45 protein-coding genes and 1 tRNA gene (1 of these 46 running past the window's edge) are annotated in these 57,671 nt (G+C 58.9%); 21 read left to right on the top strand and 25 right to left on the bottom strand.

Annotated features, from left to right (window positions below):
• Both VNL17_04490 and VNL17_04485 read right to left on the bottom strand, forming a co-directional pair.
• Window positions 1-153, bottom strand: the 5' end (the start) of a protein-coding gene (locus VNL17_04490; protein HXI83333.1) for a glycogen-binding domain-containing protein. Its footprint begins 483 nt before the window's first position; only the first 153 of its 636 coding nucleotides appear in the window; it begins with the start codon at window positions 151-153; its stop codon lies beyond the left edge, outside the window.
• Between the two features lie 26 nt (window positions 154-179).
• Complete coding sequence (locus VNL17_04485; GenBank protein HXI83332.1) at window positions 180-1,238, bottom strand: LacI family DNA-binding transcriptional regulator; 1,059 nt, start codon at window positions 1,236-1,238, stop codon at window positions 180-182.
• A 252-nt stretch (window positions 1,239-1,490) separates the two neighbouring features.
• Between VNL17_04485 and VNL17_04480 the strand changes: the two genes are divergently transcribed.
• From VNL17_04480 to VNL17_04470, 3 genes are read left to right on the top strand one after another with little or no spacing between them, the layout of a single operon-like run.
• Window positions 1,491-2,132 (top strand): lysophospholipid acyltransferase family protein, encoded by a 642-nt coding sequence (locus VNL17_04480; GenBank protein ID HXI83331.1) that lies wholly within the window; start codon window positions 1,491-1,493, stop codon window positions 2,130-2,132.
• Window positions 2,133-2,153: 21 nt separating this feature from the next.
• Window positions 2,154-2,984, top strand: coding sequence for an alpha/beta fold hydrolase (locus VNL17_04475; protein ID HXI83330.1), 831 nt, complete (start codon window positions 2,154-2,156; stop codon window positions 2,982-2,984).
• On the top strand, window positions 2,981-3,652 hold the full coding sequence (locus VNL17_04470) for a rhomboid family intramembrane serine protease (GenBank protein ID HXI83329.1): 672 nt from the start codon (window positions 2,981-2,983) through the stop codon (window positions 3,650-3,652). Before VNL17_04475 ends, VNL17_04470 begins: the two co-directional genes overlap by 4 nt.
• On the opposite strand, the gene VNL17_04465 is transcribed toward VNL17_04470, so the two are convergent.
• The 3 genes from VNL17_04465 to VNL17_04455 are packed head-to-tail and all read right to left on the bottom strand — an operon-like array spanning window position 3,636 to window position 8,997.
• The gene (locus tag VNL17_04465; protein ID HXI83328.1) at window positions 3,636-5,504 is read right to left on the bottom strand and encodes a carbon starvation protein A; all 1,869 of its coding nucleotides are present in this window, start codon (window positions 5,502-5,504) and stop codon (window positions 3,636-3,638) included. The two genes, VNL17_04470 and VNL17_04465, sit on opposite strands and share 17 nt — an antisense overlap.
• Window positions 5,501-7,186: a cytochrome c biogenesis protein CcsA gene (gene ccsA / locus VNL17_04460; GenBank protein HXI83327.1), complete on the bottom strand. Its 1,686-nt coding sequence runs from the start codon at window positions 7,184-7,186 to the stop codon at window positions 5,501-5,503. Before ccsA ends, VNL17_04465 begins: the two co-directional genes overlap by 4 nt.
• A complete protein-coding gene (locus VNL17_04455; protein ID HXI83326.1) occupies window positions 7,183-8,997 on the bottom strand; it encodes a cytochrome c biogenesis protein ResB in 1,815 nt (604 codons plus the stop codon). Before VNL17_04455 ends, ccsA begins: the two co-directional genes overlap by 4 nt.
• Window positions 8,998-9,092: 95 nt before the next feature.
• On the opposite strand from VNL17_04455, the gene VNL17_04450 reads away from it, so the two are divergent.
• Both VNL17_04450 and VNL17_04445 read left to right on the top strand, forming a co-directional pair.
• Complete coding sequence (locus VNL17_04450) at window positions 9,093-10,067, top strand: aldo/keto reductase (GenBank protein HXI83325.1); 975 nt, start codon at window positions 9,093-9,095, stop codon at window positions 10,065-10,067.
• 15 nt (window positions 10,068-10,082) lie between these two features.
• On the top strand, window positions 10,083-10,568 hold the full coding sequence (locus VNL17_04445) for a hypothetical protein (protein ID HXI83324.1): 486 nt from the start codon (window positions 10,083-10,085) through the stop codon (window positions 10,566-10,568).
• Here the strand turns inward: VNL17_04445 and ssnA are convergent, their stop codons facing one another.
• Window positions 10,569-11,873, bottom strand: a complete 1,305-nt coding sequence (ssnA, locus tag VNL17_04440) for a putative aminohydrolase SsnA (protein HXI83323.1) — start codon at window positions 11,871-11,873, stop codon at window positions 10,569-10,571.
• 130 nt (window positions 11,874-12,003) lie between these two features.
• Between ssnA and VNL17_04435 the strand changes: the two genes are divergently transcribed.
• The gene (locus VNL17_04435; protein HXI83322.1) at window positions 12,004-12,555 is read left to right on the top strand and encodes a hypothetical protein; all 552 of its coding nucleotides are present in this window, start codon (window positions 12,004-12,006) and stop codon (window positions 12,553-12,555) included.
• Here VNL17_04435 and glnE read toward each other — a convergent pair whose 3' ends face one another.
• From glnE to VNL17_04410, 5 genes are all read right to left on the bottom strand, one after another.
• A complete protein-coding gene (gene glnE, locus VNL17_04430; GenBank protein ID HXI83321.1) occupies window positions 12,556-15,630 on the bottom strand; it encodes a bifunctional [glutamate--ammonia ligase]-adenylyl-L-tyrosine phosphorylase/[glutamate--ammonia-ligase] adenylyltransferase in 3,075 nt (1,024 codons plus the stop codon). It abuts the gene before it with no gap.
• 6 nt (window positions 15,631-15,636) lie between these two features.
• A complete protein-coding gene (locus VNL17_04425; GenBank protein HXI83320.1) occupies window positions 15,637-16,539 on the bottom strand; it encodes a rhomboid family intramembrane serine protease in 903 nt (300 codons plus the stop codon).
• Between the two features lie 52 nt (window positions 16,540-16,591).
• Window positions 16,592-18,715, bottom strand: a complete 2,124-nt coding sequence (locus tag VNL17_04420) for a RecQ family ATP-dependent DNA helicase (protein ID HXI83319.1) — start codon at window positions 18,713-18,715, stop codon at window positions 16,592-16,594.
• 48 nt (window positions 18,716-18,763) lie between these two features.
• Window positions 18,764-21,418, bottom strand: coding sequence for a site-2 protease family protein (locus tag VNL17_04415; GenBank protein HXI83318.1), 2,655 nt, complete (start codon window positions 21,416-21,418; stop codon window positions 18,764-18,766).
• A 186-nt stretch (window positions 21,419-21,604) separates the two neighbouring features.
• Window positions 21,605-21,680: transfer RNA gene (locus tag VNL17_04410), tRNA-Lys, on the bottom strand.
• 945 nt (window positions 21,681-22,625) lie between these two features.
• Here VNL17_04410 and VNL17_04405 point away from each other — a divergent pair.
• Window positions 22,626-25,583: an autotransporter domain-containing protein gene (locus VNL17_04405; protein HXI83317.1), complete on the top strand. Its 2,958-nt coding sequence runs from the start codon at window positions 22,626-22,628 to the stop codon at window positions 25,581-25,583.
• A gap of 236 nt (window positions 25,584-25,819) precedes the next feature.
• Here VNL17_04405 and VNL17_04400 read toward each other — a convergent pair whose 3' ends face one another.
• The 3 genes from VNL17_04400 to VNL17_04390 form a co-directional block, all read right to left on the bottom strand.
• Window positions 25,820-26,791 carry an XDD4 family exosortase-dependent surface protein gene (locus VNL17_04400; GenBank protein HXI83316.1) on the bottom strand — a complete coding sequence of 324 codons (972 nt, stop codon included), beginning with the start codon at window positions 26,789-26,791 and terminating at the stop codon, window positions 25,820-25,822.
• Between the two features lie 71 nt (window positions 26,792-26,862).
• Window positions 26,863-27,684 (bottom strand): XDD4 family exosortase-dependent surface protein, encoded by an 822-nt coding sequence (locus tag VNL17_04395; GenBank protein HXI83315.1) that lies wholly within the window; start codon window positions 27,682-27,684, stop codon window positions 26,863-26,865.
• Between the two features lie 560 nt (window positions 27,685-28,244).
• Window positions 28,245-28,814 carry a hypothetical protein gene (locus VNL17_04390; GenBank protein ID HXI83314.1) on the bottom strand — a complete coding sequence of 190 codons (570 nt, stop codon included), beginning with the start codon at window positions 28,812-28,814 and terminating at the stop codon, window positions 28,245-28,247.
• Between the two features lie 271 nt (window positions 28,815-29,085).
• Between VNL17_04390 and VNL17_04385 the strand changes: the two genes are divergently transcribed.
• From VNL17_04385 to VNL17_04375, 3 genes are all read left to right on the top strand, one after another.
• A complete protein-coding gene (locus tag VNL17_04385) occupies window positions 29,086-29,469 on the top strand; it encodes a CBS domain-containing protein (GenBank protein HXI83313.1) in 384 nt (127 codons plus the stop codon).
• Window positions 29,470-29,694: 225 nt separating this feature from the next.
• Entirely contained in the window at window positions 29,695-31,401 is a 1,707-nt protein-coding gene (locus VNL17_04380; protein HXI83312.1) for a GAF domain-containing protein, read from the top strand.
• On the top strand, window positions 31,398-32,168 hold the full coding sequence (locus tag VNL17_04375; protein HXI83311.1) for a response regulator transcription factor: 771 nt from the start codon (window positions 31,398-31,400) through the stop codon (window positions 32,166-32,168). The genes VNL17_04380 and VNL17_04375 overlap by 4 nt, the downstream gene beginning before the upstream one ends.
• 82 nt (window positions 32,169-32,250) lie before the next feature.
• Here VNL17_04375 and VNL17_04370 read toward each other — a convergent pair whose 3' ends face one another.
• Together VNL17_04370 and VNL17_04365 are read right to left on the bottom strand one after the other, a co-directional pair.
• A complete protein-coding gene (locus VNL17_04370; GenBank protein HXI83310.1) occupies window positions 32,251-33,360 on the bottom strand; it encodes a hypothetical protein in 1,110 nt (369 codons plus the stop codon).
• 152 nt (window positions 33,361-33,512) lie between these two features.
• Window positions 33,513-34,415 (bottom strand): phosphate ABC transporter substrate-binding protein, encoded by a 903-nt coding sequence (locus tag VNL17_04365; GenBank protein HXI83309.1) that lies wholly within the window; start codon window positions 34,413-34,415, stop codon window positions 33,513-33,515.
• 228 nt (window positions 34,416-34,643) lie between these two features.
• Here VNL17_04365 and VNL17_04360 point away from each other — a divergent pair, with 228 nt between their 5' ends.
• From VNL17_04360 to efp, 11 genes are all read left to right on the top strand, one after another.
• Entirely contained in the window at window positions 34,644-36,107 is a 1,464-nt protein-coding gene (locus tag VNL17_04360) for an NfeD family protein (GenBank protein ID HXI83308.1), read from the top strand.
• Complete coding sequence (locus tag VNL17_04355) at window positions 36,104-36,580, top strand: NfeD family protein (protein ID HXI83307.1); 477 nt, start codon at window positions 36,104-36,106, stop codon at window positions 36,578-36,580. The genes VNL17_04360 and VNL17_04355 overlap by 4 nt, the downstream gene beginning before the upstream one ends.
• Before the next feature lie 15 nt (window positions 36,581-36,595).
• Complete coding sequence (gene floA / locus VNL17_04350; protein ID HXI83306.1) at window positions 36,596-37,630, top strand: flotillin-like protein FloA; 1,035 nt, start codon at window positions 36,596-36,598, stop codon at window positions 37,628-37,630.
• A gap of 697 nt (window positions 37,631-38,327) precedes the next feature.
• Complete coding sequence (locus tag VNL17_04345) at window positions 38,328-38,711, top strand: prepilin-type N-terminal cleavage/methylation domain-containing protein (protein ID HXI83305.1); 384 nt, start codon at window positions 38,328-38,330, stop codon at window positions 38,709-38,711.
• A gap of 232 nt (window positions 38,712-38,943) precedes the next feature.
• On the top strand, window positions 38,944-39,807 hold the full coding sequence (gene mtnP / locus VNL17_04340) for an S-methyl-5'-thioadenosine phosphorylase (protein ID HXI83304.1): 864 nt from the start codon (window positions 38,944-38,946) through the stop codon (window positions 39,805-39,807).
• Window positions 39,808-39,954: 147 nt separating this feature from the next.
• Entirely contained in the window at window positions 39,955-40,515 is a 561-nt protein-coding gene (locus VNL17_04335) for a transcription termination/antitermination NusG family protein (GenBank protein ID HXI83303.1), read from the top strand.
• Window positions 40,516-40,543: 28 nt separating this feature from the next.
• Entirely contained in the window at window positions 40,544-41,074 is a 531-nt protein-coding gene (gene rfbC / locus VNL17_04330; protein HXI83302.1) for a dTDP-4-dehydrorhamnose 3,5-epimerase, read from the top strand.
• Between the two features lie 81 nt (window positions 41,075-41,155).
• Window positions 41,156-42,178 (top strand): GDP-mannose 4,6-dehydratase, encoded by a 1,023-nt coding sequence (gene gmd / locus VNL17_04325; GenBank protein HXI83301.1) that lies wholly within the window; start codon window positions 41,156-41,158, stop codon window positions 42,176-42,178.
• A gap of 30 nt (window positions 42,179-42,208) precedes the next feature.
• Window positions 42,209-43,147, top strand: coding sequence for a GDP-L-fucose synthase (locus VNL17_04320; GenBank protein ID HXI83300.1), 939 nt, complete (start codon window positions 42,209-42,211; stop codon window positions 43,145-43,147).
• A gap of 71 nt (window positions 43,148-43,218) precedes the next feature.
• Window positions 43,219-44,190, top strand: a complete 972-nt coding sequence (locus VNL17_04315) for a KpsF/GutQ family sugar-phosphate isomerase (GenBank protein ID HXI83299.1) — start codon at window positions 43,219-43,221, stop codon at window positions 44,188-44,190.
• 18 nt (window positions 44,191-44,208) lie between these two features.
• On the top strand, window positions 44,209-44,766 hold the full coding sequence (efp, locus tag VNL17_04310; protein HXI83298.1) for an elongation factor P: 558 nt from the start codon (window positions 44,209-44,211) through the stop codon (window positions 44,764-44,766).
• A gap of 568 nt (window positions 44,767-45,334) precedes the next feature.
• Here the strand turns inward: efp and xerA are convergent.
• The 9 genes from xerA to recA form a co-directional block, all read right to left on the bottom strand.
• Window positions 45,335-46,264 carry a site-specific tyrosine recombinase/integron integrase gene (xerA, locus tag VNL17_04305; GenBank protein ID HXI83297.1) on the bottom strand — a complete coding sequence of 310 codons (930 nt, stop codon included), beginning with the start codon at window positions 46,262-46,264 and terminating at the stop codon, window positions 45,335-45,337.
• On the bottom strand, window positions 46,225-48,657 hold the full coding sequence (topA, locus tag VNL17_04300; GenBank protein ID HXI83296.1) for a type I DNA topoisomerase: 2,433 nt from the start codon (window positions 48,655-48,657) through the stop codon (window positions 46,225-46,227). Before topA ends, xerA begins: the two co-directional genes overlap by 40 nt.
• A gap of 11 nt (window positions 48,658-48,668) precedes the next feature.
• Window positions 48,669-49,799: a DNA-processing protein DprA gene (dprA, locus tag VNL17_04295; protein HXI83295.1), complete on the bottom strand. Its 1,131-nt coding sequence runs from the start codon at window positions 49,797-49,799 to the stop codon at window positions 48,669-48,671.
• 34 nt (window positions 49,800-49,833) lie between these two features.
• Window positions 49,834-50,439 carry a hypothetical protein gene (locus VNL17_04290; GenBank protein HXI83294.1) on the bottom strand — a complete coding sequence of 202 codons (606 nt, stop codon included), beginning with the start codon at window positions 50,437-50,439 and terminating at the stop codon, window positions 49,834-49,836.
• Complete coding sequence (aroB, locus tag VNL17_04285) at window positions 50,426-51,535, bottom strand: 3-dehydroquinate synthase (GenBank protein ID HXI83293.1); 1,110 nt, start codon at window positions 51,533-51,535, stop codon at window positions 50,426-50,428. The genes VNL17_04290 and aroB overlap by 14 nt, the downstream gene beginning before the upstream one ends.
• A 39-nt stretch (window positions 51,536-51,574) precedes the next feature.
• Window positions 51,575-52,906, bottom strand: coding sequence for a tRNA lysidine(34) synthetase TilS (gene tilS / locus VNL17_04280; GenBank protein HXI83292.1), 1,332 nt, complete (start codon window positions 52,904-52,906; stop codon window positions 51,575-51,577).
• A 6-nt stretch (window positions 52,907-52,912) separates the two neighbouring features.
• On the bottom strand, window positions 52,913-54,193 hold the full coding sequence (gene serS / locus VNL17_04275; GenBank protein ID HXI83291.1) for a serine--tRNA ligase: 1,281 nt from the start codon (window positions 54,191-54,193) through the stop codon (window positions 52,913-52,915).
• A 42-nt stretch (window positions 54,194-54,235) separates the two neighbouring features.
• Complete coding sequence (alaS, locus tag VNL17_04270; GenBank protein HXI83290.1) at window positions 54,236-56,848, bottom strand: alanine--tRNA ligase; 2,613 nt, start codon at window positions 56,846-56,848, stop codon at window positions 54,236-54,238.
• A gap of 30 nt (window positions 56,849-56,878) precedes the next feature.
• The coding region (recA, locus tag VNL17_04265; GenBank protein ID HXI83289.1) for a recombinase RecA at window positions 56,879-57,671 on the bottom strand (793 nt) is incomplete at its 5' end.

Here is a 57,671-nt window from a genome sequence, read left to right as displayed (position 1 = left end):
GCTAAATTCACCCGCAACGCCGACCGTCCTGGCACCGGGGCCGGTATACTTGAACGTCAGGTCGGTTGCGTCGTCGCTCGAAAGGGTCGAAACGGCGCCGCGAGCGTTGATGACAAGAGAAGCACTAAGAAACAGCGCAAGGCGGCGCTTCACACACATGGTAATCGTCCCGGTTCAGTTCACACAGTCTTGACAGCAGGCGCTTCCTTCAGCCGCGCTCCGCAGGACTCACGGATTGTCAGATAAATCGGAATTACTTCCTGTACGCGATTGACCTTCCCATGAATCAACTCGACCATGCGTTCACAGGCAAGCTTGCCGATTTCGTAGAGCGGCTGGTGAATGGTGGTCAGGCCCGGAATCGCAAAACTTGCCTGCGGGATGTCATCAAAACCGACCACGGCGACGTCCTGCGGCACCCGTAACCCGAGTTCATTCATTTTCTTCATCGCGCCCAACGCCATCTTGTCGTTCAACGCAAAAATCGCGGTGACGTCGGAGTTCTGGCGCAGCAATTCCTCGGCGGCTTTCATCCCGCCTTCCTCCGTCAACCAACCGTCCACGATCAGTTTCGGATCGTAGGCAATCCCGCTCTCGTCGAGAACTTCCTTGAACGATTCGAGGATGTCCTGGCTCGTTTGGATTTCGGCAACACCCCCGGAGATAAACCCGATGCGCCGATGTCCCAACCGCACCAGATGCTTCGCCGCCTGCCATCCGCCGTAGCGGTAATTCGACACGACGTAATTGAGATCAAATTCCTTGCTATAGTTGTTCACCAGCATGAACGGGCGCGTGCCGTCCGCGAGCTCGGCAATGAAGCGGTGTCGGGAATTTGCCCCGATGAACATGATACCATCGATGAACTTCTGGTCGTAGAGCTGCAGATAGTCCTTGCTCTCAATAAACTCGTTGCGGGCGACTTCCAGCAGAATCTTGTAACCGAGTCGGCTCGCGCGATCGTAGATGCCGCTGACAATCTCGCCGAAATACACGTCGGCGAACGCGTGGCGGAGTTGGGGCACCAGAACCGCCAGTGTCCGTGTATGCCGCCAGGCAAGTGCACGGGCCATGCGGTTTGGTTGATACCCAAGTCGCTCGATGGTTTTGAGAACACGCTCGCGTGTGGACTGGCTGATTCGTGGGTTATCATTCAATACAAGCGAAACTGTGGAGAGGGACACGCCGCTCTGCTCGGCAATATCCTTAATCGTGTATCGCTTCTTGGACTCGCTCATTCGAGTTGCCTTTCGTCTTGGCCAGAGTACCTGAAACCATCAATGCCTCGGGTCTGCAATCGTTTGCCAAACCTCGCCTGAGGCGCAGCTTCGTGTACGACCCCATTATCTTAGAAGCAAGCCCAAATACAGTCAATCTCATTGTTAAAGCGCTTTCATAAAGGGCTTTCGTGGCGCGGTGCAAAAACCTTCCTTCCCGCCAAAACCACCCCGCAGGGTTGCAGCGCTGCTCCTTTTTGTGTACAAAACGCCGTGCGTCCCGGCTTCTACCTCCTCTATTACGGTGTCGGTAAGTTTCTTTTCTCAATCATCTTTCGCCTTATCTTCCGCACCCGCATCATCGGTCGAGAACGGATTCCCCGGGACGGTGGTCTCCTTGTTGTCTGCAACCACATCAGTTTCCTGGATCCACCGCTCCTAGGTGCGGTGATGCCCCGCCCGGTCGAGTTCATGACAATGGTTGAACTGTTTCGCAAGCCGTGGTTGGCGGGATTGCTGCGCACCGTTGGCTGTTTCCCCGTCGATCGATCCCGCATCGACCATAGCGCGGCACGCGAAGCGATCCGTCGTCTTCGCGCGGCCCGCTGTGTGGTTATATTTCCGGAAGGCGGGATTCGCCTCAGCGAGCAGTCGGTGCTCGGTGGCGAACCCATTTTCAAGCCGGGCGCGGGCTCGATTGCGCTGCTTGGTGGCGCCGCGATTCTGCCTGTCGTGGTGCGGGACACGCGCAAGCCATATGTCGGTCGCAACTGGCTGCGCCGTGAAACCATCGGCATTACGTTTGGCCGCCCGTTCAGCCTCTGGAATCCCGAGGGTCTCGGCACCGAGGAACGCCGTCGTCGCAGTCGCGAGGTCCTGCGCGAGGAACTCTTGAAAACCGTTGAACTGAACTGACGTTCTGTTAGAGTCGATATCGTGTTGTGCAAAACCCTCATAGCTTTCACATTTTTCATCACCACCTTGCTGGCCTCCGCACAGACTACACGAACCGTGCGCCTCAACACTCCTGACGATGTCGGGATTATCGGCACATTCTATCCAACCGACCAACCCCACGCGCCGGCGGTGCTCCTGCTGCACTCCATCCTCCGGGACCGTAGTGTCTGGAATGATTTTGCCACTCTCCTGCAGCATAACGGCATTGCGGCGTTGACGATCGACCTCCGGGGCCACGGCGAGAGCACGCGCAAGCTCACCGCCGAGGGCCCGATCAAGATCGATGTGCGCAATCTGATGTCCCGTGATTATCAGGACATGTTGCTCGACGTCGAAGCGGCCATCGATTGGCTGCAGACCCAGCCCGAAATCGACAAGAAGCGTATCGCATTGATTGGTGAAAGCTTCGGGGCGAACATCGCCCTCCGCTACGCTGCCATCAACGAAGATCTTTCCGCGGTCGCACTTTTCAGCCCGGGCCTCAACTACCGCGGGGTGCGAACGGACGACGTGATCCGTCAACTCGGGCAGGCTCCGTTTCATATCTTCGTTTCACAGAACGATGCCTTTGCTTTCGAGTCGTCAAAGCGGCTCGTCGAAATTCGCCAGGAATCCGGTATTGACGCCGCCACGAACCAACTCACCGTCTGCACCGGTAGCCTGCACGGAACGGAAATGCTCAAGGGTGTTCGAAACCTTCCCCAAATCGTGCTTTCCTGGTTGAAGGATGCCTTGCCCGAAATCCCAGCCGCACCTTCCAACGCGCCGCGTCCCGCTCCCCTTCGTGACCCAACCGCGCCTGTGAAATGATCCCACTCCGAGACGATCGGCCCTCCCGCACGTTTGCCTTTGTCACGGTCGCGCTCATCGCCCTCAACACCCTCGTGTTTTTGCATGAGCTCTCACTCGCCACTCCGGAACGCACGCAGGCGTTCTTTGCCAACTTTGCGCTGACTCCCGCGAACCTCACTCAAGCGCCCTCACCCAACTCTTATCGAACCATCTTCACATCGATGTTTCTGCACGGGGGATGGATGCACATCATCGGCAACATGCTTTACCTCTGGATTTTCGGGAAGAACGTCGAAGACTCTATCGGCCACTTCAAATTCATTCTCTTTTATCTGCTCTGCGGCATCGCCGCGGCGGCCGCCCAAGTGGCGATCTCGCCCGACTCGACTGTTCCAATGATTGGCGCTAGCGGCGCCATCTCCGGGGTGCTCGGCGCCTACCTGTTGCTCTTCCCGCGTGCCCGCGTGCTTATCTTGTTCCCGATTTGGATCTTCTGGCGGTTGTTCTACGTGCCGGCCTTCCTGATGCTCATCCTCTGGTTCGGGATGCAACTACTTAGCGGCCTCGCTGTCCTCAGCATGGATGTCGGCGGCGGGGTCGCCTTTTGGGCGCACGTCGGGGGGTTCGTCGCGGGAATGCTGCTGATTCCAATCTTCAAGAAGCGCAGCGTCAGGCTGTTTCAGTAACAATCGCCGGCCCTGCGGGGACTGCGGGCGTCGCCAGGATGCTCTTCCACTTTCGAACCGCGTCCACCACAATCACCGCGGTCAGCACCAACATGATTGACGCGAGCCAGCACATGATCTGCAGTGAAACTTGCTCCGACGGCGGCGCCAACGGAATCTTCCGCCACCAACCGAGCACGCTCTGCACGCCCGCAGTCAATACGGTGATAACCACAAACACAAACGGGATCCCGGTGCACAGCGCGTAGCTGCGTTTCGGCGCGTGGTTCAACAGATACGTTGTCCCCACGGCCAGCGCGATCGCGGCCAGCAACTGGTTCGAGATGCCGAGCATTCGCCAGAGCGTGTTGATGTTGCCCGTGTACAACAAATACCCCCACGCGCAGCAAGTGAGGAAACTCATCAAAATATTCATGGCCCATGGCGGTTTGCCGTTGGCCTTCGCGCGCTGCGAAAACTCCGCCACGCTTTCCTGGAAAACGAATCGCGCCACGCGCGTGCCGGTTTCGAGCAGCGTGAGGATGAACAGCGCCTCGAACATAATCACGAAATGGTACCAGTAGCCCGTTAGCCCTTTGAGTAACCGGGAGAATACATTCGCCATGCCGACCGCCAATGTGACTGCCCCGCCCACGCGTCCGACCAACTTTTCTCCCGTCTCCCGCTCCAACTCGGGCAATCCCTTCGGATTCAAATCCCAGCCGTGTTCCGTCTGCGTCTTGACCATCTGCACATAGGCCGATCTCTGCGCAGGCGTGTCCTGGGCCACGTTAATCGCGAAATAATCGGCGGGCTGAAGCGTACACGCCGCCACCAGCGCGGTCACTGCCACGAAACCTTCCAGGACCATCGCCCCGTAACCGATCACGCGAATGTCGGACTCTCGGTACAGCATTTTCGGCGTCGTGCCCGACGCAATCAACGCGTGAAACCCCGAGAGAGCGCCGCACATGACCACGATGCAGACGAAAGGCCAGACCGCCCCCGAAACCACCGGCCCGCCGCTGAGGAACGGCGTCGTCGCCGGCATCTTGAGCGTCGGGTGTGCGAGGAAGATGCCCACCGCCAGCACCATCATCACGCCGATCTTCATGTAGGAACTCAGGTAGTCGCGCGGACACATCAGCACCCAGACGGGCAATGTCGACGCGATAAATGCATAAATCGGCAACATCAGCGAGAGCGTCGGCTTGTCAAATAGTAGCCAGTGGGCGAACCCCGAATCCGCAAACGGCTTCCCAAAGATCACCCCCAGCATGACAAGCGTCACCCCGATTACCGATGCCTCGGCAATCTTGCCGGGGCGCAGCTTGTACATCCAAAAGCCCGTGATGAGCGCCGCCGGGATCGTCACCACGATGGTGAACATGCCCCAGGCGCTCTCGCTCAAGGCGTTGACAACCACGATGCCGATGCTGGCCAGGATCGTGATGATAATGAACAGCGTGGCGATGGAGGTGGTAATACCGGAAAATGGGCCAATGTTCTCCCGGGCGATTTTCGGAAGCGACAACCCATCCTGTCGCACCGACGCCAGGAGAATCACGAAATCATGCACGCCACCCGCCAAGCACGCGCCAATGACAATCCAGATGAATCCCGGTGCGTATCCCCATTGGGCCGCCAACACCGGCCCGACAAGCGGACCCGGGCCCGCGATGGCCGCGAAGTGATGGCCGAAGAGGACGAGACGACTGGTCGGATGATAGTCAACCCCGTCCTTCAGGCGATGCGCCGGCGTGAGCCGGGCGTCGTTGAGCATCGCGACCTTAGCCGCCAAAAATGCACCGTAATAACGATATGCGACGGCAAACGCAGCCAACGACCCGATGATCAACCACAGTGAATTCATTTCCCAACCACCGCTTCCGTCACGACGGCGGTCGCGAGACGCGCATTGTTCGCCACGCTTCTGCGCCACGTTGCGAATCCAACCAGAGCCAGTTCGACGGCTACATAGCTAACGACATACGCAAATCCGCCAACGCCGAACCCATAGCTGTGCAGCCCCTTGCCAAGGACGAAATTCACGCCATACCAAGCCATGAGCACCGACATGAAACACACGACGCTCGCTACCGACAACGCATAATTACTCAACCAGCCCGCCAGTCGCCCATGCAACGGAATTAAATAGCTCACCAACGCGATCAGCGCCCAGGTCTCTTTCGGGTCCCAACCCCAGAAGCGCCCCCATGCGTAATGCGCCCAGACGCCCCCAAGGATCGTGCCCGCCGCCAGCAGCAGCACGCCGATCTGCATCGCGCGATACACCAGATTTTCCAGCTTCGCAATCGTCTGCCGGGCCAACGGCGCAAACACGTAATAAGCCAATGCGATGTGTCCCACGCCCATTGCCACCATAAATGCCGCATAGCCCAGGGTGATCGTCGGCACATGGACCCAGATCAGCCAATTGTTTCGCAACACGGGCACCAGCGGCCCCAGGCTGGGATCCAATACCGCGGGAAACTGATCGGCCAACAACAACAACAGAATCGATAACGGCACGGCTCCCAGGATGTAATAACGCTGTCGATAGACCGCCTCGAGAATCATCGCGAAAAACGCCGCGCCAAAACTCACCCACACAACCGACTCGTACATATTGGTCACGGGCGCGCGCCCGGAAATCATGACGCGCAGGTAGAAAGCATAACCATGCACTACCACGCCGGCGACAAATGCCGCGAACCCGATCCAGTAAGGTCCCGGGCTTCGCACGCGCCAGGTCGTGAGAATAATCACAAACGCAATCAAGTAGAACAGCATCGCCTTGCGGAAGGGATGGAAAGAATTGTAATGCACCTCGCGCTGGAGGCTGGTGAAGTCCGGGTAAACCGTCGGGCTCAACGAGACCAGAAACGAACGCAGTTGTCCCGAGGTCGCGGCAAAGGCGCCGGGGTCGCGCTGAACATAGGCGGCGGCGAGCGATTTGAACACGCTCTGAAGTTTGGCTTCCCTGTCTGCGTCATAATACTTGGCCACTTGTGTCACGGGCACCCAGGCGCCTTTCACCACGCTTGGATGTGGCACGACCGCTAGCGACTCGGGACCGACCGCATCGCTCAATGTCCGCAACCGCGCCTCCACCACCGAGGCCTCGCGCTCGTCGTGCGTGAGGTCGGCCTTCTGCTTGCCGCTCTCTTTCTGCTCGATGCGGCTAACGAGTTCTTGGAATTTCGGCGTCGCCAGTTGGCTATAAGTGAAATATTTTTGCTCCACGGGCAGGCCGAGTTGTTCTTTCAGCGGCGCGTAATTGACGAGAATCACTGGCGCCTTGCTCCAATCGCGTGTTTGCAGCCACATCGACAGCAAGACATCCATCGGCTCCATGGTGCGGCCGCTCTCAGGATCCGTGAATGACTTTTTTCCCGTGATCTTCTCGACCGTCTCCAGCGCAACCGTATCGAGCGGCTTCTTGCGACCATCCTTCTGCACGGCAAGGAATCGTAGCGCGGTGAAATCCAGGTCGTCGGCGAACGCGGCCGTTGCCAGCGCAAACATCACCAGAATTGTCGTCAGCTTCCTCACGCTGTCACCATCTCGGCCTTCTTTCGCGTTTTGCCCTTCATCTCGGCGCCTTTGTCCTTTTCCTTTTTTTGCAGCCAACCACGTCCCCAGAACATCAGGGCGATGCCGCTGACGATCAATACGGCGCCCGCCCACGTAAGATACGTGACATATGCCGGGTCCTTCTTCACCTGCAACGCCGTGTATTTCAAGTCGTTCGGGTTCCAGGAGGCCTGCGAGAACTTGAAGCCGTTGAACCACGCAGGATGATTCATCGAAATCGATGCGTGTTGCGTCAGCCCGCGCACATCGTCGTGAAAAATGACTTTGCTGGTCCAACCGGCGACGTTCATGGTGCCTTCATCGCGCTCCACTTCGAAATCCTCCAGCTCGACCGTGAACGGCAAAGGCATCGAGTCCCAGCCGAACATTACATGAACGGTTTTCCCGGCAACATCCAACGCTATGGGCTCACCAAAACGAACCCACCCCGATTGTTCCTGTGTGCCGACATGCGCCGTCACTTTCAAGGCCGGAGAACTCGCATCCGGATCTTCCACGGCGACCGGCTCAACACGCTCAGATACGGCTGCTTTCGCGATATACTTGACCGGTGTAAACTGAAAATCCATCCACCCCGTTGCCACCGGTTCGCCGACTTTCATCTCGCCGGTCTTGAAGCCGGACTTGGCAGCAACGGCGTAGTGGAGCGTGCCGTCAGGCGCAAGGATTACGGTCATCACGCCACTGCGCTTAGGCGACGCCTTCCCGGCTGTCAATTGCACCTGCGCGCCGAGGGCCGTGCCGTGCGTCGTCCGGATGATGGGTTCCATCTGTGGCGACGCGAAGACAAACTGCCGCTCTTCATTCTCGCCGCGGCTGAGGACCACAACGGCTGCAGGATTGTTCGGCTCTTCGGAAGCGGTCGTGGGCTTGTGGTTTTCGTCCAACTGAAAGTCGGGCCAATAGCCTCCGAGATGAGCACTCACGCCGGAGTCTCCAAGGTTAATATGCTTGTCAACATTCCCCGCGAGCATTACCGGGAATGTCTTTCCATCGATGGTAATTCGTAACTCCGGTTCCGCTTTTTTTTCGGGTTCGGGCGCTGCCGTCAGCCGTTGGAGTTCCGCGTCATCGTGAGCCACGACGAAATCGATCTGCGCGGGGCCAATGCTGGCCCGGCTGCGTTCCGGCGAGGAGGCGAGCAGCCAATCTGTCACATCCTGCTTGACCAGCTCGCTGTTCAGACGAAATTGCAGCGCGGGATTTGGTTCGTTGCCACCATCTTCAACCAATTCCAAAACTCGCGAGTTTACCAGGGACGCATCTAGTGTTAGCCGCAGGTCTTTCGAGGGCTGAATGATGTTCGGTTTGATTACGCCACTCGGCTTGATGCGCAACGGTACCTTCGTTCGCGCGCCGGTCTCGGGCACGATGACGGTCAATGCTTCGTCCTCCACCCGGACCACGTTCGCGGGCGGTTGGCCTTCGTGCAGTTCCAACATGCCTTCCGTGCCGTAATGAAAAGCCGCGCTGCAACCACCGAGCAGGATGATAAGGCCCGCGTGGGTAATGACGAACCCGACGTGCTTGCGCTTCCACGGCCAGCGCGTAAGCGCAGCCGCACCGATGTTGACAGCCAGCAACGCCAGCAACCCGTTAAACCACCAACTTCGATAAACGACTTGCGCCGCCACGCGCGAGCTTTCACGCGATTCGAGGAACGTCCCGATGGCCATTCCAACCGCCAGGAAAGACAGCACGACCACCGCCAGCTTTAGCGAGCCGAAAAATTTCAAGAGACGATTTTGCATTACAGCTTTGGAAGGCATTTTACCACTGCACCTCAACCTTCCACAAGCCCGCGCGCAAGTCAACGCCCGCCGCTCTTGCCAAGCGCAAGCAAATCAGGTACTCCAGAACGGCCATGGTAAATCGCACTTTTGGAAAAACTGGGTGGCGAGTCAGTCAGGTGGGGTTGGGCTGCTGGCAGTTTGGCGGGGCAATCATGCTCGACGGCAAGCCCGATGGTTGGTCAGGCATCTCCGATGAAGAATCGGCTGCCACAATCAAACGCGCGGTCGAACTCGGCATCAATTTCTTTGACACTGCTGACATGTACGGTTGGGGTCACAGTGAAGAAGTCCTTGGTCAGACACTCAAAGAGATCGGCCATCGCGATCGTTACCACATCGCCACGAAGGTTGGTTTCTGGCACGACGATCAGGATCGGCGTATCCGCAACGAATCAAAGGAGTTGATCCTGCGCGCCTGCGACGCGAGCCTGCGCCGACTGCAAACGGACCACATCGATCTCTACCAATGTCACCTGTGGCGCACGGAGCGCTGGACGGAGTTTCTCGACGCATTCGAGACCTTGCAGAAGCAGGGCAAGATCCGTTTCTACGGCGTCTCGACCAACGACTTCGACATGATCCGGCGTTTTGATGAACGAAAGCACCTTGCGTCGGTGCAGTCGAATTACAATCTGCTCGACCGGCATGTCGAACAGGACATCCTTCCCTATTGCCGCGAGCGCGGCATCGCGTTTATCGCGCGCGGGCCGCTGGCCATGGGGAAATTATCGGGGCGATTCACCAAGAACCAGGAGTTCGACACCAATGACATCCGCAACAAGTGGCTCGAAGATGGGAATCGCCAGAATTTCGAGCGCGATATCGACATCGTGGAGCGTTTGAAGCCCATCGGTGACAAATATGGCTTCACCATGCCGGAATTGGCTGTGAAGTTCGTACTAACGCACGTCGGAGTCTCGACTACGATCCCCGGTACAAAGAACCGCAGCCAACTCGAGCGCAATGTCACCGCGAGCATCCTGCCACCTCTCTCGGGCGATGAACTAACGATGATCCACCAGACACTGGCGCAACCCCCTGACTAAATTATCATGATTCAAATGGGCAAAATTTTTATCGGGCTTGTTCTGTGGAACATCGTCCTGTTCGGCGTGACCATCTGGCTGGGCGTCACACATCGCACCGCGCATTGGCAACACGAGGCGCTGGGTGTGCTTACGGCGATTTATACACTCCTGACTCATTGCATCGTGATGATGCATTTCATGGGCTCTGGGAAAGGCATCAAGGAGGCAGTCGAGACTTACGATTTGCCGGATGATCCCAAAACCGGCTACGTCCGCCGCACCAAGAAATTCAAAGGCCGCACGTCTGGACTGGCCACGCTCTCCTGCCTGCTAATCATCGCCGCCGCCTGGCTGGGTGGGGCAAAGGATGTCGGGATGCTCAAGGGAATGACGCATGCGTGGTTTTCGTACTTCGTGGTCATCTTTAACCTGTACTCCTTCTGGGTGGAATACAAAGTCATCGACGAGAACACTGCGATGATCCGCGAGATCGACGCGAAGATCGCGGCTAAAACTTGATCAACCTTTCGACGGCAGTTTCTGGAATCTCTGCCATACCTTCCGGGCCACGCGTTGCGCTTCGGCCCGAATCTTCTCTTCATCCACGCCGATGACACGGCGATTCTTCACGACCCAGCGTCCATTCACCATCACATCGGTCACAAATTGCGACGACATGCCGAAGATCAGATGACCGTAGAGATTCTGCGGTGTGACCGGAGTGGGCGTCGGATAATCCAGCACGACCAGATCCGCAGCGTAACCCACATCCAGCGCCCCGAGCCGCGTATCAAGGTGCACCGATGCCAAACTTTGCGCACCGGTGAGAAATCCAACGACGTCGCCAATGCCAAGCCCGTTCCGCCCATCGCGCGCCTTGAACCACGCGAACTTCACTTCCTCAAACATGTCCGCGCCAATGCCATCGGTGCCGAGCGCCACGCGTTTGCCCATCTGCTGCACGGGCGCGTAGCCGACCGCGTTATTCATGTTCGAGCGCGGATTGTGCGCGAACCAACAACCCGTATTCTTCGCCACATCGAGCGACAGCTTGTCCAAATGCGTGCCGTGCCCGAGAATTGTTTTTGACCCCAGTACGCCGGCTTCAGCCAGGCGGTCAATCAACGGCATTCCATACTTTTTCGTGCAGTCCGCCTGATCACAGGGATCTTCCGCCACATGAATGTGAACGCCCGATTTCAAGCCCTCGGCCAATTCCGCGCAGGCCCACAGCGATTCGTTGGAAAGCGTGAACGAGGCGTGCGCCCCGATCAGTCCGCCGAACATCGGCCCGCGGTTCTTGGTGACCCAGGCCTCGTTTTCCTCCAAGCCCAGCTTCGCCCCGTGCATTCCGTTGCGGTCGGTCACTTCGTAGCACAACACACCGCGCAAACCGACTTTCTCAAACGCTTCCCCCATGATGCCGAGTGAGCCACGAATGAAGTTCGGTGAGGCGTGATGATCGATCAGCGTCGTTGTCCCGCAACGCGCAGCGTCAAGCGCGCCGACGAGCGCGCTGTAATAGACCGCCTCGTCGTCGAGCGCACGGTCCAATGTCCACCACACATACTTGAGGATTTCGTAGAAGTTGCGCGGCGTCTTCTTTGGAGCGGGCATTCCACGCGCGAGCGCGGAATAAAGATGCGTGTGTCCGCAAACCATCCCCGGCATCACGAACCTGCCCGAGAGATCCAGCGTCTTCTCGCCCGCCTCGGTTTTGAGCTTCTTCCCCTTGGCGGCGATGAGACCGCGCTCAATGCGCAAATCAGCGCGCTCGACCGCGGAACCTGCAAACGAAAGTAGCGTGGCGTTCTTAATCAGCATGGCTTCGCCAAGCGGTTAACATGAATCTCCCACCCCCGTCAATCCCGCGCTTGCCTGGGACGCTGACAACCATTTTCGCTTTGCTGGCTCACAATGGATAAGGGTAAGATTGGGAGAGATGAACATCCCCATGCCTTTCAAGTCGACGCATCCCCAGGAGACGTTCGACCGGCTGGCGCGACGGGCGTTGTTTGGGTTCATCATGACGTTCATCACTTCACGAATCTGCGTGTTCCTGATCATGTCGGACCGGATGCCCAACTTCTATTTTTTTCTGCAGGGCACACATGTCCATCACCTCAACTATGGCATCTTCCTGCTCTCCGCTGTTTGTGGTTACTCCGTCTTTGCGCGGCCTGATGGACGTAAGTGTGAACTCGCCGCATTGCTCTACGGTATAGCCATGGGTCTGACATTCGATGAGTTCGGGATGTGGCTGCATCTGGGCGGCAGCTATTGGCAACGGGCGAGCGTTGACGCCGTCATTGTCGTGGCGGCAGTGATCGGCCTCATTGCCTACACGCCATCACTTGAACGCCTTGAAAAGCAACACTTCCAGGCATTTATCGCCGTCCTCGTCGCAATCGTTGGGTTCGTATCCGTCATCTTCTCGACCGGCACCTACATTGGCAACCTCGTCGGACCAACGCTTCTTGAGCTGGAACGCAAATCGTCGCCCTAGTCAATTGGCAGGCAAGAGCTCTTCGTAGATTTCACGAGTTTTGCCAGTGGCGTGGCGGTAAGCCCCTAGAAATTCAGCGACGGTGGCAAACCCGAGGCGCCTGGCGAGGTGTTGTTGTTCACGATCGTCGACGGGGATCCTGGAGACGCTGGTGTTCTCGACACGGCGCAGGACGGATTCGATGCGGCGGAGAAAGAAGTAATTCGTCCGCAGCAACGCGCTGGCGTCTTCTTCAATGAGGCCGAGCGCGGTGAGTCGGTTCAGCACCGCCAGCGTGTGGGCGGTGCGCAATTGCGGGTAGGTATGACCGTGCCGCAACTGCAACGCCTGAACCAGGAATTCCACGTCTACCAATCCGCCCGGGCCGGTCTTGAATTCCAGATCGACGCGCTGCTGGTCGCCGCGTTCGGTCTCGATGCGGTGGCGCATCTGCCGGACTTGTTCCAATTCCTCCGTAGTCGCCGCGCGGCCGTAGACAATCTCGTGCACCATCTGCATGAAGTCCTGGCCGAGTTTGGCGTCGCCCGCAACGAAGCGCGCCTTGATGAGCGCTTGCCGCTCCCAAAGCTGCGCGCGCTTGATGTAGTAATCGCGATGCGCATCCAAGGAACTCGCCAGCGTCCCTTTCACGCCGTCGGGCCGCAGCCGCGGGTCCACCGGAAACAGCGCGCCGGCACTGGTCTGCCGTCCCATGAAATCAATCACGCTCGACGCCAGTTTGATTGCCCGGGCCTGGTCGTTCGGGCCGGTTCCACCGACGAAGAGCACGTCGAGGTCTGCGCCGTAACCGAGTTCCCGGCCGCCGAACTTGCCCATGCCGATCACGACGAACGAAAGCCTTTTTAGTCCAAGTTCCTTCTGTGCGTGCGCCACGGCGAAACGCAGGCATGCCTCCGCCAGCGCCGTCATCTGCGTGTGGGTCTGCTCGATGTCCACCAAGCCCATCACGTCCTCAATCCCGATGCGCACCATTTCCGACTGCTTCCAACGTCGCGCCACAGCCATCGGTTCCGAATCCTCTTCCTGCGCCGCGCATAATTCCTTATACATGCGGTCCAGGCCCTTTGGATCGCTCAGTGCGCCGCCGCTGATCTCGTCGAGTAACTCCGGCTGGCGCGCGAGCGCCTCGCTCAAATAGCGGCTCGCATCGCCCAGGCGCATCAGCATTTCGACGAGCTTCGGGTGGCTCGCGAAAATCTCATAAAGTAAACCACGCGAGCCGTAGGCGCTCACGAATCTGTCGAACCGCGCCAGGGCCGCGTCGGGATCCGCCACCAGCCTCGAGCAGCCCAGCAGCGCGGGGAACAAACTGACAAACAGGTCCTTCGTCCGTTGAGACACGTGCCCGAATCCGGGTCCGTCCCAGAGATTCTCGACCACCTTCAGCGCCGCCGACACATCCGCAAACCCCGCGTCCGCCAACGCCCCGGGTAATTTATCCGGCGCCAGCAACGTCTCCGCCGTCTTCGTGGCGCCGCTGACCCCGGCGTCGGCGAGTACCGACTCGTAAATCTTGCGCACCGCCGTGGTATGGGCCCCTTGCGCTGCGTAAAACTTCTTCACCGTGTTGAACCCCAGGCTGCGCGCCAGCCGATAAAGCGCGTGCTCTTCGTCGGGAATCGTGTGCGTTTGCAGTTCCATCTCCATCTGCAAGCGGTGTTCGACGTTGCGCAGAAACCGGTAGGCATCCGCCAAGGCCGTCGCCTCCGCCTCGGAGAGCGTCTTCGTTTTCACCAGCGTCAGGAGGGTTCGCAACGTATTCCGGTCGCGCAACTGCACCAGCCGAGCCCCGCGCAGGATTTGAAACGCTTGCACGATGAATTCAATCTCGCGGATGCCGCCGATCCCGAGTTTGACGTGTCGGCTGAGGTGCCCTTCGCGCACGACTTCCTCTTCGATGCGCTTCTTCAGGGCGGCCATCTGCTGGATCACGTTTTCCCCCGCATGCCGCGCGTACACAAACGGCTGCACCATCTCGATAAACTCCCCGCCGACCTTCTCATCGCCAGCCACGGGCCGCCCTTTGATCAATGCCATGCGCTCCCATGTCTCGCCGAACTCCGCGTAGTAATTTTCGCAACTGTCAAGCGACCGCACGAGCGGGCCGGATTTGCCCTCGGGTCGCAGCCGCAGATCGATGCGGAAGATGTTTCCCTCGGCGCTCGATGCGGCGACGGCACGGATAATCTCCTCGGCGAGTTTGGTGAAGAACTGGTGGTTGGTAAGCGTCGGCGTGAGGGCCCCTTCTTCGCCATAGACGAAGATTACGTCCACATCGCTGGAATAATTGAGTTCCTGGCCGCCGAGTTTTCCCATGCCGACGATAGAGAAGCGTCCGGTAGCCGTCACCGTGCTTTCTTTTAGTTTGTATTGCGCGCGCAACGAGCCCAGCGCGATCTCAAACACCGACTGCAAACACACGTCGGCCAGGTTCGACAATTCCAGCGTGGTCTCCTCCACCGTGGCGCTCCCGACCAGGTCGCGCGCGCCGATGCGCAGCGTTTCGCGGCGACGGAAGCGACGGATTGCGTCGTACTTCTGCGCGGGAACCCGGATTGGCAACAGGAGGCGCTTCAATTCGGCCGCGAGCCAGGCTTTCTCGCGCGGTCTCTCGAGTGTCTGCGACGCAATGAGGAAGTGGAAGTGCTCGGCGTTGCGCGTCAGCGTATCGGCGAGGGCCTGCGAGTGCGCGAAAATCTTTACCAGCAACTCGAGCCGGTCCGGTGATTCATGCAGGTAGTGGTAGAAAATGTTGGGATTCGGCAGGGCCGCCACGAGACGCTCGAAATTGACCAGCGCCCGGTCGGGGTCGGCCGACTTCTCGCAGGCCCGGAGCAAGTGGCTGAAAACTGTCGTCAGATTGCGGCGCTGCAATTCGTCTTCGTATAACCGCCCGATGGCGGCAAGCACCCGCGCGGCATCCCGGAACCCGTGGTCGCGCAACAACTGTTGGGCGACCGGCTTCGAGGACGGGCGTTTGCCAATCAGCCGGGGAAGCAGGTTTACCGTCTTCGACGACGAGCGCCGCGTGGAGGCGGTCTTTACCGATGACTTTTTCTGGCGCTTGTGCGGCATGCGGGTTTACCGCTGTCGCTTCTGCATCAAATCCTTCGCGGATTCAAGTATCTTCCGCTCGCGACGGGTCAGGCTCTGCATGCCTTCACGAGCGATCTTATCGAGAATCGGATCGACCTGTTCCTGGATAAACTCCTCGGATGACATGTTGCGCGGGGTCGGACGCGGGCGTGGTTTCAGCCGCGCAGTGATGCCCTGAAGCCAGAGCAGCCATCGGGGCGTCGTGCCGTAGCCGAGCTGTTTGATGTACAGGTAACCGAAAGCCGCGCCGCCGAGATGCGCAAGGTTGGCCACACCGCCACCCCCACCCTGCAACAGCACCGCGACATCGATCGCGACCGCAATCATGGCCAGGTATTTCGCGCGCAGGGTGATGGGCAGGATGAAAAACAGCAGCAATGTCAATTCGCGGTCGGGAAATAATGTCGCAAACGCGACCACGCACCCGAGCACCGCGGCGGACGCACCGATGCACGTGGCATAGACCTGATGTTCCCCGATCACGTACGGCGTGAAGTTGAATGACAGCCACAGCGCCGCGCCGACGATACCCGACATGAAGTACAGTCGCGTAAAATACTTCTGGCCGATGAAGTATTCGACTTCGGTGCCAAAGAACCACAGGAAAAACATATTGCCCAGGATGTGCCAGACATTGGCGTGCAGAAACATGTACGTCACGAACTGCCACACAAAGCCGCGACGTATTCCATCGGCGCTCAAAGTGAGGTACCGATCCAGGTACGGGAGATTCGACGCGTTACCGATGAGCTGGAGAAAGAAAATAACGATGTTAACGACGATGAGGAGCTTTACGACCGAGCCGAAGCGGGCGACCAAATCACGAAACGGGCCTGAGAACCGATCAAACGGCCCGCCTACCCTCTGTTGATTCGACGACCCCAACATAACCCTAGAAGAATAGAACACTTTTACGATGCTCGCAAATCGAAACCCGGTTTTACCGCTGGCCAAGCTCGCGAATCATGGCCAGCGTCTCTTTGCCGAATTGCCGGGCTTTGGCGGGACCGATGCCGCGCACTTCCAGCAGCTCGGCGTCCGACTGCGGCTTGACGCGGGCCAGCTCTTGCAGGGTCCGGTCGGGATAAATGATATACGCGGGCACATTGCCGAGAGCCGCCGCCTTGTCCCGCCGCCAGGCGCGCAATGCGTCGAACAGCTTCTCGTCGTAATCGCCGGGTTCATCACGTTTAGAGGCAGCGCCCTTCGACGTGCGTGCGGAGGAACGCGGTTTGGCTTTGACGTCGGGCAAGACCATGGGAATTCGCTGCTTTTTCCGCATGATGTCGCCGCCCAGTTCGGTCAGGGAAAGTGTCGGGTATTGACCGCTGCTTACTGCCAGACAACCGGTGCGAATGAGGGTGTTCAACAGACCCCACACGTAGTCCTCACCCAAATCCTTCAACAACCCGTACGTGCTGAGCCGATCCAGCCGGGTGTCGAGGACTTCCTTTGAGCGCGACCCGACCAAACACTGCGCGATACGTCCGCGCCCGAAGCATCCGTCGACGCGCGCCACGCAGCTCAGGGCTTTCTGGATGGCGACCGTCTCTTCGTCGGTCGGGAAGCGGGCCGCGGAATCGGCTTTCGCGAGGCAATTGTCACAGACGGTGCATCCCTCCCCCGTTTCCGTGTCGCCGAAATACTGCAGGATGAAATGATGACGGCAACCGTGATGGTCGGCGTACGCGATCATCCGGTGCAATTTGGCGAAATCGCGCTCGCGCTTCTTGTCCAGCCGCTCGAAATCGATGGGCAGTTCGTCGAGTGGCTTGATCGGGTCCACGAGCCGCGTCGTGTAGGTGCGCGAGCCTTGTTGGTATTCGCGTTTGATGAAATTCGCGCGTTCCAGTTGGTACAGTGCTGAGCCGACGGCCATGCTGTTCTTCGTTGAGGGCACCAACTCGGCAATATCGGAGATGGGCAATTGAATCGGGCCGTTTAGGGCGAGCCGGCGCAGCACGTGATACAGGTTCGCGATCACTTCGCGCGACGGATTGGCGCCTTCGATGAAAAACTCCTGCGTCCGCACGTCGGCGTAATTGTAGAGGACCTCGCAACGGGAGGGTTCGCCATCGCGTCCTGCACGGCCCGCTTCCTGGTAGTAGGCTTCGATACTGCCGGGAATGTCGTAGTGAATGACGAACCGCAGATCGGCGCGATCGATACCCATGCCGAACGCGTTCGTCGCCACGGCTACGCCGCAGTTGCCGTTCATGAACTTCGTCTGGGCTTTCGTGCGCTGGTCGTCGGTCAGCCCGGCGTGATAGGCGACGCAGGGAATCTTTTCGCCCTTGAGGTGGGTGGCGACCTTCTCAACGTTCTTGCGCGTCGCGCAATAGACGATGCCGGTTTTTAATTGCGTGGCGAATTCCACAATGCGCGCCAGCTTCTCCGCCCGGCCCTTGGCGGAGGTCATGCCCAGCGTCAGATTGTGGCGCGCGAACCCGGAAACGAACACGCGGGGCGGTTGCCTGCCGAATTTACCAAGGCCCAACTGTTCGATGATGTCCTCGCGGACCTCCGGCGTCGCGGTGGCGGTCAACGCCATGACCTGCGGCTGCCCCAAATCCTTTAATGCCCATTTCAAGCGGATGTAATCGGGCCGGAAGTCGTGGCCCCATTGCGAGATGCAATGCGCCTCGTCGACAGCGAAGAGCGCGATGGACAGCGGCGCGAGGGCCTGCACGAACCGCTCGCTCTTGAAACGTTCGGGCGCGATGTACACCAGCCGATATTCTCCACGCGCCATCGCGTCGATCCGCTCGTTCAGCTCCGACTGGCCCAGCGAGGAGTTGATGAATGTTGCGGGGATCTTCTTTTCCAACAGCGAATCCACCTGGTCTTTCATCAAGGCAATCAGTGGCGACACCACAACCGTGATTCCTTCAAGCGCCAACGCTGGCAATTGATAGCAGAGCGACTTCCCTCCGCCCGTCGGCATGATGACCAGCGCATCGTGCCCTTCCACGATGGCATTGACCACATCCTCCTGCCCCTCGAGGAATTCCCGGAACCCGAAGTGGGTTTCAAGGAGTTGATGCGGTGAAATCGCCACGGTCATGGGCTGGATTTTAGGAGCGTCAACGGACGCTGGCAAGCGCGGCGGAGATCATTCCTCTTCGTCATCGACCAGGGATCCGCCGGGGTGGAGGTCGTAGCGGAGGCCGATGCAGCCTTTGGAGCAGAGCCAGTCGGCGATGGCGGGCGGGCCGTTGAACGCATCGCGCAGGGAGAGCCACGGGAAATTCAGCATCAATCCCGCGCGGGTCACGGTTCCCCACCCTGCGGAGTAACGGTCCGCGCCGGGCAACGGTTGGCCATCGGACATGGGAATCTGTCCCAAACGCACGGAGACGGCCTGTAGCGCGGCGCGGTAATCGCCGTTCGTGCTCGGATACGTTGGCAGCGCCGCGTAGAGGTCAACAACCTGCTCGTCAACTTTCTCCGCACCTTCCTTTCGGACGGTTTCGACGGCGCTCCTGGCCAGATTGGCATACAAGTCTTTCATGTTGCCGCGCAAGGCCGCGAGTTCTTCCTGGTCACCCCGCTTCTGCGCCTGGAGGATCCGTTTTTGCAGCGCAACAACCGCAGGATCGCCGTAGCGCTTCATGCTGGCCTGCTGCAGTTTCGCGTAGGTATGGCGCGCGAGGGCATGTTGCGCCCGCTCGTCGGCGGTGCGGGCGTCGGGCGCGATCCAAGGGGGAATGAGATGCATACTGGACGACGCGCTGAGGTATTCCTGCACCTCCTCCTGGATCGCCTCGGCCACGCTGTTGTTCGGCGCGACGCAGATGAGCGCCATGGCCGCCGGAAAATTCGTAGCCGCGACGAAAGCATTCGTGTTCACCAACTCAAGGTCGGCCAGCCATTTCCTGCGTCTTACAGTGTCATTCGCGGGCAAAGCAACCATCAGCGTCGAGCCGAAGATCCGCACAGCGGCATTGGCGGGCAGCGCGTTGGTGAATCCCGGCAACATTTTCTCTGCCCCGGCGGGCGTGGCGAACGTGGCGATCAGAGTGCTATGGACCGTGGTCGAGAATCCCGATGCCCCGGCGCCCTGCCAGATTCGGTCGGAACCGCAGACGAGCTTGTGTTGGGCCCGGTTCGTCGCGGCGGTTGCCACCATGTTCCGCAAGTCGCTCCGCTGCCCGAGGAGAAATACTCCTGCGAATACGAGGGCCGCCATGCCTCCCATGACCTGCAGGAAGACCAGCGCAAGGGAAGCCGCCCAGCCTGGCGGGCGCGCGTTCAGGGTCTCGAAGACCTGCAGCGTGTACTGCGCGAGGACTTGATTGGTCACACGTTTGGGGAACGCTTGCTTCAGTTCGCCGATGATCACTTGCGCGGTCTCAGTCGGGATCGTCTGATCGTCGGGCGACACGGGCGGGAGGCCGCGCTTGCGCAACCGGCCCGCGATGCGCGCCAGGCGGAATGCAGGGACCAATCCCACAAGCATGAAAATGCCGAGGTACATGAGAATCCGATCCCCGCTGAAGCCGCCCCCGACAATCAATGCCAGGGCAGCCAGCGCGCGAAAACCCGTGTCGAGCAGGTAATGTCGCGAAAACAGGGTGGCATGCATCACCCAGCCACCGTCGAGGGGCAGCACGGGCAGCAGGTTGAATCCATTGAGAATCAGCGCCAACATCGCGACCTTGGTCAGCCAGGCTTTGTGCAGCACAATCCCCGCGAAGCCGAGGAGAGTGCCCAGCACAATGCCGGGCAACGGACCCATCAGGGAGACCACCGCTTTTTTCCAGCCGGGCACGTTGTAATTCTTGCCGGTCACGGCCGCCCCGAAGAAGGGGATGAAGAACATCCGCACATTCCGATAATCGAATATCTGCATGGCCACGTAATGCCCAAACTCGTGGAACAGGAGAATCGGAATCAACAGCAGCGTGATCTTCCAGGACCACCGCGCCGCGCCGGCACCCAGGAAGAACACAATCGACACCGCAAGAATCACAATGGCATTCCCCCAGCTCGTGCGTTTCTCCTGGATCTGGTTCAACTGCGCGAGTACCTCGGCGTGCTCCAGGCCGCTGGCAGTGGACGCCTTGATCGAGTCACCGAATGCCTGTGCGATCTGCTCCTCGGCATTGGTCAGGGGCTTGAACACGCCTCGCTTCAGATGAAAGTCACGCAACGCGGCGTGGTAACGCTCGACGGCATCCCGCACATCGTCCGCCGTCCGGATCGGCACCATGGTCTTTCGCGTCGTTTCCTTCGCAAGCTCGTGCTGGTGGGAAGTCCACAACGGGGCCGGTTTGGCATTCAGGACGCGATTGATCCGGCAGGAGGCGGGCGCTTCGAAGTGCGCTTTGCCTGCCGAAGAGACAAGGAACGTGCCGTCGTTGAACTCCGACACGAACAGCGGGAAGATGAAGTGTTTCGCCGGATACGGGCGGTTCCAAATCCGGTATTGAATGCAGGCGAAGGCCCGCCCGGAGTTCTCGTAAAGCACCACACGGTAGACTTTTGTCTGGTGGAAATTGTCGTCGATCGCGTAGTAGACCGGCGATTGAAACCCACAAGCGGCCAATTCGGTGATTAACGGTTGCAAGCGTTCGCGCACCGCTTCGGGGAACGCTTCCGGCCCGACCTCGAATGGCCGCAGTGAATCCACGGTCGGGTCGGCGCTGGAAGAGGGAATAGGGATATGCAGGAGTTTGATCAGCCACGCGAGGAGCACCACCGGCGAGCGGTTGCTCCACCAGTATTCGCGAAAACTGAAGCGGGTGCTGTCGACCTTGTAGAACATGTCGCCTCGGGAAACTGGGCGGGATTAGACTACAAGCCGCGACGGCGACCAAGACAAAAAGATGGCGAGCCTGGGGGGATTCGAATCCGCCGAAGGCGGACAAGCGCTCTTGGAGTGCAGCATTGTTCGCCTTGGGTTGTGACCGCAATGACTGTCCTTGGACGCGAAGGAATTTTTAGAGAAAAATGGTGAGCCGGGAGGGATTCGAACCCTCGACCCACGGCTTAAAAGGCCGTTGCTCTACCAACTGAGCTACCGGCTCGCCGGTCGCGGTAACCACGCGGGGGACGGGAGCGGGGGCGAATGTAGCGAGTTTGGGAAGCGGCGTCAACTTCGGGATTCGTCGCGATGGGGTCAGGTAGTGACGCCATCACCTGCGGCCGCGTTTTATCGTAAATGAACTATCAGCAATTCTGTTCTGGACATCGGATTCCGATAATGGTATGGTTGGCACCGTTCTTTGACATCCGCCGTCGCCAAGGCTATGGCGGACACGTCGGCGCGACAGCGCAGTGTCTCTTGTGTGAAAATGATGCGCCGCAAAACATGCTTTTTGCGAAACGAACCCACCGCTTTCCGTGTGTGTTTTGAGTGTATCCGTCAGCCTGATAAAGGGTTATAACTTTGGAAGGCGGATTTTTCGGTGGGTTCGTTCTGGAAAAACGAACCCACCGGACACCACAATTGGCCTGTTTTGAGGGGGGTTCGGTTGCCGCAACAACCACATTGCGGCATCTCGTCCGACTCGGTTTGGAAAAACGAACCCACCGGAGGCCACAAGAGGGGGCATTTTGTGCGTCGCGTGGCCAGATTTTGGGTTCGTCTGCGGCAGAAGCACAGTGAGTGGTGTCTCGTCCAACTCGGCGCGGCTCACCGGGAGGTTCGCCCTCCCACGGACAGCGGCTCACCGGGAGGTTCGCACGCCGCCTTAACTTCTTGGAGGTGACGGCGCGTGTGGCACGCCGGTGGGCGGGCGTCAAAAGCAAATCTCCGCGGCTTCTTTCCGTTCGGTAGTTCTCAATAGGGCTTGTGTTATCCGCAGTTTCTGGCACAAAGGGCGGCTGTAGGAGAAGTTCGTCAGCACCGGACGGAGAAACAACCAGTAATGAATTGGAGAACTTTCATGAGGCAACGGCGCGTCAGACTGTCAATACGAACCTGGGGATGTGATCACGCGCGATTCATTTTCGCCGGGGTGGCACTGGTAATGATACTGGCAGGCCAGGGTGATTCCGCCTGGGCGGCCACGGATAACTGGACTGCGAGCAGTGCCGGGAGCTGGTTCACCGCGGGGAACTGGTCGGTAGGTGTGCCTTCGCCCGCCGATGACGCCATTATTACCAACACAAGCGCCATCGTCGAAGGGGCGACCGGGGCGACAGCGAACAGCCTGACAGTCCAGGGCGGGAACGTCACGGTTGGCAGTATCAGCGGCGGCTCGCTCACCGTCGGTGGTGAAATTGCCGTGGGTACTTTGGGTACTTCCGCCAGCCTGACCTTCAACCTTGGCACCATTTCCGTGAACACACTGAGCATCGGGGCGAACGGCAGTTATTCCGACACATCTTCCGGCACGATCATTCTCTCGGGTTCCTCCCCCACCATCAACGTGGCAGGTGGTGTGACCGTTGTCATGAATAGCCAGGTCACGGGCACCAGCGGATTGATCAAGGGTAGCCTGGGCACATTGACGCTCGCAGGCAATAACACCTACAGCGGCGGCACGACGATCAGCCTGGGCACGTTGCAAGTGGGTAACGGCGGGACCAGCGGATCTCTCGGCGATGGCGACGTGGTTGACAATGCCTCATTAATCTTCAGTCGCAGTGACAGCGACGTGGTTACCAACTCGATCAGTGGCACCGGTAGCCTGACCCAGGCCGGCAGCGGCACGCTGATACTCATTGGGACGAACAGCTATACGGGACGCACGATTATTAACGCCGGCACCCTGCAAGTTGGCAACGGCGGGACCATCGGAACGCTAGGCAGCGGTGACGTGACCAATAACTCCGCGTTGGCCTTCAATCGCAGCGACAGCCTGGCGGTCAGCAATAACATCAGCGGCGGCGGGAACCTGATCCAGGCCGGGAGCGGCACGCTGGTACTTGTAGGGTCGAACACCTATGCTGGCAGCACAACCATCAGTACCGGGACCCTGCAAGTGGGTGATGGCGGCACGAACGGCACCTTGGGCACCGGGAACGTGATTAACAAGTCGGCGTTGGTTTTTGACCACAGCGACAGCGTGGTGGTCAGCAACTCGATTAGTGGCGGGGGCAGCCTGACCCAGGCGGGCAGCGGCACGCTGATCTTGGCCGTCAGCAACACCTACACGGGGAAGACGATCATCAGTTCGGGCACGTTGCAGGTGGGCCTCGGTGGTACCAGCGGCTCGCTGGGCAGCGGGACCGTAAGCAACGATTCCGCATTGGTTTTCAATCTCAGCAACACCATCCTGGTGACCAACTTCATCAGCGGCATCGGCAGCCTGACTCAAGCGGGGACCGGCACACTGATACTCAGCAACGTGAATACCTATAGCGGCGGCACGTGGATCAGCAACGGCGGCACGCTGGCCGTAAGGAACGGCAATGCATTGGGCAGTGGCGATCTGAATCTAATTGACGGCACACTGAAGCTGACCACCGGGATTGTCGTGAACGTTGGCGGCAACTACACGCAGGGCACGAACGGCAGCCTGGAGGTGGACATTGGCGGCACGAACCGGTTTGGCCAACTCAACATCGCAGGGGCGGCGAGCCTCGACGGTACCGTACATGTCGCCCAGGTTGGCGGCTATGTGCCGCAACACAACGATCAATTCACGCTGCTCATCGCGAGCAATGGCGTGTCGGGAACATTCTCCACAGTTACCAACGACATCGTCCACAGCTTGCTCCTGAACCCGAATTTGATCTACGGCACAAACGATGTGATCCTGCAGTGGGCGCAAGCGTCGTTCGTACCCTTTGCGCTGACGCGGAACCAAAAGGCGGTGGCACACGCCCTGGATCTCGCCGCGCCTTCCACCAGCACATCGACCGTGGCGCTGATTGATTTCCTGGATAACGTTTCCGATGTGACAAACGATTTACCGGCGGCGTTCAACCTGATCGCGCCCGAAGAGTTGACGGCAATGTACACGGCCGCGTTCGCCGGCATGGAAGCCCAGGGCAGCCGATTCCTGAAGCGGGCCAACGAATTGCGCGCAGGTTACCGCAACTTGTATATCAACGCGTACAACGACTACGCAACGGGCGGAGGCGGGGCCGGTACGCCACCGGCTGACCCGACTACGACCGGGTCGTCCAGCGATATTTTCGCCAGGACGCTGGACAATCCGTGGAGCATTTACATGGACGGCGGCGGTAAGTTTGTGGATGTGGGGGGCGATACCAACGCCGCGGGCTACAATCTATCCAGCGGTGATTTTTCGGTCGGCCTCGACCGGTGGCTCAACAAGCAATTGGTGGTGGGCGGGGGCCTAAGCTACGACAGCAGCTCGGTGGGCCTGACCGGCACCGGGCATATCGACATGAAGAGCTACCTTGGTGCGATCTACGCGGCATGGTTCGCCGAGGGATTGCACATCGAAGGACAGGCTGGCGGCGGCCTCAATTCCTACAACACACGCCGACAAGGATTGCAGGGCCTCGCCAACGGCAGCACCGATGGCCTCGAGTGGAACGGGCTCCTGGGCGGCGGTTACGACTGGCAGAACGGACCATGGAGTTACGGCCCGCAACTTGTCGTTCAGTACATGTCGGCAAGTATCGACCCATTCACCGAGAAGGGATCCCTCGCCCCGCTGCATGTCGAGTCGCAGACGGCCGATTCGTTGCACACCCAACTGGGCGCGGACCTGCGCTATCGCAGCTACGTGCGACCGACTTTGACATTCATCACACCAGAGTTATCCCTTGCCTGGCAGCACAACTATTTGGCGGACAGCTATCCGCTGAGATCGCGGTTGGCCAACGGCGATGGCGGTGTTTTCACCGTCCACGGGCCGGCCATCGGGAGCGATAGCGTCCTGATAAGTTTGGGGATCACCGTTCAGTGGAAGCCGAGTCTCAGCACCTACCTGCATTACACGCTGCAGGCGGGGACAAGTGGCTACCAGGCAAACTCTGTGGATGCGGGATTGCAACTTAACTTTTAAGGAGCAGTCGCTTTCGACAGCTCGGGTGCGGGGTTGATGGGGCTGCGGTGCTATTGAGGGCAGCGCATCCCGAAGGCATTTCCGGAGAAAGTCACAATCCCATTCGTTGCTGGGGATTACCATCTCCCCGTAACATTCATCACGCGCACCGGCGTTTCCGCAAGCATACGCGGGGAATTACTCTGAACCAGTACCGTAGTAGACGGTTCCGGCCTGGCCATACGAAGATACCCGGATCAGCGTCGTCTACGATTGAGAAGGCCCAAGGACAGGATGCCGACTACGGTGAGTGCGACGGGGCCGGGTTCAGGAATAGTCCCCGGCACGTTTGGCTCGGTCCCAAGCGTGGTTCCATACTGAAAGCTCACGGTGGAGATCTCCGATAACGTGAAGCTGGCCGGGACAGCGCCCAAAGTAAACACGGCGCTGTCTTTGATAAAGGGGCGACCGGCGAGGCCCCCGTTGTAGTTACTGCCGTCATCCGCGGCGGTGGTTAATCCTCCGCCAACTCCGCCCGGCGTGGGGCTATCGCCGGGGAGCGCGCTGCCCGGGAAAAGGTTTCCAGGGCCGAAAAGACCGAAACCGACGGCACTGATCCCCTCGTTGGCATTTCCAGGAGCACCGTTCAACCCCGCCGCATAAGCCCATGAACCACCAACAATACCGCCTGGGACTGTCAAAGTAGAACCGTCTTCTACTCCGACGCTGCCCGCATTCAGAGATGCCGAAAGTTTCGTCAGGGTTGGGTCACCCGTAAGTGAGAAGAATACTGCGGTGAGGATGTCCGACGGATCATTCGGTTTGTAGGTCGCTAGATTCGTCAGCGACATGAGCAGATTGGTGGTTGTGCCTGACACTGACAGATCGAATGTGACCGAGGCACTGTTCGTCTCGCTCGCGTCGTTGCCAGGACCGCTACCCGTGTACGTCACCGCAGATTGTGCTGTCGTTGCTAATAATACCGCAAGAGCCGCCAGAAGCATGGCAGCCCGTGCTCGCATTGAGAATCTCGGGATTGAACCGGCGAAGCGCTTGCTCGCGACGTTCCTCCATCCCGTTAGCACATCCGGGGATTCACCCGGCGGCGTTTCCGTGAACCCGCCACCAGCGGTGTTCCACTGGCTACCAATACCCTGGCAGACGGTTCCGGGACAATCCCCCATGTTCTCTCCCAATCGAAAACGAACCACCTTCGTACCTCGATTCAAAATAATTGACCTCGGGCTCACGCAATCCTTGTTTGGTTGAAGCTGTTATCCCCTCGTTTCTAAAGTCCGCCTCAGCTCGTGTTGTTTTGAGAAGGGTCCACTTGCCGATTGGCGACGCGCCCTCTAGTCGCCGACAACGCCTTCGACCGCCGCACCAAGGCGAATGCCCAGAGCAGACCGGTGGCTATCAGCACACCGGTGCCCGGTTCGGGTATCGCGGGACCACCATTGTCGCCGGCAATCGTGCCAGCGAGATTGAGATTTGCGTCCTTGAGGCTCGTGCCGTACTGGAAACTGACATTGGTGATGTTCGCGAGCACGAAGTTTGCGGGCAACCCGCTCAGCGTGAAGATGACGGTGCTCTCGATGAGTTGTTGATGCTTGAGGCTGCCCTTGTCGTTACCCATGTTGTCGAAATCGGTCGTGACTCCGTACTGCACACCGCTGGGCGCGGCTGATCCCTGGAGGTTTGGGCCGGGGAAGCGGAAGTGTTGGGTGAACGCTTTCAGACTCGTGCTGGAGATGCCCTCGTTAGCACCGTGCGGCAGGCTGGGCAGGCGGTTGCGATAGGCCCACTCGCCTCCAACGTTTGTTCCAGGACCACTCACACCGGGGCGATCTTTGATCGCTGTGTTAGGACCGAGTAATGCCGAAACCGGAGTAAGTGCCGGACCTCCGGCTAGGGTGAAAAAGATTCCCGTGAGGATTTCAGCGCTATTGCCCGGGTCATTGGTGGCGGTATTCGACAGAGTGATGACTAGCTTCAGGTCCGAGACGGCGAACGAGGCCGACGCGCTCAACGTCCTATTGGTCGCGGTGTAGGTGACGCCATGAGCAGTACCTCCGACAAAAATTAAAGCCAAGGCGACGAGGCCCCGCGCGACTGTTTTCATTCCCTATTACCCCTAATGCCAAACGCAACGTAAGCGACGTTTATCCAGGCGTGTTCCTTACGGTTCAACCCGGCGATCGACGGCTCGACGCACTTCCCGTTTTTCGGCTGAAGCTGCCACTCCCTGGTTTCCCTAGTGGCAGCTTCAGCCCATGTTGCTCCAGCTTCCGCTGGCCGATCCCTATTTCCCTAGAACCAGCTTCCGCCGGTCAATCAACGACTCGACGCACTGCTTTCATCGGTTGAAGCTGCCACTCCCTGATTTCCCCAGTGGCAACTTCAGCCCGTTCTATTTCACGTACAACTTACCGATGGACGACTTTGGACGCGCTCTCCTGGTGTACCCTTGCCCCTGATTGCATCACGCGGCACGGAGACCAGCGCGGCTGACCTGGCGCACCCCTTGGGGGGCGCGAACGGAGGCGGCAATACCGCGAGTTGAGCGATTCGCCCGTGTTTGGCGACGGCAAAAAGTCTGCTGCTCATACGGAAAGAGCCAAAACAAAATCTGCCCGACCTTGGCCGATTGATTGGGGATTTGTTGGAAACGTTTCATGGATTTCAGTTCCAAGCCGGCGCTAACAACAAGGAGGGCGGTTGGGGCATCAGCTGGCGGTAGCTCGGTGCGAGTTTGTGCAATTTGGTGAGGGTGTCTTGCACTTGGAGAAGCGACAAGTCACGAAGCGAGTTTATTGCACGGGGAGAGTCCGATACTAACGCCGCTGATGCCCCTGAGGCCCCTGATCCCACCACATCTGATAGAAATTCATGCCCATGAACAAATGCAGGTTCCTGGACGGTCGTTTTCCCGCTGAAAGCGGTGACTGGCGACGAGAAGGGTCGTTGGGGCATCAGCCGGCGGTAGTTCGGTGCGAGTTTGTGCAATTTGGTGAGGGTGTCTTGCACTTGGAGAAGCGACAAGTCACGAAGCGAGTTTATTGCACGGGGAGAGTCCGATACTAACGCCGCTGATGCCCCTGATCCGACCACATTGGTAAGAAACTCATGTCCATCAATGACGGGGTTGCGCAACCCGATGCAGCAACCGCCCTCCGCCTGATGGCGAACGACCGACCCGGTCAATCCCAGGCCGACCTTCTTTTCTTCGACTACTGTAAGCTCGTTGTTCATGAGTGTTCTTACGCTCCCTTTATTACGCCAACGGCGGGCCTCTCCACAATCGGCGGGAGGACGGTTTTCTACTCGGAGATCGGCTGAGAGGGCATGGGCATTTGTCCGATGTACAAATCGGCCTGGGGGCTATTGTGCCGACCTGTATGGGCAGGATACAGTGATGCGCATGTCAGGCCGTATGAAGATACCTACCAGCAAGACGAACCGTTTTGTGCGCGTGTTGCCAGCGACTCTCGGTTGATGGGACACCATGCAGGTTAAGAATGTCATGAAAAGGAGCGTCGAGGTGGTCGCTCCCGACACCTTGTTGCACGAGGCGGCGCGCAAGATGAGCGTTCACAATGTTAGCGTGCTTCCGGTTTGTGAGGGACGGAGAATCGTGGGTCTGTTGACCGCCCGAGACCTCACCGTGCGGGCGACGGCCGAAGGGTGTGACCCACGGACCAGCCAGGTGCGGGAGGTAATGATGTTCCCAGCCATTTGCGGTCGCGAAGGCCAGAACGTCAACGAAGCCGCCGACCTGATGCAGAAGTGGCAGCTCAGCCGATTGCCCGTGCTCAATCGACAGAAACGCCTGGTAGGAATCGTCTCCCTGCGCGATCTGCAGGGTCCAACTCAGCACGACAATCACCAGTCCAAATTGAAGCGCTAGGAAGCCGCATTCTACGTGGCTTCGGGATCGCCATCGGCGTAAGTACCATGCAATACGCTATTTCCCTGTTGCTGCACTAAGGAAGGTGGCTACCGGGGCAGATGCGCAAATTATGCATTGCCCAGCAAGTCAATAAGTTGCTGCCCCAGACGGCCACCCCCCTCGCATTAGGCTTGCAAACTGCGTAACCTCAGGTAGTCTTAGCCTGTACTTGGAGAAAAAGAGATGGCGGGAACCTCCATTCGTCTAGACGCGAAGCGGTCGGGGCCGGGTTTGACCTTAAAACCGAAGCTACCGCCCATTCTTCCCTTTGGCGGGAACCGGGGACGTGTTGAGCGCCTGGACGAGAAGGCCGGGTTTGAGTGGGTTGGTGAAGCCCTGACGAGGACCCAGGAGGCGCTCGAAACCTTGTGGGAAGCCGAGGAACTGCATCGGCTGCTCTTTGTGAAGGTTCCGCAACCGCGGTTCGTCTGCGACGCCAAGACGCTGCGTATTCTCGCCGTCAATGAGGCGACCGTCCGCCAATACAAGTACTCGCGACATGAATTTCACCGGATGCGCGTGATTGATCTCAGCGCGCCGGAGTCCGTCGCGGATTTCAAGAAGTACTGCCAGGAATTATCTTCATCGCGAGGCGGCGCCGTCGACGGACAGGACAATGTCTTTCGCCATCACCGAAAAGACGGCAGCTTGATCGACGTTGAGATCGAAGCGGCCGTGATCCCTTTGCGGGGCAAGCGGCTGTTTCTGCTACTGGCCCAGGACGTCACCGAGAAACGGCGCGCCCAGCAGCGGTTGCGGGCGCACCAGGCTACCACCCATGCGCTGGCGGAATCGTACACCTTGACGGAAGCCGGCCCGAAGATTTTTCGGGCCATTTGTGAGAACCTGGGTGGTGACTGGGGTGAGCTGTGGACTGTCGATCCGGCCGCAAACGTTTTGCGCTGTGCACAGACCTGGCACCCCGCCTCGCAACGGCTCCCGCGGGTGGAGCGAGCCACGCGGGACTTGGGCTTTGCGCGTGGCGAAGGCATCCCCGGCTCGGTCTGGGCGCACAACAAGCCGCTCTGGATCGCCGACATCTCCCAGCAGCCGGCCATGCACCGAAAGCGGGCGCTGGACAAGTTCGGCTTGCGAACCGTGTTCGCGTTTCCGATACGTCTGAACCGGGAAGTGCTGGGGGTCATCACGGTTTTTAGCCGACGCGTATTGCCGCCCGACAAACATCTGCTGCAATTGCTCAAGGACATCTGCAGTCAGATCGGCCAGGTGATGGGACGCCGGCGCGCTGAGAGGCAGTTGCTGGAAATCAGCGAACGCGAACAGCAACGCATCGGACGCGATTTGCATGATGGCTTGTGCCAACAGTTGGCCGGCATCGCTTATATCGCCAGCAACCTGCAAAGCACGCTTGCGAAGGTATCGCCCAAGGAGGCTACCGTCGCGGCGCGAATTGCCGAATTGTCGCGGGCGACCGCTGTGCAGGCCCGCCAGATCGCGCGCGGGCTCAACCCGGTCAATTTGGGAGCCATGGGGTTGGTGGCGGCGCTCGAAGAACTGACCTCCTCCATTGGGACGATGTTCGCCATTTCTTGCCGGTTTGAATCCACTCACCGTGTCCGTATTCGGGACCATGGCGCAGCGGTCCATCTCTACCGCATCACGCAAGAGGCAATCCATAATAGTATTACTCACGGGAAGGCCACCGAGATCCGCGTCTCCCTCCACCGGAAAGGACGCGGGACCGTGCTCAGCGTTATCGACAACGGCCGCGGATTGTCCAACGTTTCTGTCGAAGACTGGGGTATGGGCATTGAGAACATGAATTGCCGCGCACGCGCGATCGGCGCGCGACTCCAGTTTGCGCCCTGTCGCGGAGGCGGGACGATCATGTGCTGCACGTTGCCCTCTCGTGTCCGAAGAGCAAAATGAAAAGCGCCCGAGGGAAACAGTCGGAAGTTGCCGACATCAAGCAGCGCGTTCTGTTGGTGGATGATCACCCGGTCGTTTGCGAGGGGTTGGCCCAGCGAATCAATGCGGAACCGGACCTGAAGGTCTGCGGCCAGGCGCGGGACGCTCATGCCGCTCTGGATGCCATCGAGAAGTTGCGGCCCCACATCGCCGTGGTGGACATCGGCTTGGGCGAAGGCAATGGCATCGAGTTGATCAAGGATTTGAAAGTGCGCTATCCGCAACTGCCAGCCTTGGTCTTGTCCATGCACGACGAGGCGCTCTATGCCGAACGCAGTTTGCACGCCGGCGCCAAGGGCTATGTAATGAAGCAGCAGGAAACGGACATCCTGTTGCAAGCGATCCGCCAGGTGCTGCGCGGCCAGGTCTATTTGAGCGAAAAAGTCAGGGATGCGATCGTCAACCGCATCGGGGGCAACGTGCCGGAAGACAAGGCCACTTCCCTCGCCCAACGCCTGAGCAACCGCGAATTGGAGGTTTTCCAGTTGATCGGTGACGGCTACGCCACCCACGAGATCGCCCGCCGACTGCATCTCAGCAACAAGACCGTGGCATCGCATCGGGAGCATATCAAACTGAAGCTGAACCTGAGGACGGGCGAGGAACTGGCGCGCTTCGCCATTCATTGGCTGCGTTACCGCGTCCCGGACGTCGACGCCTCGTTGACCGCGCGCGAGCTCGTTGGCAAGCCAGCGAAGCCCCGCCCTTCCAAAGCGGCGACTCGATAGCCGGACTTCGCGCGATGGCGGGCAGGCCCGAGAGTCTTCGGGACGACTAGGCCCGATCGTGCTGGCTATTGCGGCCTGTCGCTTAGTGCGGGTTGTTGGGGAGGCCGCGCGGGCTGGGCTTGCCCATCAGGTCGTCGAATTCGGGAGTGCCGCGGAGGGTGGCGAGGTCGGCATCCTCTGACGCGGATTGGCGATAAAGCCGGTTAGAATCAACATCGAAACATTTCTTGAGGTTCTGCGCGGCCATGACGGGATCGTCGAGCTGCGCGTAGACGCGGGCGAGGCTGTAGAGCGTGGCGGGATCATCGGGCCGCAGGGCGAGGCTGGTGTTCAGCCTCTCGATGGCGTCGCGGAAATCGCTGCGGAGACGACTGGCCTTCCCCAAATCAATCAGCGCGTTGCCCCACATCGTGTACGTGTTTGCCGCGCCTGGCTGTGCCCTGGCAGCACGTTCAAATTTCTCCAACGCCTCGCGCAGCAGTGATTGCTCCGTTTCACGGTCATTCGAGACATGCGCCGCGTGCACAAGCGCACCAGCCCAGTTGTTGCAGACGGGGCCGATTTCGCCACTGAAGCGCGCGTGGTCGGCTGCCTTGGCGAAAAGCGCCGCGGCCTCCTTGTACAATTGAAAACGCGCCTGATCGTTCACGGCGTAGTCGGGCAGTTTTGTGGAGAGAATCACGGCCCACTTATTGTAGGACTCCCAGTCGTCGGGCGCGATTTCAACGGCTTTACGGCACTTTTCCACAGCCCCCTGGTAACAAGCCAGGCGGGTGCGGGATTCCACGGGCAAATCACCGATCAAGAGCAGCGTCTCGCTCCAGAGAATATAGGTGAGCTTGTCGTCCGGCTTCTGGGCAGCGGCCTTGCTGAACTTCTCCGCCGCAGCCTGGAAGGATTGCAACTGCCGCGCCTCGGTCAGGCCCTGTTTGCCCAGTTGCACGAGCGAGATACCCCAGTTGTTGTACGCTTGCGGAAAATTCGTGCGCGCATTGATCGCCCGTTCGAAAGCCTGCGTCGCCCCCGCCCACTTGCGATCGCGCATCAACTGCACGCCAAAGTCGAACTGTCCCTGGGCCACTTGCTCAGGCGTAAGCGTTTCTTCTGGTGACGCTGCCGGGACGGAAGAGAGGTAGGGTGCGCGACCCAGAAGCGTGAGGCCAATCGCGACACTGATGAATGCCCGATTCATATTTTTTCAACTATAAGAGCGCTCTGCCGCAACACCAACGGCAAAAACCGAGAGGCAGGGCAATCGGTGAAGGGTTTACCGTGGTAATGATCCCACAAACGAGCCGCCGTCAGACGTCGGACTGATCGAGCGTACCGACCTCCCGTCACGACCTACGGGTGCGGTATGAAGCCCATTTGATCAAGAAGCTTTTGCCCCGTGGAAGATTGGACAAATTGAATAAAATCGTGCGCCGCAGGTGCTTCCTTTTCCTTGTCGGTAAAAAGATGCAAGGCGCGCGCATAGGGATACTGGCCCTGGTTCACCATCGCCGCGGTCGGAGCGATTCCGCCAATGGACACGGCCTTGACGTTCGGCTTCGTCGACAGCTCGATGCTGCAATAACCGATTCCTCCCGCATCGACGGCAACCGACTGGACGATGGACGAGTAGCTGGTCAGTGGCTTCATGCCGACGCCATACGGCTTGTTCTCCATTGCCAATTCGCGAAAGCCCAGGTGTGTCCCGGAAATCGGGTCGCGGATGTACAGATGAATGGGCCCATCCGGACCTCCCACTTCCTTCCAGTTTTGGATGGCGCCCGTAAAAATGTCCCGGATCTGGTCCCGCGTCAGGTTTCCGACAGAGTTGGCGGCATTAACAATCACTGCGACGCTATAGGAACCGATGATGTAATCGTTGCAACTGACATTGCGAGACCGGGCCAGTTCCAGTTCATTCGTGGTGAGCACCCGGGAAGCCGCCGCGATGTCACTGAGGCCGCCCAACATCGCCGCCACCCCATACCCGGTTCCTTTGAATTCGGTTTGAAACGTCGCGGCGGGATGATCTTTCTTGTACTCCCCGATCAAGCGGGGGGCCAATTCTTCGCCAATCGTGTTCGAACCGCTAAGAACGATGGCTCCTGATTTATCAGACCTGCCGGGCGCGGCCGTCTCGCTCGGGGAACAACTTGCGAACAACATACCGAGCGCTAATACACCGAGGCCCTTTAGGCAAAGTCCCATTATCGGGACTCCAAGCACGGAGCATTTCTTGTACAGATTTATTCTCATGGCGCCTTCTCCCTTTCCGACGGAAATGATCTGGGGGTTTATATTCATTTGCTTGGGCATAAAGATCAAGGACAATTTCGGAGTGGAGTAGCGCGACGCGTGCTGTACGAGATGATGGGAACCCACGTCTGGAATGGAGGGCCTCCAGGTCATTACAAACAAGGGTATGCTTTTATAGTGGCGCTTGGCGCACCGTTGCGGCACGATACAGTGGAAGGAGATGAGGCGATGTCGTCGAGGCGAACGCAGAGCCAGAGTGCGAAGATCGGCGGGTGCGGCGTGGTGCTGTTCGTGGCGCGAGCGGCGGCCGTCTTGACGGTCCTGCTCACGACCCTGTTTCCCGTTCACGCCGCCACCGACCAGACTGTGTGCGTGCTGACGATTCACGAGGATATCACTCATAACACCCTGTATCTCGTACGGCGTGGCTTGCGTGAGGCGGAAGCGAAGAAGGCGACGGCGGTCGTGCTCGATATGCGGACGAACGGCGGTCGCGTGGATGTGACGGAAGAGATCATTCGCCTGCTCGAGCGCGCCCCGATGAAAACCTATACCTACGTGGATGACAAGGCCTACTCGGCCGGCGCGTTCATTGCCGCGGCCACGGACAAGATCTTCATGGCGCCCGGTAGCGTGATCGGCGCCGCCACGCCCGTGATGCTCGCCCCTGGCTCGGGGGTGCAGGAGTTGCCGAAGAGTTACGAGGAGAAACTCACGTCCGCGATGCGCGCGCGGATTCGCGCCACCGCGCAGGAGAAAGGCCACAACCCGGAGGTATTTGAAGCGATGGTCGATGCCGACCGCGGGTTGACCATTGACGATGAAGTAATCACCCCCAAGGGCAAGCTGCTGACCCTGACGAACGAGGAGGCGGCCCATGAGTACGGCGACCCGGCCACACCGCTGCTGTCCGCGGGTACGGTAAAGTCGCTCGATGAGTTGTTGCGGAAAGTTGGGTTGTCGGGTGTTCGCACGTTCGAAGTGTCGCCGTCGGGGTTCGAACAGCTGGCCCGGTGGATCACGACGATCTCTCCGCTGCTCATCCTGGTTGGGTTCCTGGCGCTGTACATCGAGTTGTCGCACCCCGGTGTGGCGCTGCCGGCGATTGTGGCCGTGATTTGCTTTGCCATTTATTTCCTCGGCTATTTCGTGGCCGGACTCGCCGGTTGGGAGGAAGTGGGGCTGTTTGTTTTCGGGTTGTTGTTGCTGGCCGTGGAATTCTTCCTGTTTCCCGGTCACTTTCTCTCCGCGGCATTGGGCACCGTCGCAGTACTGGCGGCGCTGGTGCTGGCCATGGCCGGCCACCTGCCGGGCGCGCCGGTCCTGCCCAGCTGGGATCAGTTGCAGGTCCCCCTAATGAAAGTCTTCGGAAGCATGATCGGCGCTTTCCTGGCCGCCATGCTGCTCGGTCGGTACCTGCCCAAGAGCACGCTCTTTCGGAAAATGGAGCTGGTAGCGGCGACGAGCACGGCGGAAGGGTACTCGGCCAGCCTCGGCGAAGCGAAAGCGCTGCTTGGCGTGTCGGGTGTCGCGGAGACGAATCTGCGTCCATCCGGCAAGGGACGCTTCGGCGACAAGTTGGTGGATGTCGTCACAGAGGGTGATCTGATTGAGAAGGGCAAGCCGATCACGATCGTGGAAGTACAGGGCAGCCGCGTTGTGGTGAAGGCCATGGCCCGGGAACCGGCATGAACTGGACGCTCATCGTCCTATTGACGGTTGTAGGACTGATGTTTATCGCCGTAGATTTTTATATCCCCGGCTTCGTGCTGGGCAGTATCGGCGCGGTGCTGATGCTGTTCGCGACGATAATCTGTTACCGTGACACCGGCAGCCGGAACCAGACGATTATGATGTTCTGCGTGGAAGTGGCGCTCGGCATCGGGGCGGGTTACGCGTCCATCTGGTATTTCCCGAGGACGACCGCGGGCAGGAGAATGATTTTGGCCGAGAAACAAACGGGCGCCAGCGCGGAGGCACCGCGAGTGAATGACTGGATTGGTCGCGAAGGCGTGGCGCAGACGGTCTTGCGACCCGCAGGAATGGCGCTCATTGACGGTAAACGGCTCGACGTGGAAGCTGAATCCGGCATGATTGAGAGCGGCAGTCCCATCAAAATCGTGGCGGTGCACAAGAATCGACTCGTGGTAAAACAACTTGGTTAAAGGAGGCGTAACTATATGGACGGCAGTATTGGCTCACTCATTCTAATGGCGATCTTGGCGGTCTGCTGTATTTTCGGTTTGATCGCGTTCTTCGTGGTGATCTCATTCATCAACATTTGGATTCAAGCCCGCATGACCGGCGCGCCGGTGTCGTTCCTGACGCTGTTGAGCATGCGGCTGCGTCGCGTGCCCATCGGACTGGTCGTCCAAAGCCGCATTACCGCGGTGAAAGCCGGCATCCCGCTCACGACCGACCAACTCGAAGCGCATTACCTGGCCGGTGGCGACGTCAACCAGGTTGTCCGCGCCCTCATCGCCGCGGAAAAAGCGAATCTGAATCTCGGCTTCAACCAGGCGGCCGCCATCGACCTGGCCACCCATCAGTCTGGCAAGAGCGTGTTCGAAGCCGTGATGACCTCCGTGAACCCCAAGGTCATTGACTGCCCGAATCCAGCCAGCGGCAAGCAAACAATCGCGGCCGTCGCCAAGGACGGCATCCAGCTTCAGGTCAAGGCGCGGGTCACGGTGCGCACGCATCTCGACCGGTTTGTCGGCGGCGCCACGGAAGAAACCATCATCGCCCGCGTCGGTGAAGGCATCGTCACCGCCATTGGCTCGGCCAATTCCTACAAAGATGTTCTGGAGAATCCCGACACGATCTCCAAGCGCGTGTTGGAGAAGGGCCTCGATGCGAGCACGGCCTTCGGTATTATGTCCATCGACATCGCGGACGTCGACGTCGGCGACAATATCGGCGCGCGCCTGCAGCAGGAACAAGCCGAAGCCAACAAGCAGATGGCCATTGCCAACGCTGAAACGCGTCGCGCCATCGCCGTGGCCAATGAACAGGAAATGAAGGCCCGGACGCAAGAGATGCGAGCGAAGGTCGTGGAAGCGGAAGCCCAAATTCCGATGGCCATGGCGGAAGCGTTCCGCAGCGGTCGGCTCGGTGTCATGGATTACTATCGCATGCAGAACATCCAATCAGACACGCGGATGCGCCAATCAATCGCGGGCGAAGACGTCAGCAAATCCGGCACGGCCAGCTAGCACCGTGAAACTCGCCAATATCGACGGCCTGATTTGGGTGATCATTGTCGTAGTGGTTGCCCTGGTCAAAGGCTTCACAAAGCTGCAGAAACCGGCTGATGAAGACACAGCTGATTTGGATGAGACGCCGCGAGTGACTCTCCCAAGAACACCGCGTCGGCAGCCGCAACCACGCCCGATGGTCGCGCAGGTGCAGCGCGCGCCCCCCGCGCTTCAGCGAACTGCGGCACCAATGGGTCCCCGCCCTATCGCCGGTCCAGCGAGTAAGGTGCGACGAATCGACGCTGATCAGATCCGTCGCTTCGTCGAACAGTTAAGCGGCTTGCCAGCGTCGCAACCACCCGTTGTTCCTCCACCCGTTCCCAACGCGGCACCCCCTCCTCCATCCCCCGAGCCAGAGCGTGTCACGGATGCGCCTGACACAAAGCAAACAATTATGAACACACCGGCGCCTACACAACCCACCCGCGCCACCCAATGGGCACAAGCCCTGCGCGATCGACAGAATATCCGGAACATCATTATCGCCTCCGAAATAATCGGATCCCCACGAGGCGAATCGGCTTAATCAGCTTACCGAATGCCAGCCAATATGACTGGCTCGCTTGTTGTCCCTTGGCACTTCCAATGCTCTTACGGTATGCCGCATGATTACTATGCAGTACATAACCAATCATCATAGGGAGCGGTGAAACCAATGAGCCATAATACTCTCAAACAGGATAACCAGGGATTCACCCTGGTCGAAATAATGATAGTCGTCGCAATTATTGGGCTGCTGGCCGCGTTGGCAATTCCAGGCTTTGTCAAGGCGCGTAAGCAATCGCAGGGGCGGCGCATCTTGAACGATTGCCGCCAGATGGATGCGGCCATCAACCAATGGGCTCTGGAAACCGGCCAGTCAGATGGCGCTGCCGTCGATACCGTCGGCGCGCAGACTTACTTGAAGACCACCTGGAAGCCAAATGACCTGCTCGGCAACGCCTTTGCCGTCACCGTCGTCGGAGGCACCCAGATTTCGGTCAACGCGACAACCAAGTCGGCCCTGGATGGCGTGGGCATCGACTGGGGTGCGTACTGACGGTTCGTCAGTGACTTCGTTGTGGCGCGCTGCGACGCGCGGGAACACGGGGAACCCAGCACGTCGCAGCGTCGTCACGGCAATGGGTTCTTGAAGATCCCGAGTACCGTTACCTCCGGCCCATCCTTCCAACGGGGGTATTTCCGCAGGTGAATCGTCTTGCCCTTCGCCTCCAAATTCCGTATTCGGAGGCAACACCAATGCGAATCCTCATCAACAGACAAGTGGGCTCATGAAAACCGGCATCATTGGCGGCAGCGGGCTTTACGAGATGGAGGGGATTGAGCGGAAGCGCTGGAACCGGGTGACGACGCCGTTCGGCAAACCGTCGGACGAGTATCTCACCGGACGAATCGGCGAACGCGAGGTCGTGTTCCTGCCACGGCACGGGCGCGGCCACTCAATTCTCCCCAGCGAACTCAATCATCGGGCGAACATCTACGGCATGAAGAAACTGGGGGTCAGCCACATCATTAGTATCAGCGCCGTCGGATCATTGAAGGAAGAGTATCAACCGACGGATATCGTGGTCATCGACCAGTTTTTCGACCGCACGAAGCGCAGCCGGGAATTCACTTTCTTCGGTGATGGCATGGTGGCGCATATCGCGTTTGCCGACCCGGTCTGCCTGCGGATGCAACAGATGCTCGCGACGTGTGCCCGGGACGCGGGGGCGACCGTACACGTGGGGGGTACCTACGTAAATATGGAAGGACCCGCGTTTTCGACGCGCGCCGAGTCGCGGTTCCATCGCCAGATGGGTTGGGACGTGATTGGCATGACGAACTACGGCGAGGCACGCTGCGCGCGCGAAGCGGAGATTTGCTACGCGACGCTGGCGATGGTGACGGACTATGATTGCTGGCATGAGGCCCATGAGGCCGTCACTGTGGAAATGGTGGTTGCGAACCTGAGGAAGAACTCGAAGACCGCGCAGGAGATTATCCGTCGCACCGTGGTGAGGCTCGACCCCGGGGCGGATTGCACCTGCCGCCACGCCCTCGCGACGGCGATCATGACGCACACCCGGGTCCTGAAACCGGCCACGCGCAAGAAGTTGGGCTTGCTACTCGAGAAGTATTCGCAGGCGAAGTAAACGTTGGAAGGCGCAACCTCTGCATTAGGTAAAGCATGGGGACTTGGGCGCGCCGGCGTTCGCGTAGTAACGAGGAAAAAACGTTGGAATGGCAGAGCCGTTGGCCCGGACTGTACAAATGCCGGCATTTGAGCAATGATTAATTCCGTGAAGAATGAGCCCAGTTCCCGACCGAGCGTCACGCCTGTCCATCCCCTGCCCGACGCCATGCGCTGGCTCTGCGTCCACACGCGCCCGCGCAAGGAGGCCGGCGCGGAGCGGTACTGTCGCGAGGTGCTGGGCTTCGACACCTATTATCCACGGCTCAAGCACCTCAAAACCATCCGCCGCGTCAAGCGCTGGGTTGTCGGCCCGTTGTTCCCGCGCTACTTCTTCTGTCGTCTGAATCTCGCCCAGAATTTCCGTGCGGTGAAATACGCGCCGCAAGTCGTCGGTGTCGTCAGTTTTGGCGGCCGCCCCACCCTTGTTGACGATGCGATCATCGAACAACTCCAGCAATGGGCGGGTGAGGCGGTTGACATCGTGACGGCGCGCCCCGGCTTCCACCCGGGCGATCTCGTCGAGATCGCCGACGGGCCCTTGCGCGGATTGCAGGCGGTCGTGCTGCAGGAAATGAGCGACCGGGATCGCGTGGCCGTTCTGCTTTCAACCCTGGGTTGCCAGGCCCGGTTGATTGTGAGCCGCTCTCAACTCGTGGATGCGTCCTAGGCGCGGCGACAATGCGACCGATACCACAATGATTTTCAAGAAAACCGGGATTCAAGGGGTACATCGGCTCGAACTCGAGCGCATTGCCGACGAACGCGGCTTCTTTGCCTGCCTGTGGTCCCAGGCGGAGTTCGCGGAGCATGGGATTGATTCGCGCCTCGTACAATGCAATCTCTCGTTTAATCCCCGCCGGGGCACGCTACGCGGCATGCATTATCAACTCCCGCCGCATGAGGAAACCAAGATCGTCCGTTGCACAATGGGCGCCATCTTCGACGTCGCCGTGGACTTGCGTCGCGACTCTCCCACGTTCCGGCAATGGGTCGGCGCGCCTCTTACCGCAGAAAACCGAGAGATGCTCGTCATACCCCCGGGCTGCGCGCATGGATATCTGACACTGGCAGAGAACACCGAGGTCTCGTATCAAATGTCCGTGTACTACGCACCCCAGCATGGCGCGGGCGTACGCTGGAACGACCCGGCTTTCGGCATCCAGTGGCCCGGTGACGTAAGGGTGATTGCCGACCGCGACCGCGATTACCCTGATTTCAAGCCATGATGAACCTTCCCCGTCCTGGGTCTGCCGGAGCCAGAGAATCGGCGTGACGTGGCGAACGAAATCGCATACTAAAAGGACGGCATGAAACGAGCACTTATCACCGGTATCACGGGACAGGACGGATCTTATTTGGCCGAGCTGCTCCTGCAAAAAGGCTACGAAGTCCACGGCATCATCCGCCGTGCCAGTAGCTTCAACAGCAGCCGCATCGACCATCTCTACCAGGACCGCCACACACGGGGTGTCAAACTGTTCCTGCACTACGGCGATCTTAGTGATTCCGTGAGCCTGGTGAAAATGTTGTACGACTTGAAATTCGATGAGATTTATCACCTCGGCGCCCAGAGTCATGTGCGCGTCAGTTATGACATTCCCGAGTACACCGCGGACATCACAGGTGTCGGGACCATCCGCATTCTCGAGGCGATCCGTGAAACCGACAGCCACCCGCGATTCTACCAGGCCTCGTCGAGCGAGATGTTTGGTAAAGTGGCGGAGATCCCGCAACGGGAGACGACCCCCTTCCATCCCCGCAGCCCCTACGCGGTCGCCAAAGTGTTCTCCTATTGGGCGACGGTCAACTATCGCGAGGGATATAACATGTTCGCCTGCAATGGAATACTATTCAACCACGAATCACCGCGACGTGGTGAAACTTTCGTCACCCGCAAGATTACCCGCGCCATCGCGCACATCAAACTCGGACTGCAGGAGAAGCTCTATCTCGGTAATCTGGACGCAAAGCGCGATTGGGGATACGCCCCGGAATTTGTAGAGGCCATGTGGCTGATCTTGCAACAAGACCAACCGGATGACTTCGTGATCGCCACGGGCGAGACGCATTCAGTCAGGGAGTTTTGTGAAGAGGCCTTCGCGCACGCGGGGCTGGATTGGAGCAAGTATGTCGAAATCGACGAGCGCTACTACCGCCCGGCGGAAGTGGATTTACTCATCGGGGATGCGTCCAAAGCGAAGCGCGTTTTGGGGTGGGAAGCAAAGACGCGGTTCAAGGACCTGGTAAAGCTGATGGTTGACGCCGACCTCAAGACGCTGGAGGACCAACTGGCCGGCAAGGTCGCCAAGGTGGATGTGGGACAGCACTGAATTCGGACCGGACAGCGTGGCCGAAACATCATGAACTTTTGGGAAGAACAACGGGTGATCGTTACCGGCGGCGCCGGTTTCCTCGGCTCTTTCGTCGTTGCGGGACTGAAAACACGCGGTTGCACAAACATTTTTGTGCCGCGAAGTCGTGATTGCAACCTACTCGATCGGGCGGCGATCGCCCGCCTCTTTGAAGACGCCCAACCGACAATGGTGCTGCACCTAGCGGCCGTGGTCGGCGGCATTGGCGCAAACCGTGAACATCCCGGGAAGTTCTTCTACGAAAACGCCATCATGGGCATCGAGTTGATTGAACAAGCCCGTCAGTTCCATCTGTCAAAACTCCTGGTTGCCGGGACCATCTGCGCCTATCCCAAATTTACGCCAGTGCCGTTCCAGGAAGAGGAACTCTGGAACGGTTATCCGGAAGAAACCAACGCCCCCTATGGGGTCGCCAAGAAGGCGATCCTCGTCCAGTGCCAGGCGTATCGACAGGAGTACGGCTTGAACGCCGTGTACCTGTTGCCCGTCAACCTTTACGGCCCACGCGACAATTTCGACCCGCAAACCTCGCATGTCATCCCCGCGCTCATCAAGAAGTGCGTCGATGCCCGCGAGCGTAGAGACAAATTCATCGAATGCTGGGGCACAGGCACTCCGACTCGCGAATTTCTCTACGTCGAGGATGCCGCCGAGGGCATCCTGCGCGCGGCTGAGCATTATGATAAACCTGAGCCCGTCAATCTCGGGAGTGGCCGGGAGATTTCCATTCGCGATTTGGTGAACCTGATCGCAAAACTTGCCCGTTTCGCGGGTGAAATTCGGTGGGATCCGACCAAACCCGATGGCCAGCCGCGTCGGTGTCTCGACGTGGAGAAGGCGCAACGCGAATTTGGCTTTCAAGCCAGCACGCCTTTTGAAGAAGGCCTCCGCAAGACGATTCAATGGTACGAAGAGAACCGCCGGTGAACGGTCTTCGCGCCGTGCCCTATCCTTGCCAAACGCTATCGCATCCACTATCCTGTCCCTCCCGTGCTCCCATGAGTTACGTCAAGCTTGCAAAGACTGTCTTCGACATTGAAATCGACGGCTTGCGCCGCACGCGCGCCCGTCTCGACGAAAACTTCTCCAGGGCAGTCGAGGCGATCGTCAAGTGCCTCCGCAACCGCGGCAAAGTGGTCGTGACCGGCGTCGGCAAGTCTGGCAACATCGGCCACAAGATCGCCGCGACGCTGACCAGCACGGGCGCCACCAGCGTGCTCCTGAACTCCGTGGACGCCCTGCATGGCGACCTCGGTGTCATCAATAATGGTGACTGCGTCCTAGTCCTCAGCTACTCGGGGGAGACCGAGGAACTTGGCCGCATTCTGCCGGCCATCAAGCGCTTTGACGTCACGATCATCTCTATGACCGCGCAAACGAAATCGAGTCTGGCGCGCCACAGCGATATTGTGTTGAACGTGTACGTGAAGAAGGAAGCCTGCCCGTTCAACCTCGCCCCCACGTCAAGCACTACGGCCATGCTCGCCCTCGGCGACGCGCTCGCCATGTGCGTGTTGGATGCTCGCGGTTTCAAGAAGTCCGACTATGCCCGCTTGCATCCTGCGGGTGCCATTGGCCGCACGATGCTGGTGCAGATTCGGGACATCATGCGGACGGGCACTCGCAACGCCGTGATCGCGGATTACCGCAGCGTGAAGGATGCGTTGCTCGCCATGACCAAGGCGAAGTCCGGCACAATCAGCGTCGTCAACAAACAAGGCCGCGTTGCCGGGGTCTTCACGGACGGAGATTTTCGCCGCCACATCGCCCGCAACCCCGAGGTTCTCCAGGTGCCGATTCGAACCGTAATGACGCCGAACCCGATCACCATCCGCCAGGACGCGCTCGCGATGGAAGCCCTGAAGATTTTCGAGCAACGGCAGATCGACGACCTGATTGTTGTCGATGAGAAGAAACGCCCCGTGGGCATCGTCGATTCGCAAGACCTGCCGAAATTTAAACTATTGTAACCGAGAGGACACACAACCATGCCGTCAGCCAACGATCTCCGAAAAGGAATGGCCATCAAGTACAACAACGACATCTGCGTCGTGTTGGACATGCAACACCGCACGCCCGGCAACCTCCGCGCGTTCGTCCAGGCCACCTTGCGAAGCTTGAAAACGGGCAAATCGTCCGTGGTCCGTTTTACCTCGACCGAGTCGATCGTCGTAGTCTCGAAAAATACCAAGCCAGTGGACTTCAGCTACAAAGACACAGCCGGCTACCATTTCATGGACCCGGAAACCTACGAAACGATAACTCTCAATGAAGAGTTCATCGGCGACGCCAAGAATTACCTCACCGAGAATCTGCGCTGCACCCTGACCGAAGTCGAAGGTAAGATTGCCGAACTCGAACTCCCCCCCGCCGTCGACCTCAAGGTCCTAGAAGCCCCGCCCGGCATCCGCGGCGACACTGCCACCAACGTCACCAAGCCCGCCAAGGTCGAAACCGGTATCGAAGTCTTCGTCCCCATCTTCATCAACCCCGGCGACAGCATCCGCGTCGACACCCGCACCGGCAAGTATTTGAATCGAGTGTAGGAGACCGAACGGTCATTGGAATGACTATTCGCAAGAAGCTTCGCGATGAACTTAATGCCCGCTTCGTACCTCTTATACTTAAACACGGGTTCTGCGGGCCAGAGAGGCTTGCTGGCAATGCGACATTACATTATTACCGCAAGCCCGTGGGAACAACCGTTCAGGTCGTTAGCATACAGTTTGACAAGCGCCAGCGACCGAGGGTGACCATCAATTTCCACGAAGAACCTCCACAAGGCATATCCATTCTCACGGCGACAAGCCCCTTTACGCTGAGTCAAGGTCGGCTCACGCCGCGTCCAGGTGGTTTCACCCGGTCTTGGTTTCGTGCGGATCCCCCGTTTTGGCTCCGGCTGTTAGGAGTTCGTTCCACTACAGAGAAGAAAGCGGTAACCGAGCTATTGGATCTGTTCGGCGAGGTGGAGGAATGGTTCAAGACTAAATCGGTCGGGCCGCACCTCAGCGTGTGGAGCCATACATACAGACCCACTAGCCGTGAGCGCGGCACAATTACTACCTCATAACGGCAAAAGATGCTTCCCGTAAATCTGCCGCCTATGTTTTTAGTTCATGCCCGGGGATGCGCTTTCTCGTAGACCTTCTTCAACCGCTCGGGAGTGATGTGCGTGTAGATTTGCGTGGTGGAAAGGTTGGCGTGGCCGAGGAGTTCCTGCACACTCCGCAAATCCGCGCCTGCATCGAGCATGTGCGTCGCAAAACTGTGCCGTAGCTTGTGCGGGGTCAGTGATGGATCAAGGCCGGCCGCAATGAGGTATTTCTTCAGCATTCGTTGCATACTCCGGGCGGTCATGCGCCCGCCAAATCGGTTCACAAATAACGGCCCGCGGGTGCTGCGCGCGCGCACTTCTAGGTATTTCTGTAGTGTTTCAATGGCCGGCCCGCCGAGCGCGGCCAGCCGCTCCTTTTTGCCTTTGCCGCGAACGCGAACAACTTCGCCAAGCATATCCACGTCATCGTCGTTGAGTTGAGCAAGTTCATGGATGCGTAGCCCTGCGGTGTAAAGGGTTTCTAGAATCGCCTTGTCACGCCATGTCGCCAGTTTGTCTTTTGCATTTACCTTCAATGGCGCATCCAGCAGTGTTTCCATTTGCTGGATCGTCAGGAACTTTGGCAGCTTTCTCGCCTTCTTCGGAAGGGTCAGTCCCACCAGCGGATTCAGTTTCACGCGCTCGGTGCGCACGAGCCATTTGAAGAAACTGCGGAGGGCGGACATCTTGAGATGGATCGTGGCGCGGTCGAATTGACGTTCGGTGAGGTGGACCAGATAGCCGCGCAGATGGAACGAATCGACCGGCACCCACGCGCAGGGCTGTTTATACTTTTCCTCAAACCAGGCGGCAAACGCCGCGATGTCGGCGGAATAATTGCGAATGGTCAGCGGTGAGACATCGCGCTCGGCGTGCAGGTACCCGAGAAACCCTTCAACCAGTGAGTCGGCTACGCCTCTACCGGAGCCAGTTTTTTGATGTTCTTGCACTTCGGATAGGCCGTGCAGCCGAGGAATTCACCGAAGCGGCCGCGTCGCTTCGCCATGGGCGCACCGCACTTCTCGCACTTCTCATCGGTCAGCACGGGTTCTTCCTTGGGCGGAGGTGGCGGCGCTTTGTCTTTCAATTCGTCCGGCAGTGTTTTGGCGTTGCGGCATTTTGGATAGCCGGAGCAGGCCAGGAACGGTCCGCGGCGGCTGTTGCGAATCAACATCGGCGAGCCGCACTTCTCGCATTTGATGTCGGTCGTCACCGGCGCGGGCTTCTCGATGACGGTGATCTTGCCCGCTGCGTCGCGCGTGAATGATTTTGCGTTCTTGCACTCGGGATAGCCCGAGCAAGCGAGGAACTCTCCGCGCTTACCTGCTTTGATGACCATCGGCGAACCGCATTTCTCGCACTTGATGCCCGTCTCTTCTTTTTCCACGATCTGAATGCTCCCATCTTCGCCGCGTTTGAAGTTCTTCGTGTTCTTGCATTTCGGGTAGGCCGAACAAGCAATGAATTCGCCATTCTTGCCGGGACGGGTGACCAGTTCTTCGCCGCACAACTCACACTTAATACCTGTCGGGACGGGTTTTGGCCGCACGTCCTCCATGTTCTCGGTGGCGGCCTTCAGGGTTGGTTCGAAGTCCTTGTAGAAGTCGCCGAGCATCTCCTGCCACCCGACCTTGCCCTCCTCAATTTCGTCGAGCAACTCCTCCATCTGCGCCGTGAACTGCACGTCGAGCAGTTTCGTGAAATGCTTCACCAACACGTCGGTTGTGATTTCGCCCAACTGCGTCGGCGCAAGGCGACCCTTGTCTTTGTTCACATAATGCCGCTTTTGAACCGTGGCAATCGTCGGCGCGTAGGTGCTCGGACGACCGATACCAAGCTCTTCCAGCGCCTTGACCAGTGTTGCCTCGCTGAAGCGCGGCGGTGGCTCGGTAAAGTGTTGTTCAGGGTGGAGTTTGACCAAATGCAGCCGCTCGCTTTCGCTCAACGGCGGCAGCTTCTTGTTCTCTTCCTCGTCCGATGGCTTTTCCGCCTCCGCCTTCTTTTCGGCCTCTTCCTCGACTCCGTAAATCTTCAGCCAGCCCGCGAACACCACCTCCGTCGCCGTCGCGCGAAACAGGAAGAACTTCGGATCGCGATGGGCGTCGATATCGATGCTCGTCACCTTCATCTCCGCCGGCGTCATCTGGCTGGCGACAAACCGGTCCCAAATCAGCTTGTAAAGTCGGAATTGGTCGTGGTCGAGATACGTACGCAGGCTTTCGGGCGTGCGCCGCACCGATGAGGGGCGAACCGCCTCGTGTGCGCCCTGCGAATCCTTCTTCGACTTGTATAAATTTGGCGTCGCCGGCGCATAGTCCGCACCGATGGTCTCGCGGATAAACCCCAGTGCTTCGTCCTGCGCCTCCTTCGAAATGTTAAACGAGTCGGTACGCATGTAGGTGATCAAACCGACCGCGCCTTCCTCACCGATCTCCACGCCCTCATACAGTTGCTGGGCCACGATCATCGTTTTTGACGTGCCCATGCCGAGGGCCTTCGACGCGGACTGTTGAAGCGTGCTTGTCGTGAACGGAGGCGGTGCGCTGCGCTTCTTCGGCTTGATGTCGATCTTGGCGACCTTGTATTCGCACTGCTGCAGATCGGCCAGGATCGCGTCCGCCTGCTCCTTACCGTCAATGATCATGACATCCGACTTCGTGGCCTCACCATTGGGCGACCGGACTTTCTTGTCACCAACCTGGATCAAACGAGCAAGAAAATGGTCCTTCGGATCAACGAGCTTGCGCAACTCGGCCTCGACCGACCAATACTCTTGCGGCTTGAACGCCCGAATCTCGCGTTCGCGTTCAACCACCAGCCGGACCGCGACGGATTGCACGCGCCCGGCGCTCAAGCCGCGCGCGACGCGCTTGTTCAAGAGGGGCGAAATCTTGTAGCCGACAATGCGATCCAGAATGCGTCGCGCCTGCTGAGAATCGACCAGCTTCATGTCCACCTGACCGGGATGGTCGAAGGCGGCGCGCACCGCGTTCTTCGTGATTTCGTTGAACTGGACGCGGAAAAACTTGGGCCCGTTTTTCTTGCTCTTCAGAATCTCCCACAAATGCCAGGCAATCGCTTCGCCCTCGCGATCAGGGTCGGTCGCCAGATAAACCTGTTCCGCACCTTCCGCGGTCTTCTGCAATTCCGTGACCAGCACCTTCCGCTTGGCCGAGACCTGGTACGTGGGCTTGAAATTCTTCTCGATCTCGACACCGAACTTGCGTTCGGGCAGATCCCGGACATGGCCCATGGAGGCCTTCACGCTGAAGTCCGATCCCAGGTACTTGTTGATCGTCTTCGCTTTCGCAGGTGACTCAACGATGACCAGTTTTTTTGCCATGCTTTTTCTTCTTACGGCCCGAAGGCCGCGTTGCGCACATACCGCTTGCCGGGGAGCTGGCGGACGAGCCGTTTCATCTCCAGCGCCAGTAACGTGGCGGAAACACACGCCGTTGTCAAACCGCTGGCCCGAATGATCTCGTCGATGGCAACCTCCTCGGTACCAACTTGCGCCATCACTTTCTCCTCCGTCTCGCTTAATTGCAAAGCAGGTTTGGTACCCTCGCCCCCCAGGCCAGGTTCCTTAGGCTCCGTGGCCATTTTCGGCAGTAAGTACTCGAATTCGCTGAGGATATCCTCCACGTCCTCGGTCAATTTTGCACCATCCTTGATCAATTTGTTCGCTCCCTTGGACAAAATTGAATCCGCCCGACCCGGCACCGCGAACACCTGCCGACCCTGTTCCCCCGCCTGATTGGCCGTGATCAATGCCCCGCTCTTCAGGTTCGCTTCCACCACCACGACACCCAGCGACCAACCGCTGATGATGCGGTTCCGCATGGGAAAATTCTGGCGATCGGGTTGCACGCCGAAGGGGAACTCCGTCACCACCGCCCCACCCTTCTCCACTATGTCATCGGCCAGCTTCTTGTTCTCCGCAGGATAGACAATATCGATTCCACAACCAATCACGGCCACCGTCCGCCCCTTCGCTTGCAGTGCGCCGTTATGCGCCGCGGTATCGATTCCGCGCGCCAAACCACTCACGACCGTCACGCCAACCCGCGCCAACTGAAAGGCCAGTTTCCGCGCCATATCCTGCCCGTAAAGCGACGTGCGCCGCGACCCGACCACCGCAATTGCCAGGGAGTCGCGTTCCGTTAGCGATCCTCTTACATATAACACGAGCGGTGGGTCGTAAATCTCTCGCAAATGTTTTGGGTATTCCGCATCGTCGCAACTGACAACCCGCACGCCGGACTTCTCAATCCGCTGCAACTCCGCATCGAGATCCACCTTTTCCCGCCAGCGAGTGATACTCCGTGCGACTTCTTCGCCCACGCCCTCCACCTGCATCAACTCGCCTTTCGACGCCGCCAGGATCGCCTGCGGCTCGCCGAATCGGTCCCGCAATGCGCGGACACGAATCGGCCCAACGCCGCCAACCATGTTGAGCGCAATGTAGGCTTCGCGCGAAGTCATACGCGCTTCCGCCATCCGAAAAACAGCGACCCGTTTACGACGCCACCTTCCGGCCACGCCGTTTCCATCCAAATTCCATCTGCGGTTCCTTCAACAATCCGTAGTTCTTGAGCAGCCGCAGAATCTGCAGCAAATCCGATTTCCGATAGTTGCGGTTGGTCGCCACGCTCGCGACCAATTCCTGCAAAATTGACCGGAACGAGATCACGCCATCCACGCCCTTCGACCGCAAGACCTCGATGCTGCGTTGCCGCGTTTTCGCGTCGCGTGGTAGTCCGGGCACTATCAGGATTCTTACCAGACCGTCGCTCCCAACCAACCGCTGCGCCTCTTCGATGACCCTTTTCTCCACAAACCGAAAAATCTTTGGCTGATGTGCCAGCAGACCCGGGGCGAATACTTCGGTGTGCCATCCCTTCACCGCCACAATCGCCCGTGACACTTGCGAGAGGGTCTTCGATGTGATTTCGAACTCCGCCGGCGCGGCTCCCGGCGGGACGCTCGGGTTCAACACGATCAGATCAACTTCCTCATCGGCGCTTTTCTGCCGTGCCTGTGCGATGTATTTGCGCCGCTGGCAAACTAGGAAACCGTGCAACTCGAAGTATTCGCGAACGATGTTCTCGTCAACGGCAGACATCCACGACCTCCTCGATGTCTGCGTCCGTGACCGCGTCCGAGACAAACGCTTCACCGAGGCGTTTCAGCAACACAAAACGCAATTTGCCGTCGCGTGCCTTTTTATCAAGGCGCGCCGCTTCCAGCAACTCTCCCAGCTTGAAAGTCTTGCCTAGGCGCGTTGGCAGACCGCTGGCGGCAATCAGGCCGCATAAGCGTCGTGCTTCCACCTCGCTTAAACCGGCGCGCTTGACAGACAACTGCGCTCCGGCACACATGCCCATCGAAATCGCTTCCCCGTGCAGCAGGCCGCTGTAATCCGACAGTGTCTCCATCGCGTGGCCAACCGTGTGGCCAAAATTCAGGATCGCGCGCAGTCCCGATTCGCGTTCGTCCGCGCTGACGACCTCCGCCTTGATCTCGCAGCAACGTCGCACCACGTGGGCCACCGCCTCTGGATCGCGGGACAGGACCCGCTTGTACTCCAGCTCCAGCCACTCAAAAAACTTTGCGTCTCGGATCGCGCCGTGTTTGATCACCTCCGCGAAACCGCTACGCAGTTCGCGCTCGGGCAGTGTCCCAAGCGTATCGGTGTCGGCAAGCACCAGCTTTGGTTGATAAAACGCGCCGACGAGGTTCTTGCCCTGTGGCAGATTTACGCCCGTCTTGCCGCCGACCGAGCTGTCCACTTGGGCCAACAGGCTCGTCGGCACCTGCACCAGCGCGATGCCGCGCAAATAGCTCGCCGCCACGAAGCCCGCCAAATCTCCCACGACGCCGCCGCCCAACGCGATGAGAAAGGAGTGGCGGTCCAGCCCGAGAGCCGGCAGTTTCCCGAAGAGCCGGTTGGCCTGCCGCAACGACTTCGACGCCTCACCCGCCGGTACGCTGAGCACTTCGGCGGCAAACCCGCCCTTTCCCAGTGCATCGCACAACACCCCTGCGTACAGCGGTTCCACGGTCGTGTCCGTGATGATCACGCCGTGCTTACCCAGGTTGAGCGGACGCAAGTATTCAGCGGCTTCCGATAGCAAGCCTTTGCCGATCAGGATGTCGTAACTGCGTTCACCCAGGTCGACGCGCACCCGCTCGGGAACGCCTGTTCTTTTCGCATTCATGGGATTGCGGCAGATTACAACCCGCCGCGCCGGGGCTTGTCAACCTTGAATCGCCTCGGCGCTCATGCACAGGATTCGATGGGTATCGTCTCTTACCTTGAACGGTTCCGCGATCCGCCCGCCGACAACCCACGCAATGCGTCCATCGGCCGTACAAACCAGCGGGACCCGACCCCGTTTTAAGCGGGGCACTTTCTCGTCCACAAAGAAGTCCTGCAGCTTCTTCGTCTCGCTCATCCCTAATGGCTGAAAACGGTCGCCATTCTCCCACGTGCGGACAAACAGTCCCTCGCCGAGCGCATCGGCATCGAAGCATTCTTTGGGACGAGGCGACTCGTCACTGTGTCTCAAAATAAACCGCATACCCAGCTCCAGAATGACCGTCTCACCTGACAAGCTCAGGGGCCAGTTTCCCTTCACAGGCTCCAAATCTTTCCGACGAGCCTTCCGCAACCACTCGTACTCGCGGTACACCACCAAATCATCCGGCAGATCAATGGCCGCGCCGGGCGCATCACCAAGCGCCGCGTGCCGCACGGCTTCAATCTGTTCAAAAGTGAAACTTGGCCCGTTCTCGGAGTCTCCCCCCAACCAAAACCGTAAGACGCGGCGCTGAATGGCGGTCTGGTAATTCGCCAGCGTCTTCACATTCACCGCGTCGTTCTGGCAGGCCGCCATGTAAAACCGCTGGGCCACGTGATGCAGCAGGTAGAAATCCTCATCCCGCAAAATCTCGGCCGTGTTGAGCAGAACGTCGCGGATCGCAGGGTTGTACTCGCGCTCCAACAACGGCAATAACCCGTGCCGGATGCGATTGCGGGTGAATCGGGTGTCGGTGTTGGACTTATCTTCGCGATACGAGAGCTTCTTCGCCGCAAGGTATTCCATGATTTCCAGCCGCCGTACTTTCAGCATCGGTCGAATCACGCGCAATGTCCCAAGCTGCCGTTCCGGCCAGATGCCAACCAATCCGGGCACGCCGGCGCCGCGCAGAAGTCGCAACAAGAACGTTTCAACCTGATCGTCGGCGGTATGCGCGAGCACAAGCTTCTTGATCCCCGTGCGCTCGGCCACCCGTCCAAAGAACTCCTGCCGTGCGCGCCGCGCGCTGTCTTCATCCCGATCAACCGTGCACGCTTCGATAGTGCTCGGCAAACCGTACTGCGTCGCAAGTTGTCGCACAAACTCGGCATCCGCATCGCTGTCCACGCCGCGGAGTTGATGATTGAGATGACAGACGCGGGGTCGCCAGCCTAGCTCGACAAGGATGCTTAGCAAGGCGACGGAATCAGCTCCACCGGACACCCCAACGAGCAGAGGTTCGCCCGGCGCGAGTGTTTTTGCCAGGGCCGCTTGTACTTTGGAGAGCATGACAGCCTAAGCAGGCCGTATTTCCCGCAACCCACCCATATACGATACCAGCGGTTCGGGAATCTTCACGCTGCCATCAGCCTGCTGATAAGTTTCCAGCAGCGCAACGTACAAACGGGCCAGCGCCGTGCCGCTGCCGTTGAGTGTATGCACGAAACGGTTCTTGCCAGCGGCGTCCTTGAACTTGATATTCGCGCGTCGCGCCTGAAATTCTTCGAAGTTCGAGCAACTCGAGACCTCGAGATACGCGTTCTGACCCGGCGCCCACACCTCGATGTCGTAGGTTTTTGCCGAGGCATTTCCCATGTCGCCGGAACAAAGCAACACGATCCGATAATGGAGACCGAGCAGTTGCAGCACCTTTTCCGCATTAACTACAAGCTTCTCCAGTTCGTCGTAGCTCGATTCCGGTTTAACAAATTTGACCAGTTCCACTTTATCGAACTGGTGAACCCGAATCATGCCGCGCGTTTCCTTGCCGGCCGCCCCCGCTTCCCGTCGAAAGCACGGCGTATAAGCGGCATAATAAATCGGCAACTGCTCTTCGCGAAGAATCTCGTCCCGATGAATGTTGGTCACAGGGACCTCGGCTGTCGGCGCGAGATACATCTCCTCATCGCGCAGTCGATACATGTCCTCTTCGAACTTCGGCAATTGACCCGTGCCGATCATCGCATTGCGATTTATGAGAAACGGCGGGAAGACTTCCGTGTAGCCGTGCTCGCTCGTGTGCAGGTCGAGCAGGAAATTGATCAAAGCCCGTTCCAAACGGGCGCCCGCGCCCTTGTACAGAATGAATCCACTACCAGAGATTTTGGTAGCGCGGGCGAAATCCAAAATACCAAGTTGTTCACCGATGTCCCAATGGGCCTTCGGTTGAAACGCAAACTTCGGCGCTTCACCCCAGCGTTTCACCTCAGGGTTGTCCGCCGCCTCCTTGCCCACCGTGACGCTTTCGTGCGGCAGATTGGGGATCACCAGCAGGATGTCCTGCAACTTGACATCCAGGGTCGCAACCTCCGCATCAAGAGACGTGATACGTTCGCCGACCTGCTTCATCGCGGCCATCTGCGCGCTCGCGTCCTGTCCCTTCGACTTCAGCGCGCCGATTTCCTTGCTGACTTTATTGCGTTCGGCTTTGAGGTTGTCGCCTTCGCTAATCAGTTTGCGCCGTTGCTCGTCCAACGCGCCGATTTCTGCGATCCGCGCCTCGTCGCCGCGACCGCGCGTCGCGAGCCGCTGGCGCACGAAATCAGGTTTTTCGCGAATGAGTTTGATGTCGAGCATAGGAACGGATGATACGGTGCGGCCCGCGCCAGAGCAAGCGCGTCAAAGGCCTATGATTTTCGGCGCCGCCGCGAGAGCTTCGGCCAGTTTTTCGGGTTGCTTGCCACCGGCTTGGGCCAGATCGGGTTTACCGCCACCGCCGCCGCCGCAAATCTTGGCCAGTTCGCCGACAATCTTACCGGCATTCTTGCCTTCCTTGACCAGGTCGGGTGTAACCAGACAAATGAGCGAGACTTTGCCTTCAGCCACACCACCCAGAACCACGATCCCGCTGGTCAGGTTCGGCTTCAGCGCGTTGACGACGGCGCGCAATAAATCGGCGTTGGCGTCACCAAGATTGCTGACGAGCAACTTGCCCTGCAATTTCGCGAGCAACTGCTCGGCGATGGCGGGTGCTTGTGATTCCATCGCGGCCTGGCGCTGCTTGGCCAATTCCTTCTCTAGTTCACGTGCCTTGGCCTTCTCGATTTCGGCCTTCTCTTGGTCGCCTTGCTTCGCAATGAATTCCTGGGCAAACTGTCCGCACACCGCTTCGACACGGCGAATTCCCGCCGCCACCGCCGACTCGCGCATGATCTTAAAAAGGCCGATCTCGCCCGTGGTCTTCGTGTGCGTGCCGCCGCAAAGCTCCATCGAGAAACCATCCAGTGCCTTGTTGTGCCCGCCAATCTGCACGATGCGGACAACGTCGCCATACTTGTCGCCAAAGAACTGCATAATGTCCGGCTTCCCGCGCACTTCGGAGAAAGGCATTTCGAACCAATACACGGGTAAAGCTTCCTTGATCCGCTCGTTCACCAGCTTCTCAATGTCCGCGATCTGCTGGTCGCTGAGTTTCTCGGGCTGATTGAAATCAAAACGAAATCGGTCCGGCGCGACGAGCGACCCCTTTTGCCGCGCGTCCTTGCTCACCACCTCATGTAACGCCCAGTGGAAAAGATGTGTAACGGTATGATGCCGCTGGATATTCGATCGACGCTGTACATCCACCGCCGCACGCACCCGTTGCCCCAGCTCAAGCGGCGCAGCAGTGCGATGTACGTACACATTCCCCTGCTTCTGTGTATCCAGCACTTTGGCCGAGCCAATTACCCCCGTGTCCCCCACCTGCCCGCCCATCTCCGCATAAAAAGGCGTCTTGTCGAGAATGACATCAAATGTCTTCTCCGCGCCCGGTGAGACAGCTTCCACTAGAGCTTCGAGTTCCAGATTGTCGTACCCAAGAAACTTCGTCGGCTCAACTTGCAGATCCTCGGTAGTAACACTGATCACCGATTTCTTACTGTCGTGATCTTCGCGTGCGCGCTGGCGTTGCTGTTCCATCAATTTCTCAAAAGCGGTCATATCCACCGTCAGACCGCGTTCTCGGGCCATCAATTCTGTGAGATCGATGGGAAAACCATATGTGTCATAAAGCCTGAAGGCTTCGACAGCTGGGAAAACGTCGTCCAGCACGCCTACAACGGCGCGATCAAAAATCTCAAGTCCTCGGTCTAGAGTGCGGTTGAAGCTCTCTTCCTCCGCCTTCACGGTTGCTTCAATTTTTTGGCGCCGTATCCGTAGTTCCGGGAAGACTGTGCCGAAGTTGTTGACCACGACGCCTACAAGCTTATGGAAGAATAGTTCGTGGAGGCCCAAGGTTCGACCATAACGGACAGCACGCCGCAGGATACGGCGGAGAACGTAGCCTCGTCCCTCATTCGATGGAAGGATACCGTCCGCAATTGCAAAACTCAGGCAACGGATATGGTCAGCGATGACACGAAAGGCCACGTCATGCTTGCTCCATTGGCCATCACTTTTGCCTGACAGAAGCGTCCTTCCGTATTTTTTTCCGCTCAACTCCTCCAACTCCCGAAAAATCGGCGTAAAAACATCCGTCTCATAGTTGGAGATTTTTCTGGTGAAATCCTTGAACCCATTCGTGCACTGGATCATCGAGGTGACGCGCTCGAAGCCCATGCCGGTATCGACATGCTTGGCGGCCAGTGGTGTGAGAGAGCCGTCTGGATTCGCGTTAAACTGGATAAACACGAGGTTCCAGATTTCAATACTCAGCGGCGAACCCGAATTGACAAGCTTCGCGCCGCCGTCGCCGTTGGGGGTGAGATCAACGTGGATTTCGCTGCAAGGACCGCAGGGTCCCGTATCGCCCATCATCCAGAAATTATCTTTGCGATTGCCGGGAACGACGTGATCGGACGGCAGATAGCGTAGCCACAAATCGCGCGCCTCTGTATCCGCGGCGATCTTGTCGTCGCCACCAAAGTAGGTCGCATAGAGCCGTTCTTTCGGGAAATGCCAGCGTTCGACAACGAGTTCCCACGCCCAATCGATAGCCTCTTTCTTGAAGTAATTGCCGAAGCTCCAGTTGCCCAGCATCTCGAAGAACGTGTGGTGATATGTATCGAGGCCGACGTCTTCGAGGTCGTTGTGTTTTCCGCCGGCGCGGATGCACTTCTGCGTGTCCGCGGTGCGCGGCGGGTTCCATTGCGGCTTCACCTGACCGAGAAAGATCGGCACAAACTGGTTCATTCCCGCGTTGGTGAACAGCAAATTGGGCGCGTCCGGCAGCAACGAACTGGACGGCACAATGGTGTGCTGTTTTTCGCGGAAAAAATCGAGAAAGCTCTGGCGTATTTCGGCCGAAGTCATAATTCCTGCATCCCGTCTGCAGCGAGACGGTTATTCGGTGCCGCCGATGCGTTTCCCCAGGCTGACGCCCGTGGCCATCTTGGCTTTCACGCCAATGATAATCTGGTCGAGCATCTTGCCGTTCTCGCGCAAGAAATCCTTCGCGGATTCCCGACCCTGGCCGATTTGCTGGCCGTCGAACGCCAACCACGAGCCCTTCTTCTCAATCACGCCGATGTCCGTGGCCACGTCGATGACCGAACCTTCCTTCGAAATGCCTACGTCATACATGATGTCGAATTCGGACTCGCAAAACGGCGGCGCGACCTTGTTCTTCACGACCTTGGCACGCACATGGCTGCCCACGACCTTGCCCGCCGGGTCCTTAATGACATTCACACGTCGCATATCGATGCGCACGCTGGAATAAAACTTCAGCGCCCTGCCGCCCGGTGTTGTCTCGGGACTGCCAAACATCACGCCAATCTTCTCGCGAATCTGGTTGGTGAAGATGCAGGCGGTCTTGGCCTTGTGAATGCAAGAGGTCAACTTGCGCATCGCCTGGCTCATCAACCGCGCCTGCGCGCCGACCGTGGCATCGCCCATCTGGCCTTCCAGTTCCGCACGCGGCACGAGTGCTGCAACGGAATCGATCACCACTACGTCCACCGCGTTGCTGCGGATCAGCGTTTCGGCAATCGTCAACGCTTCCTCACCACTGTCGGGCTGGCTGATCAACAAATCGTCAAGGTTCACTCCGATGCGCCTGGCATAGGAGGGATCCACCGCATGCTCGGCGTCCACAAACGCCGCCAGGCCGCCCGCGCGCTGCGCGCTGGCGATC

The organism is Verrucomicrobiia bacterium, from assembly GCA_035577545.1.
Lineage (GTDB): Bacteria > Verrucomicrobiota > Verrucomicrobiia > Palsa-1439 > Palsa-1439 > Palsa-1439.
Note: the sequence above shows the minus strand (reverse complement) of the source record. Positions and strands in the feature narration are given on the sequence as shown.

Coding starts and splice junctions, on each gene's coding strand:
- VNL17_04355 (HXI83307.1), top strand. CDS start 36,104: ATGAACTGGACGCTCATCGTCCTATTGACGGTTGTAGGACTGATGTTT.
- VNL17_04395 (HXI83315.1), bottom strand. CDS start 27,684: ATGAAAACAGTCGCGCGGGGCCTCGTCGCCTTGGCTTTAATTTTTGTC.
- VNL17_04385 (HXI83313.1), top strand. CDS start 29,086: ATGAAAAGGAGCGTCGAGGTGGTCGCTCCCGACACCTTGTTGCACGAG.
- topA (HXI83296.1), bottom strand. CDS start 48,657: ATGGCAAAAAAACTGGTCATCGTTGAGTCACCTGCGAAAGCGAAGACG.
- VNL17_04470 (HXI83329.1), top strand. CDS start 2,981: ATGATCCCACTCCGAGACGATCGGCCCTCCCGCACGTTTGCCTTTGTC.
- VNL17_04365 (HXI83309.1), bottom strand. CDS start 34,415: ATGAGAATAAATCTGTACAAGAAATGCTCCGTGCTTGGAGTCCCGATA.
- dprA (HXI83295.1), bottom strand. CDS start 49,799: ATGACTTCGCGCGAAGCCTACATTGCGCTCAACATGGTTGGCGGCGTT.
- VNL17_04370 (HXI83310.1), bottom strand. CDS start 33,360: ATGAATCGGGCATTCATCAGTGTCGCGATTGGCCTCACGCTTCTGGGT.
- floA (HXI83306.1), top strand. CDS start 36,596: ATGGACGGCAGTATTGGCTCACTCATTCTAATGGCGATCTTGGCGGTC.
- VNL17_04435 (HXI83322.1), top strand. CDS start 12,004: ATGCCTTTCAAGTCGACGCATCCCCAGGAGACGTTCGACCGGCTGGCG.
- VNL17_04345 (HXI83305.1), top strand. CDS start 38,328: ATGAGCCATAATACTCTCAAACAGGATAACCAGGGATTCACCCTGGTC.
- gmd (HXI83301.1), top strand. CDS start 41,156: ATGAAACGAGCACTTATCACCGGTATCACGGGACAGGACGGATCTTAT.
- VNL17_04405 (HXI83317.1), top strand. CDS start 22,626: ATGATACTGGCAGGCCAGGGTGATTCCGCCTGGGCGGCCACGGATAAC.
- VNL17_04360 (HXI83308.1), top strand. CDS start 34,644: ATGTCGTCGAGGCGAACGCAGAGCCAGAGTGCGAAGATCGGCGGGTGC.
- VNL17_04445 (HXI83324.1), top strand. CDS start 10,083: ATGGGCAAAATTTTTATCGGGCTTGTTCTGTGGAACATCGTCCTGTTC.
- VNL17_04485 (HXI83332.1), bottom strand. CDS start 1,238: ATGAGCGAGTCCAAGAAGCGATACACGATTAAGGATATTGCCGAGCAG.
- VNL17_04390 (HXI83314.1), bottom strand. CDS start 28,814: ATGAACAACGAGCTTACAGTAGTCGAAGAAAAGAAGGTCGGCCTGGGA.
- aroB (HXI83293.1), bottom strand. CDS start 51,535: ATGAATGCGAAAAGAACAGGCGTTCCCGAGCGGGTGCGCGTCGACCTG.
- ssnA (HXI83323.1), bottom strand. CDS start 11,873: ATGCTGATTAAGAACGCCACGCTACTTTCGTTTGCAGGTTCCGCGGTC.
- VNL17_04455 (HXI83326.1), bottom strand. CDS start 8,997: ATGCCTTCCAAAGCTGTAATGCAAAATCGTCTCTTGAAATTTTTCGGC.
- VNL17_04375 (HXI83311.1), top strand. CDS start 31,398: ATGAAAAGCGCCCGAGGGAAACAGTCGGAAGTTGCCGACATCAAGCAG.
- serS (HXI83291.1), bottom strand. CDS start 54,193: ATGCTCGACATCAAACTCATTCGCGAAAAACCTGATTTCGTGCGCCAG.
- VNL17_04290 (HXI83294.1), bottom strand. CDS start 50,439: ATGTCTGCCGTTGACGAGAACATCGTTCGCGAATACTTCGAGTTGCAC.
- VNL17_04320 (HXI83300.1), top strand. CDS start 42,209: ATGAACTTTTGGGAAGAACAACGGGTGATCGTTACCGGCGGCGCCGGT.
- efp (HXI83298.1), top strand. CDS start 44,209: ATGCCGTCAGCCAACGATCTCCGAAAAGGAATGGCCATCAAGTACAAC.
- glnE (HXI83321.1), bottom strand. CDS start 15,630: ATGCCGCACAAGCGCCAGAAAAAGTCATCGGTAAAGACCGCCTCCACG.
- VNL17_04380 (HXI83312.1), top strand. CDS start 29,695: ATGGCGGGAACCTCCATTCGTCTAGACGCGAAGCGGTCGGGGCCGGGT.
- tilS (HXI83292.1), bottom strand. CDS start 52,906: ATGCTCTCCAAAGTACAAGCGGCCCTGGCAAAAACACTCGCGCCGGGC.
- VNL17_04415 (HXI83318.1), bottom strand. CDS start 21,418: ATGTTCTACAAGGTCGACAGCACCCGCTTCAGTTTTCGCGAATACTGG.
- rfbC (HXI83302.1), top strand. CDS start 40,544: ATGATTTTCAAGAAAACCGGGATTCAAGGGGTACATCGGCTCGAACTC.
- VNL17_04315 (HXI83299.1), top strand. CDS start 43,219: ATGAGTTACGTCAAGCTTGCAAAGACTGTCTTCGACATTGAAATCGAC.
- VNL17_04425 (HXI83320.1), bottom strand. CDS start 16,539: ATGTTGGGGTCGTCGAATCAACAGAGGGTAGGCGGGCCGTTTGATCGG.
- VNL17_04465 (HXI83328.1), bottom strand. CDS start 5,504: ATGAATTCACTGTGGTTGATCATCGGGTCGTTGGCTGCGTTTGCCGTC.
- VNL17_04420 (HXI83319.1), bottom strand. CDS start 18,715: ATGACCGTGGCGATTTCACCGCATCAACTCCTTGAAACCCACTTCGGG.
- mtnP (HXI83304.1), top strand. CDS start 38,944: ATGAAAACCGGCATCATTGGCGGCAGCGGGCTTTACGAGATGGAGGGG.
- alaS (HXI83290.1), bottom strand. CDS start 56,848: ATGACTTCGGCCGAAATACGCCAGAGCTTTCTCGATTTTTTCCGCGAA.
- VNL17_04450 (HXI83325.1), top strand. CDS start 9,093: ATGGTAAATCGCACTTTTGGAAAAACTGGGTGGCGAGTCAGTCAGGTG.